This window comes from Massilia eburnea, from assembly GCF_050709955.1.
GTDB classification, from domain to species: Bacteria; Pseudomonadota; Gammaproteobacteria; order Burkholderiales; family Burkholderiaceae_D; genus Rugamonas; species Rugamonas eburnea_A.
In genome coordinates this window covers 1-55,012 of the sequence record NZ_JBNZFX010000015.1, presented here as the reverse complement: position 1 = coordinate 55,012, position 55,012 = coordinate 1, and the positions used below count along the sequence as shown (strand labels likewise).

At 62.6% G+C, this 55,012-nt stretch carries 56 protein-coding genes (1 of these 56 cut by a window edge); 20 read left to right on the top strand and 36 right to left on the bottom strand.

Annotated elements, in window-relative coordinates:
* The 5 genes from kdpB to ACQ4MM_RS09350 form a co-directional block, all read right to left on the bottom strand.
* On the bottom strand, positions 1-1,423 hold the 5' portion of the coding sequence (gene kdpB, locus ACQ4MM_RS09370; protein ID WP_431477115.1) for a potassium-transporting ATPase subunit KdpB. It extends 674 nt beyond the left edge of the window; 1,423 of the gene's 2,097 nt are visible here — the first part of the coding sequence; the start codon lies at positions 1,421-1,423; its stop codon lies off the left edge, out of view.
* A gap of 12 nt (positions 1,424-1,435) precedes the next feature.
* On the bottom strand, positions 1,436-3,217 hold the full coding sequence (gene kdpA, locus ACQ4MM_RS09365) for a potassium-transporting ATPase subunit KdpA (protein ID WP_431477114.1): 1,782 nt from the start codon (positions 3,215-3,217) through the stop codon (positions 1,436-1,438).
* Between the two features lies 1 nt (position 3,218).
* Positions 3,219-3,308 (bottom strand): potassium-transporting ATPase subunit F, encoded by a 90-nt coding sequence (locus ACQ4MM_RS09360; protein WP_431477113.1) that lies wholly within the window; start codon positions 3,306-3,308, stop codon positions 3,219-3,221.
* Between the two features lie 191 nt (positions 3,309-3,499).
* Positions 3,500-4,210, bottom strand: a complete 711-nt coding sequence (locus tag ACQ4MM_RS09355) for a TorF family putative porin (RefSeq protein ID WP_431477112.1) — start codon at positions 4,208-4,210, stop codon at positions 3,500-3,502.
* Between the two features lie 187 nt (positions 4,211-4,397).
* On the bottom strand, positions 4,398-5,213 hold the full coding sequence (locus ACQ4MM_RS09350) for a response regulator (protein ID WP_431477111.1): 816 nt from the start codon (positions 5,211-5,213) through the stop codon (positions 4,398-4,400).
* Positions 5,214-5,340: 127 nt separating this feature from the next.
* Here ACQ4MM_RS09350 and ACQ4MM_RS09345 point away from each other — a divergent pair, with 127 nt between their 5' ends.
* Positions 5,341-7,341, top strand: a complete 2,001-nt coding sequence (locus ACQ4MM_RS09345; RefSeq protein WP_431477110.1) for a DNA topoisomerase IV subunit B — start codon at positions 5,341-5,343, stop codon at positions 7,339-7,341.
* Positions 7,342-7,355: 14 nt separating this feature from the next.
* Entirely contained in the window at positions 7,356-9,698 is a 2,343-nt protein-coding gene (gene parC, locus ACQ4MM_RS09340) for a DNA topoisomerase IV subunit A (RefSeq protein ID WP_431477109.1), read from the top strand.
* Between the two features lie 94 nt (positions 9,699-9,792).
* Here the strand turns inward: parC and ACQ4MM_RS09335 are convergent, their stop codons facing one another.
* Positions 9,793-11,199 (bottom strand): M64 family metallopeptidase, encoded by a 1,407-nt coding sequence (locus tag ACQ4MM_RS09335; protein WP_431477108.1) that lies wholly within the window; start codon positions 11,197-11,199, stop codon positions 9,793-9,795.
* Positions 11,200-11,291: 92 nt separating this feature from the next.
* On the opposite strand from ACQ4MM_RS09335, the gene ACQ4MM_RS09330 reads away from it, so the two are divergent.
* Entirely contained in the window at positions 11,292-11,846 is a 555-nt protein-coding gene (locus ACQ4MM_RS09330; RefSeq protein WP_431477107.1) for a sigma-70 family RNA polymerase sigma factor, read from the top strand.
* Positions 11,843-12,529 (top strand): anti-sigma factor, encoded by a 687-nt coding sequence (locus ACQ4MM_RS09325; RefSeq protein ID WP_431477106.1) that lies wholly within the window; start codon positions 11,843-11,845, stop codon positions 12,527-12,529. The genes ACQ4MM_RS09330 and ACQ4MM_RS09325 overlap by 4 nt, the downstream gene beginning before the upstream one ends.
* Here ACQ4MM_RS09325 and ACQ4MM_RS09320 read toward each other — a convergent pair whose 3' ends face one another.
* From ACQ4MM_RS09320 to ACQ4MM_RS09295, 6 genes are all read right to left on the bottom strand, one after another.
* The gene (locus tag ACQ4MM_RS09320; protein WP_431477105.1) at positions 12,530-13,645 is read right to left on the bottom strand and encodes a HupE/UreJ family protein; all 1,116 of its coding nucleotides are present in this window, start codon (positions 13,643-13,645) and stop codon (positions 12,530-12,532) included.
* On the bottom strand, positions 13,642-14,850 hold the full coding sequence (locus tag ACQ4MM_RS09315; RefSeq protein WP_431477104.1) for a tetratricopeptide repeat protein: 1,209 nt from the start codon (positions 14,848-14,850) through the stop codon (positions 13,642-13,644). The genes ACQ4MM_RS09320 and ACQ4MM_RS09315 overlap by 4 nt, the downstream gene beginning before the upstream one ends.
* A gap of 8 nt (positions 14,851-14,858) precedes the next feature.
* Complete coding sequence (locus ACQ4MM_RS09310; RefSeq protein WP_431477103.1) at positions 14,859-15,098, bottom strand: hypothetical protein; 240 nt, start codon at positions 15,096-15,098, stop codon at positions 14,859-14,861.
* 12 nt (positions 15,099-15,110) lie between these two features.
* Positions 15,111-16,574, bottom strand: a complete 1,464-nt coding sequence (locus ACQ4MM_RS09305) for a DUF4331 domain-containing protein (protein WP_431477102.1) — start codon at positions 16,572-16,574, stop codon at positions 15,111-15,113.
* Between the two features lie 66 nt (positions 16,575-16,640).
* Positions 16,641-18,104 carry a cyanophycinase gene (locus ACQ4MM_RS09300; RefSeq protein WP_431477101.1) on the bottom strand — a complete coding sequence of 488 codons (1,464 nt, stop codon included), beginning with the start codon at positions 18,102-18,104 and terminating at the stop codon, positions 16,641-16,643.
* Between the two features lie 78 nt (positions 18,105-18,182).
* Positions 18,183-18,698, bottom strand: coding sequence for a hypothetical protein (locus ACQ4MM_RS09295; RefSeq protein WP_431477100.1), 516 nt, complete (start codon positions 18,696-18,698; stop codon positions 18,183-18,185).
* A gap of 63 nt (positions 18,699-18,761) precedes the next feature.
* On the opposite strand from ACQ4MM_RS09295, the gene argH reads away from it, so the two are divergent.
* The gene (argH, locus tag ACQ4MM_RS09290) at positions 18,762-20,159 is read left to right on the top strand and encodes an argininosuccinate lyase (RefSeq protein WP_431477099.1); all 1,398 of its coding nucleotides are present in this window, start codon (positions 18,762-18,764) and stop codon (positions 20,157-20,159) included.
* Here argH and ACQ4MM_RS09285 read toward each other — a convergent pair.
* The 3 genes from ACQ4MM_RS09285 to ACQ4MM_RS09275 all read right to left on the bottom strand — a co-directional run bounded on the left by ACQ4MM_RS09285 (position 20,141) and on the right by ACQ4MM_RS09275 (position 21,694).
* Positions 20,141-20,632, bottom strand: coding sequence for a hypothetical protein (locus ACQ4MM_RS09285; RefSeq protein ID WP_431477098.1), 492 nt, complete (start codon positions 20,630-20,632; stop codon positions 20,141-20,143). The two genes, argH and ACQ4MM_RS09285, sit on opposite strands and share 19 nt — an antisense overlap.
* Positions 20,629-21,297, bottom strand: a complete 669-nt coding sequence (locus ACQ4MM_RS09280; protein ID WP_431477136.1) for a class I SAM-dependent methyltransferase — start codon at positions 21,295-21,297, stop codon at positions 20,629-20,631. Before ACQ4MM_RS09280 ends, ACQ4MM_RS09285 begins: the two co-directional genes overlap by 4 nt.
* Before the next feature lie 82 nt (positions 21,298-21,379).
* Positions 21,380-21,694, bottom strand: a complete 315-nt coding sequence (locus ACQ4MM_RS09275) for a metalloregulator ArsR/SmtB family transcription factor (protein ID WP_431477097.1) — start codon at positions 21,692-21,694, stop codon at positions 21,380-21,382.
* Between the two features lie 225 nt (positions 21,695-21,919).
* Here ACQ4MM_RS09275 and ACQ4MM_RS09270 point away from each other — a divergent pair, with 225 nt between their 5' ends.
* Positions 21,920-22,462, top strand: coding sequence for a TRAP transporter small permease subunit (locus tag ACQ4MM_RS09270; RefSeq protein WP_431477096.1), 543 nt, complete (start codon positions 21,920-21,922; stop codon positions 22,460-22,462).
* Positions 22,459-24,159 (top strand): TRAP transporter large permease, encoded by a 1,701-nt coding sequence (locus ACQ4MM_RS09265; RefSeq protein WP_431477095.1) that lies wholly within the window; start codon positions 22,459-22,461, stop codon positions 24,157-24,159. The genes ACQ4MM_RS09270 and ACQ4MM_RS09265 overlap by 4 nt, the downstream gene beginning before the upstream one ends.
* A 42-nt stretch (positions 24,160-24,201) precedes the next feature.
* Here ACQ4MM_RS09265 and ACQ4MM_RS09260 read toward each other — a convergent pair whose 3' ends face one another.
* Genes ACQ4MM_RS09260 through ACQ4MM_RS09250 form a run of 3 tightly spaced genes read right to left on the bottom strand, consistent with a single transcriptional unit; the run spans position 24,202 to position 25,756 of the window.
* Positions 24,202-24,672, bottom strand: a complete 471-nt coding sequence (locus ACQ4MM_RS09260) for a DUF4124 domain-containing protein (protein WP_431477094.1) — start codon at positions 24,670-24,672, stop codon at positions 24,202-24,204.
* A 5-nt stretch (positions 24,673-24,677) separates the two neighbouring features.
* Positions 24,678-25,055 carry a glyoxalase superfamily protein gene (locus tag ACQ4MM_RS09255; protein ID WP_431477093.1) on the bottom strand — a complete coding sequence of 126 codons (378 nt, stop codon included), beginning with the start codon at positions 25,053-25,055 and terminating at the stop codon, positions 24,678-24,680.
* Between the two features lie 38 nt (positions 25,056-25,093).
* On the bottom strand, positions 25,094-25,756 hold the full coding sequence (locus ACQ4MM_RS09250; protein WP_431477092.1) for a hypothetical protein: 663 nt from the start codon (positions 25,754-25,756) through the stop codon (positions 25,094-25,096).
* Between the two features lie 348 nt (positions 25,757-26,104).
* Here ACQ4MM_RS09250 and ACQ4MM_RS09245 point away from each other — a divergent pair, with 348 nt between their 5' ends.
* From ACQ4MM_RS09245 to ACQ4MM_RS09235, 3 genes are all read left to right on the top strand, one after another.
* Positions 26,105-28,624 (top strand): M4 family metallopeptidase, encoded by a 2,520-nt coding sequence (locus tag ACQ4MM_RS09245; protein WP_431477091.1) that lies wholly within the window; start codon positions 26,105-26,107, stop codon positions 28,622-28,624.
* Positions 28,625-28,820: 196 nt separating this feature from the next.
* Positions 28,821-31,343 (top strand): M4 family metallopeptidase, encoded by a 2,523-nt coding sequence (locus ACQ4MM_RS09240; protein ID WP_431477090.1) that lies wholly within the window; start codon positions 28,821-28,823, stop codon positions 31,341-31,343.
* Positions 31,344-31,460: 117 nt separating this feature from the next.
* Positions 31,461-32,699 (top strand): M24 family metallopeptidase, encoded by a 1,239-nt coding sequence (locus ACQ4MM_RS09235; protein ID WP_431477089.1) that lies wholly within the window; start codon positions 31,461-31,463, stop codon positions 32,697-32,699.
* Here ACQ4MM_RS09235 and ACQ4MM_RS09230 read toward each other — a convergent pair whose 3' ends face one another.
* Positions 32,700-33,146, bottom strand: a complete 447-nt coding sequence (locus tag ACQ4MM_RS09230) for a DUF2846 domain-containing protein (protein WP_431477088.1) — start codon at positions 33,144-33,146, stop codon at positions 32,700-32,702.
* Between the two features lie 116 nt (positions 33,147-33,262).
* On the opposite strand from ACQ4MM_RS09230, the gene ACQ4MM_RS09225 reads away from it, so the two are divergent.
* From ACQ4MM_RS09225 to ACQ4MM_RS09215, 3 genes are read left to right on the top strand one after another with little or no spacing between them, the layout of a single operon-like run.
* Positions 33,263-33,685 carry a hypothetical protein gene (locus ACQ4MM_RS09225; protein WP_431477087.1) on the top strand — a complete coding sequence of 141 codons (423 nt, stop codon included), beginning with the start codon at positions 33,263-33,265 and terminating at the stop codon, positions 33,683-33,685.
* Positions 33,660-33,944 carry a hypothetical protein gene (locus ACQ4MM_RS09220; protein WP_431477086.1) on the top strand — a complete coding sequence of 95 codons (285 nt, stop codon included), beginning with the start codon at positions 33,660-33,662 and terminating at the stop codon, positions 33,942-33,944. Before ACQ4MM_RS09225 ends, ACQ4MM_RS09220 begins: the two co-directional genes overlap by 26 nt.
* A gap of 56 nt (positions 33,945-34,000) precedes the next feature.
* Positions 34,001-34,441 carry a hypothetical protein gene (locus ACQ4MM_RS09215; RefSeq protein ID WP_431477085.1) on the top strand — a complete coding sequence of 147 codons (441 nt, stop codon included), beginning with the start codon at positions 34,001-34,003 and terminating at the stop codon, positions 34,439-34,441.
* Here the strand turns inward: ACQ4MM_RS09215 and paaZ are convergent.
* From paaZ to paaA, 12 genes are all read right to left on the bottom strand, one after another.
* Complete coding sequence (paaZ, locus tag ACQ4MM_RS09210) at positions 34,405-36,450, bottom strand: phenylacetic acid degradation bifunctional protein PaaZ (protein WP_431477084.1); 2,046 nt, start codon at positions 36,448-36,450, stop codon at positions 34,405-34,407. The genes ACQ4MM_RS09215 and paaZ overlap by 37 nt on opposite strands.
* 13 nt (positions 36,451-36,463) lie before the next feature.
* Positions 36,464-37,081 (bottom strand): phenylacetic acid degradation protein PaaY, encoded by a 618-nt coding sequence (paaY, locus tag ACQ4MM_RS09205; RefSeq protein ID WP_431477083.1) that lies wholly within the window; start codon positions 37,079-37,081, stop codon positions 36,464-36,466.
* A gap of 2 nt (positions 37,082-37,083) precedes the next feature.
* Positions 37,084-38,289: a 3-oxoadipyl-CoA thiolase gene (gene pcaF / locus ACQ4MM_RS09200; RefSeq protein ID WP_431477082.1), complete on the bottom strand. Its 1,206-nt coding sequence runs from the start codon at positions 38,287-38,289 to the stop codon at positions 37,084-37,086.
* Between the two features lie 2 nt (positions 38,290-38,291).
* A complete protein-coding gene (paaK, locus tag ACQ4MM_RS09195; RefSeq protein WP_431477081.1) occupies positions 38,292-39,602 on the bottom strand; it encodes a phenylacetate--CoA ligase PaaK in 1,311 nt (436 codons plus the stop codon).
* A 17-nt stretch (positions 39,603-39,619) separates the two neighbouring features.
* Positions 39,620-40,066, bottom strand: a complete 447-nt coding sequence (gene paaI, locus ACQ4MM_RS09190; protein ID WP_431477080.1) for a hydroxyphenylacetyl-CoA thioesterase PaaI — start codon at positions 40,064-40,066, stop codon at positions 39,620-39,622.
* Positions 40,059-41,612, bottom strand: a complete 1,554-nt coding sequence (paaH, locus tag ACQ4MM_RS09185) for a 3-hydroxyacyl-CoA dehydrogenase PaaH (RefSeq protein WP_431477079.1) — start codon at positions 41,610-41,612, stop codon at positions 40,059-40,061. The genes paaI and paaH overlap by 8 nt, the downstream gene beginning before the upstream one ends.
* Positions 41,613-41,614: 2 nt before the next feature.
* Positions 41,615-42,406 (bottom strand): 2-(1,2-epoxy-1,2-dihydrophenyl)acetyl-CoA isomerase PaaG, encoded by a 792-nt coding sequence (gene paaG, locus ACQ4MM_RS09180; RefSeq protein WP_431477078.1) that lies wholly within the window; start codon positions 42,404-42,406, stop codon positions 41,615-41,617.
* A 121-nt stretch (positions 42,407-42,527) separates the two neighbouring features.
* Positions 42,528-43,604, bottom strand: a complete 1,077-nt coding sequence (gene paaE / locus ACQ4MM_RS09175; protein ID WP_431477077.1) for a 1,2-phenylacetyl-CoA epoxidase subunit PaaE — start codon at positions 43,602-43,604, stop codon at positions 42,528-42,530.
* 4 nt (positions 43,605-43,608) lie between these two features.
* Positions 43,609-44,154 carry a 1,2-phenylacetyl-CoA epoxidase subunit PaaD gene (gene paaD, locus ACQ4MM_RS09170; RefSeq protein WP_431477076.1) on the bottom strand — a complete coding sequence of 182 codons (546 nt, stop codon included), beginning with the start codon at positions 44,152-44,154 and terminating at the stop codon, positions 43,609-43,611.
* Positions 44,154-44,906, bottom strand: a complete 753-nt coding sequence (gene paaC / locus ACQ4MM_RS09165) for a 1,2-phenylacetyl-CoA epoxidase subunit PaaC (RefSeq protein WP_431477075.1) — start codon at positions 44,904-44,906, stop codon at positions 44,154-44,156. The genes paaD and paaC overlap by 1 nt, the downstream gene beginning before the upstream one ends.
* 10 nt (positions 44,907-44,916) lie before the next feature.
* Complete coding sequence (gene paaB / locus ACQ4MM_RS09160; RefSeq protein ID WP_431477074.1) at positions 44,917-45,201, bottom strand: 1,2-phenylacetyl-CoA epoxidase subunit PaaB; 285 nt, start codon at positions 45,199-45,201, stop codon at positions 44,917-44,919.
* An 11-nt stretch (positions 45,202-45,212) separates the two neighbouring features.
* A complete protein-coding gene (paaA, locus tag ACQ4MM_RS09155; RefSeq protein WP_431477073.1) occupies positions 45,213-46,202 on the bottom strand; it encodes a 1,2-phenylacetyl-CoA epoxidase subunit PaaA in 990 nt (329 codons plus the stop codon).
* Between the two features lie 122 nt (positions 46,203-46,324).
* On the opposite strand from paaA, the gene paaX reads away from it, so the two are divergent.
* Positions 46,325-47,245, top strand: coding sequence for a phenylacetic acid degradation operon negative regulatory protein PaaX (paaX, locus tag ACQ4MM_RS09150; protein WP_431477072.1), 921 nt, complete (start codon positions 46,325-46,327; stop codon positions 47,243-47,245).
* Between the two features lie 102 nt (positions 47,246-47,347).
* Positions 47,348-48,475 carry a M14 family metallopeptidase gene (locus ACQ4MM_RS09145; RefSeq protein WP_431477071.1) on the top strand — a complete coding sequence of 376 codons (1,128 nt, stop codon included), beginning with the start codon at positions 47,348-47,350 and terminating at the stop codon, positions 48,473-48,475.
* A 4-nt stretch (positions 48,476-48,479) separates the two neighbouring features.
* On the opposite strand, the gene ACQ4MM_RS09140 is transcribed toward ACQ4MM_RS09145, so the two are convergent.
* Positions 48,480-49,214 (bottom strand): helix-turn-helix domain-containing protein, encoded by a 735-nt coding sequence (locus tag ACQ4MM_RS09140; protein ID WP_431477070.1) that lies wholly within the window; start codon positions 49,212-49,214, stop codon positions 48,480-48,482.
* A 132-nt stretch (positions 49,215-49,346) separates the two neighbouring features.
* Here ACQ4MM_RS09140 and ACQ4MM_RS09135 point away from each other — a divergent pair, with 132 nt between their 5' ends.
* Positions 49,347-49,745, top strand: coding sequence for a hypothetical protein (locus ACQ4MM_RS09135; RefSeq protein WP_431477069.1), 399 nt, complete (start codon positions 49,347-49,349; stop codon positions 49,743-49,745).
* 3 nt (positions 49,746-49,748) lie between these two features.
* Positions 49,749-50,528, top strand: a complete 780-nt coding sequence (locus ACQ4MM_RS09130) for a DUF2145 domain-containing protein (protein WP_431477068.1) — start codon at positions 49,749-49,751, stop codon at positions 50,526-50,528.
* On the opposite strand, the gene ACQ4MM_RS09125 is transcribed toward ACQ4MM_RS09130, so the two are convergent.
* From ACQ4MM_RS09125 to ACQ4MM_RS09110, 4 genes are all read right to left on the bottom strand, one after another.
* Positions 50,529-50,705, bottom strand: coding sequence for a hypothetical protein (locus ACQ4MM_RS09125; protein ID WP_431477067.1), 177 nt, complete (start codon positions 50,703-50,705; stop codon positions 50,529-50,531).
* A 139-nt stretch (positions 50,706-50,844) separates the two neighbouring features.
* The gene (locus ACQ4MM_RS09120; RefSeq protein ID WP_431477066.1) at positions 50,845-51,402 is read right to left on the bottom strand and encodes a PH domain-containing protein; all 558 of its coding nucleotides are present in this window, start codon (positions 51,400-51,402) and stop codon (positions 50,845-50,847) included.
* 45 nt (positions 51,403-51,447) lie between these two features.
* Positions 51,448-52,029 carry a DUF4241 domain-containing protein gene (locus ACQ4MM_RS09115; RefSeq protein WP_431477065.1) on the bottom strand — a complete coding sequence of 194 codons (582 nt, stop codon included), beginning with the start codon at positions 52,027-52,029 and terminating at the stop codon, positions 51,448-51,450.
* 12 nt (positions 52,030-52,041) lie between these two features.
* Complete coding sequence (locus tag ACQ4MM_RS09110) at positions 52,042-52,872, bottom strand: type 1 glutamine amidotransferase domain-containing protein (protein WP_431477064.1); 831 nt, start codon at positions 52,870-52,872, stop codon at positions 52,042-52,044.
* 98 nt (positions 52,873-52,970) lie between these two features.
* Between ACQ4MM_RS09110 and ACQ4MM_RS09105 the strand changes: the two genes are divergently transcribed.
* The 3 genes from ACQ4MM_RS09105 to ACQ4MM_RS09095 form a co-directional block, all read left to right on the top strand.
* On the top strand, positions 52,971-53,870 hold the full coding sequence (locus tag ACQ4MM_RS09105; RefSeq protein WP_431477063.1) for a LysR family transcriptional regulator: 900 nt from the start codon (positions 52,971-52,973) through the stop codon (positions 53,868-53,870).
* 126 nt (positions 53,871-53,996) lie between these two features.
* Entirely contained in the window at positions 53,997-54,512 is a 516-nt protein-coding gene (locus tag ACQ4MM_RS09100) for a hypothetical protein (protein WP_431477062.1), read from the top strand.
* Between the two features lie 130 nt (positions 54,513-54,642).
* A partial coding sequence (locus tag ACQ4MM_RS09095; RefSeq protein ID WP_431477061.1) for a GNAT family N-acetyltransferase occupies positions 54,643-55,012 on the top strand: 370 nt, incomplete at its 3' end.

Sequence of the window (55,012 nt, the reverse complement as noted above, 5' to 3'; positions counted from 1 at the left end):
CCGCGAAGCGCTCCTTGATGCCGCCTTTGACGATGTCCTTCAACTCCACTACGCCCATCACGCGGCCATTGTCCGCCACCACCAGCGGCGTGCTGCCACGGCGCGCTACATCTTCCACGGTGCCCGCTACTTCGGCAGGCCACTGCTGGTTCGCCGCTTCCACGTACTTGCGGACGGCGTCGGCCGAGCCCTTGCGCACTTCGCGGCCCGCCAGGTCAACGCCGCTCATGCGGGTGTTGGCCGAGAACGGAATGAAGACGGCATGCATCGGCGACAGTTCGCGCTCGCGGATATTGAACTTCTGCTTGGCCAGCACCACGATGCTGCGGCCCTCCGGCGTTTCGTCCGCCAGCGAAGCCAGTTGCGCCACATCCGCCAACTCACGCTCGCCCACGCCCGGCGCGGCGAAGAAGGCCGCAGCCTGCCGGTTGCCGAGGGTAATGGTGCCGGTCTTGTCCAGCAACAGCACATCGACGTCGCCGGCAGCTTCCACCGCGCGGCCGGAAGTAGCGATGACGTTGGCCTGCATCATGCGGCTCATGCCCGCCACGCCGATGGCCGACAGCAGGCCGCCGATGGTGGTCGGGATCAGGCATACCAACAAGGCGATCAAAACAGTAATGGTGATCGGCGAACCTGACTGCGCGGCTTCCACCGAGAACAGCGAGAACGGCAACAAGGTCGCAGTCACGATCAGGAACACGATGGTCAAGGCCACCAGCAAGATGGTCAGCGCGATCTCGTTCGGGGTCTTCTTGCGCTTGGCGCCTTCCACCATGGCGATCATGCGGTCGAGGAAAGTCTCGCCCGGGTTGGCAGTGACCTGAACCACCAGCCAGTCGGACAGCACGCGGGTGCCGCCGGTAACCGAAGAAAAGTCGCCGCCCGATTCGCGGATGACCGGCGCGGATTCGCCGGTAATGGCGCTTTCGTCCACCGAGGCCACGCCTTCGATCACGGTGCCGTCGATCGGGATCACGTCGCCCGCTTCCACCAGCACATGGTTACCCTTGCGCAGGTCGGTGGCCGGGCATGGCAGCCATGGCGTGCCATGCTTTGGCGCTGCCAGGCGCTTCGACGTCACGCTCTGTTTCAGGCTGCGCAGCGAAGCCGCTTGTGCCTTGCTGCGGCCCTCGGCCAGCGCTTCGGCAAAGTTCGCGAACAGCACGGTGAACCACAGCCAGACCGTGGTGGCAAGGATGAAGCCTGAACTGGCCTCCCCTACGCCGTTCAGCGACTGGATGTAGAGCAGAGTGGTAATGATGCTGCCGATATATACGACGAACATCACAGGGCTGCGCAATTGGACCGCAGGGCTCAGCTTGCGGAACGCATCGGCAATGGCCGGCACCACCAGCTGCGAATCGAACAGCTTGAGGCGCTTACCTGGTTGGGCGACTGGAATCGCCTGGGATTGCGACATGGTGTGCACTCCTTACTTATACAGTTGCAGGTGTTCGATCACCGGGCCAAGCGCCAGCGAAGGAACGTAATTCAACACGCCTACCAGCAGCACGACGGCCACCAGCAGGAACACGAACATCGGGCCATGGGTCGGCATGGTGCCGGAGTTGGCTTGCAGGCGCTGCTTGGATGCCAGCGAACCGGCAATCGCCAGCACCGGCACGATCATGGCGAAGCGCCCAAACCACATGGCGATGGCCAGCATGGTGTTGTAGAACGGTGTATTGGCGGAGAGTCCGGCGAAGGCGCTGCCGTTGTTGTTGGCGGCCGAACTGAAGGCGTACAGGATCTCCGAGAAGCCATGGGCGCCCGGATTGGCAACACCGGCCCTGCCCGCGTCCAGCATGACGGCGATTGCGGTACCCGCCAGCACCAGGGTCGGCGTGACCAGGATGGCGATCGAGGTCATTTTCATCTCGTATGACTGGATTTTCTTGCCCAGGTACTCCGGCGTGCGGCCGATCATCAGGCCGGCGATGAACACCGCCATGATGGCGAAGACCAGCATGCCGTACAGGCCCGAGCCGACGCCGCCGAACACCACTTCGCCGAGCTGCATCAGCAGCATCGGCCCGGCGCCGCCAAGCGGCGTGAAGGAGTCGTGCATGCCGTTCACGGCGCCGCAGGACGCTGCCGTGGTCACGGTCGCGAACAGGCCGGTGGCAGCGATGCCGAAGCGCGTCTCCTTGCCTTCCATATTGCCGCCCGCTTGCAGCCCAGTGGCCGACTGGTCGACACCCATCGCTTGCAATGCCGGTTGCGCCGACTGCTCCGCCGCGGTGATGCCGATGGCGGCGACCACGAACATGACGGTCATCGCGCCCAGCACGGCCCAGCCCTGGCGGCGGTCGCCCACCATGCGGCCAAAGGCAAAGCACAGCGCGGCGGGGATCAGGAAGATCGCCAGCATCTCGCCGAAATTCGACAGTGGGGTCGGGTTCTCATAAGGATGCGCGGAGTTGGCGTTGAAAAAGCCACCGCCGTTGGTGCCCAACATCTTGATCGCTTCCTGCGAGGCGACCGGGCCCATGGCGATCAACTGCGTGTTCGCGGTCCGGGCTTGCGCTGGAACTTCTGGCGTAGCACCCGGTATCGCGTAGGTCACCTGCTCCAGCAGGGCTACCTCCTTGTAGGCGGAGAAGTTCTGGATCGCACCCTGGCCAACCAGGAACACTGCAAACAGGAAGGACAACGGCAACAGCACATACAGCACGATGCGGGTCAGGTCGACCCAGAAGTTGCCGATCGATTTGGCGGAGCGCGCAGCGAAGCCGCGGATCAGGACGAATGCCACGGCAATGCCGGTGGCGGCCGAAAAGAAGTTCTGGCCGGTCAAAGCCAGCATCTGGCTCAAATAGCTCATGGTCTGCTCGCCCGCATAACCCTGCCAGTTGGTGTTGGCCACAAAGCTGACGGCGGTGTTGAACGAGGAGTCGGGACTGGCGCCAGGCAGGTCCTGCGGGTTCAGCGGCAGCCACGCCTGCATGCGCTGCACGGCGTAGACAAACAGTGTGCCCACCAGGTTGAAGACCAGCAGCGCGATAGCATAGGCTTTCCAGCCCATGCCGCGCTGCGCTTCATCGGTCTGTACGCCGGCGGCGCGGTACAGCAGTTTTTCGACCGCCGCCAGCCAGCCCAGGCCTGGAATATTGCGGCCGTCGGCCACGCGCGCCAACAAACCGCCCAGCGGCCACGCCGCGGCGCCCAGCACCAGCAGGAAAACTGCCAGCAGCAGGAAGGATTGGGTGGTCATGTTACAGGTCCTCCGCTTTCAGCAGGGCCACCAACAGGTAGGCCAGCAAGCCGGCCGTGGCAACGGAGCCGATGAGATAAAAGATGTTCATTGCTGGCCTCCCAGCTTGTCGCAACCGGCCGCCATAGTGGCGACCAGTACGAAAAAGGCGACGATTGCGCCGATAAAGACGATGTCCATTAGGTTCCCCGAAAGGTCTTGTTTGTCTGTGAACCAGCTTATCGAGCCACGTCTAAAATCGGTGTAAAGACTGGGCAAGCCGGTGTAAACAAGGTGTAAAAATCAGAAGGTCCGGCTGACGGTGAGCTGCAGGGCGTTCTTGCCCAGGAATTTTCCGTTGGCCGGAGAGGCGTAGGCCGTCTTGCCGGCGTTGGTGCCGACGGCAGCCAGCTGCACGCTGGCGAAACCCATATCCTTGGTGACGCCCAGCTTCCAGTCGCTGTAATCGGAGGCACTGTTGTTCTTCACGCGCTGGTGTCCGGCGTGCAGGTTGACGGTGTAGCCGGCACCCGCATCGAGGTTGGCGCTCAGGTCCAGATAGCCGGAGTTCTTGCTGTCGGCGAAGCCAAACAGGCTTGTCAGCGAATGCGAATACTTCAGGCTGGCCGGGCCATAGCCAAGCTGGCCGTAGACTTCCGTGGTGTCGGGATTGTCGAGGCCCGGGATGCGGCCCTTGTAGGCATAGGTCAGCACGCCGGCATCGTAACTGATGTCTTGCGTCAGTTGGCCGCGCTTGCCGCCGTAGATGTCCAGTTCCACGCGGCCGGAGCCGCCCGCATCGCGCGTCCAGTTGATGGTCGAGGCCCAGGCGCCGACGTACAAGCCGGTGGCAGCGCTGGCGAAATCGGCGCCGCCTTGCAGGGCGGGCTGCGAGCGCGTTTGCGAGATGCCGCGATAGCGGTAATCGCTGGTCAGCGAGGCGTTGAAGCTCAGGTCATCGGCAAAGGCAGGAGCCGCCAGCATGGCAGCGGCCAGGAAAATCGCATTCTTCATAAATCCACTTTCGTCAAAAAAAGAAGGTGACGAAAGCGTATCGAGCGCCGCATAAAAACGGTCTAAATAGAAGGCCGCAGCCAATCAACGCCGCGTAAAAATGTCCGCTTTGGGGTCAGGAACGATAGTGGACATTTTGCTGCGCAAGAATGTCCACTTCTGTTCCTGACCCCAAAGTGGACATTTTTTACAGGCGCATGAATTTTCGCAGCACGGCCTGCACCTGGTGCTCGGCCAGCGGCTTGTCGAGCATTCCTGCTGCGCCGGCGGCGCGGCCGCGGGTGACGTCGTAGTCGTGGGCGGACTGCACCAGGAAAACCACCTCGGGATGCGTCTCTTCGCTGCGCACTTGGGCGCACAGCAGGTAGTGGTCGATGATCGGCGAGGCAAAGTCGATCAGCACCACAGCGACCGCCCGCTGGCGGCAGATCGCCAGCGCAGCCACGCCGTCCACCGCCCACAATACTGTGGTGCCGAACTGTTTCAGCGATTGTCCTAACTGCTCGCTGAAACGGGCATTCGCGTCGACACAAACCACAGCTCCTTCCCGCCGCGGCTTGCGCATCTTTTCATATACATCAGGGTCGGTCAGGTCCAGGTCGAGCCGCTCGTGGCGCCGGCGTTCGGGTACCAGCGAATCGACGGAAGGCGACAGGCCGGCCAGCACTGCGGCACGGCGTTCGACCAGGCGAGCCAATTCGGCATACATGGCGCTCCACTGCACTGGCAGCGGCAAGTTCGGGTAAGGCAGCAACACACCGGTCGCGCCCAACACCAGCGCCGGCCGGATGTCGCCTGCAGCCAACGATGCGATGACGGCCAGGGCTCTCAATTCGGTGCCGTTGGCCAGGTAAATATCGGGGTCCTGCAGGCTGTCTTCGGACAGGCAAAGATACGACGGCCCTTCGGCTGGCGCCCGGGACAGGCCATGCGCGAGCGCGTGCCCGGCCTCCGGCGGGAAGCCAACCAGCCTGACTGCCAACGGGCGCCGATCTGTGGTCATAAACCCATTTTACCGCCGTGATTCCCTTGCGCCACCGGCTGTTGCGGATAGAATGCGCAAGCATGCGATCCGTCACCGCGGAAAATACTGTATATAATCACAGCACTTTGCATTACCAATAACACGTATGGCCACTAAAAAACCAGTTTCCGACTACAGCGAATCATCCATCCGCGTCCTCAAAGGACTGGAGCCCGTCAAGCAGCGCCCGGGCATGTATACCCGCACCGAGAACCCGCTGCACATCATCCAGGAGGTGATCGACAATGCCTCCGATGAAGCATTGGGCGGCCATTGCAAAAACATCATCGTGACGCAGAATGCCGACGGTTCCATCTCTGTCGAAGACGACGGCCGTGGTATTCCGGTCGGCTTGCATCCTGAAGAAAACGTGCCGACGGTGGAAATCGTCTTTACCCGCCTGCACGCGGGCGGCAAGTTCGATAAAGGCTCGGGCGGCGCCTACGCCTTCTCCGGCGGCCTGCACGGTGTCGGCGTTTCGGTCACCAACGCGCTGTCCAAGCGTCTGGAGATCGCAGTGTGGCGTAAAGACGACGCCGGCAATGGTTTCCACAATCTCGCCTTCGAAAACGGCGACCTGGTGGAACCGCTGCGCTCCGAGCCTGCGCCGAAAGACGGCAAGAAGTCCGGTACCCGGGTTACCGCCTGGCCGGATGCGAAATATTTCGACTCGCCGCTGATCTCCCAGGTCGAGTTGCAACGCCTGCTGCGCTCCAAGGCCGTGCTGCTGCCTGGCGTGACCGTCACGCTGAAGAACGCCAAGAACGGCGACGAGCAGACCTGGATGTACAAGGACGGCCTGCGCGGCTACCTGAACGAACAACTGGCGCAAACCTCCTCCGGCGGCGAAACCCTGATCCCCCTGTTCGAGGGCGAACAATTCGCTACCCCTGACGCGGAAGGCTTTGCCGAAGGCGAAGGCGCATCGTGGGTGGTGGCATGGACCGAGGAAGGCGCCGTGGTGCGCGAGTCCTACGTCAACCTGATCCCGACCCCGAACGGCGGCACCCATGAATCCGGCCTGCGCGATGGCCTGTTCGGCGCGATGAAAAACTTCGTCGAGCTGCACTCGCTGCTGCCGAAGGGCGTTAAGCTGCTGCCGGAAGACGTGTTTGCACGCGCTTCCTTCGTGCTGTCGGCCAAGGTCCTGGATCCGCAGTTCCAGGGCCAGATCAAGGAGCGCCTGAATTCGCGCGATGCTGTGCGCCTGGTGTCCACCTTCTCCAAGCCTGCGCTGGAACTGTGGCTGAACCAGCACATTGACTTCGGCAAGAAACTGGCGGAACTGGTCATCAAACAAGCGCAATCGCGCCTGCGCTCCGCGCAGAAGGTCGAGAAAAAGAAATCCTCTGGCGTGGCCGTGTTGCCGGGCAAGCTGACCGATTGCGAATCGGACGAAGTGACCCGCACCGAAATCTTCCTGGTGGAGGGCGACTCCGCAGGCGGTTCCGCCAAGATGGGGCGCGACAAGGAATACCAGGCCATCCTGCCGCTGCGCGGCAAGGTGCTGAACTCCTGGGAAACCGACAAGGACCGCCTGTTCGCCAATAACGAAATTCACGATATCGCAGTGGCAATCGGCGTCGACCCGCACAATTACGGCGACTCGCCAGACCTGAGCGGCCTGCGCTACGGCAAAATCTGCATCCTCTCCGATGCGGACGTCGACGGCTCCCACATCCAGGTGCTGCTGCTTACCCTGTTCTTCCGCCACTTCCCTGCCCTGATCGACAAAGGCCACATCTGCGTGGCGCGTCCACCGCTGTACCGCGTGGATGCACCGGCACGCGGCAAGAAGCCGATCCAGAAGCTGTACGCGCTGGACGACGGCGAATTGGTGGCCATCGAAGACAAGCTGCGCAAGGATGGCCTGAAAGAAGGCTCCTGGACCATTTCCCGCTTCAAGGGCCTGGGCGAGATGAACGCCGAGCAGCTGTGGGAAACCACCATGAATCCGGACACCCGCCGCCTGCTGCCCGTGTCGCTGGGCGATTTCGACCACAGCTACTCGTCCTCGCGCTTCAATATGCTGATGGGCAAAGGCGAAGCCGCCGCCCGCCGCGCATGGATTGAAGAACATGGCAATGAAGTTGAAGCAGACATCTAATACAAGTATCGAACATGACTCAAGCAAACCTCTTTGACGAACCGACCCCGGAGCTGCCGCCAAGCGGTGGCAACGGCGGTGATGACGGCGGCGAATCGCTGACCCTCTCGACCTTCGCCGAGCGCGCCTACCTGGATTACGCCATTTCCGTGGTCAAGGGCCGCGCCCTGCCGGACGTGTGCGACGGCCAGAAGCCGGTGCAGCGCCGCATCCTGTATTCGATGAACGAATTGGGCCTGGGCCCGACCGCCAAGCCGCGCAAGTCCGCCACCGTGGTCGGCGACGTGCTGGGTAAGCTGCACCCGCACGGCGACCAGTCGGTGTACGACGCGCTGGTGCGCATGGCGCAGGACTTCTCCCTGCGCTACCCGCTGATCGATGGCCAGGGTAACTTCGGTTCGCGCGACGGCGACGGCGCCGCGGCAATGCGATACACCGAAGCCCGCTTGACTCCGATTTCGCGCCTGCTGCTGGACGAAATCGACGAGGGCACCGTGGATTTCATCCCGAACTACGACGGTTCGTATGAAGAACCGGCCCTGCTGCCGGCACGCCTGCCGATGGTGCTGCTGAACGGCGCCTCAGGTATCGCCGTGGGCCTGGCGACCGAGATCCCGTCGCACAACCTGACCGAGGTGGCCAAGGCCGCGGTGGCGATGATCCGTAATCCGAAGATCACCCACTCGGAACTGATGGAACTGATCCCGGGCCCGGATTTCCCGGGCGGCGGCCAGTTGATCACGCCGCGTGCGCAGCTGGACGATATGTACGCGTCCGGCCGCGGCTCGATGAAGGTGCGCGCGCGCTGGAAGATCGAAGAACTGGCGCGTGGCCAGTGGCAGGCCGTCGTGTACGAACTGCCGCCGGGCACCTCCAGCCAGAAGGTGCTGGAAGAAATTGAAGAACTGACCAATCCGAAGGTCAAGCTGGGCAAAAAAGCCCTGTCGCCGGAGCAGGTGGCGTTGAAAGGCCTGCTGCTGGGCCAACTGGATAAGGTGCGCGATGAATCGGGCCGTGAGGCTGCTGTGCGCCTGGTATTCGAGCCAAAGTCGAAGAACCAGAACCAGACTGAGTTCATGCACATGATGCTGGCGCATACCTCGCTGGAGACTTCGGCATCGATGAACCTGGTAATGATCGGCGGCGATGGCCGTCCACGCCAGAAGGGCATCAGCGATATCCTGGGCGAGTGGATCGAGTTCCGCTTCGCCACTGTGACCCGCCGTACCCAGTTCAAACTGAAAAAGGTCGATGAGCGCATCCATATCCTGGAAGGCCGCCAGATCGTCCTGCTGAACATCGATGAAGTGATCGCCATCATCCGTAATTCGGACGAGCCGAAGGCGGCGCTGATCGAGCGCTTCAAGCTGTCGGACCTTCAGGCGGAAGATATCCTGGAAATCCGTCTGCGCCAATTGGCGCGCCTGGAAGCGATCAAGATCGAACAGCAATTGGCCGAGCTGCGCAAGGAGCGCGAGGGCTTGCTGGACATCCTGGACAATCCGTCCACCCTGCGCCGCCTGGTCATCAAGGAGATCGACGGCGACGCCAAGGCTTACGGCGACGCACGCCGCACCCTGATCGAGGAAGCGCAGAAGGCTGTCGTGGAACAGAAGGTAGCCGACGAACCGGTGACCGTGATCATTTCCGAAAAGGGCTGGGTGCGCGCGCGTACCGGCATCGGTCACGATCCGGCGCAGTTCACCTTCAAGGCGGGCGACTCGCTGTATGGCGCGTTCGAGTGCCGCACGGTGGATACCCTGCTGGGCTTCGGCGATAACGGCAAGGTGTACTCCGTGCCGGTAGCCGCGCTGCCTAACGCACGCGGCGACGGTGTGCCGATTACCACGCTGGTGGACCTGTCGGGCGGTGCACGCCTGCTGCACTACTTCGCGGGCAATGGCGACAAGCAGCTGCTGCTGGCGTCCGACGCGGGTTATGGCTTTATCGCCAAGGCCGGTGATATGGTGTCGCGACTGAAGGGCGGCAAGTCCTTCATCACGCTGGACGAAGGCGACAAGCCGCTGCCTCCGACCCTGGTTGTCGATGGCGCGAGCGCAGTGGCGGTCATTTCCGAGAAGTCGAACCTGCTGGTGTTCGGCATGGACGAGATGAAGGTGCTGTCCAACGGCGGTCGTGGCGTGATCCTGATGGATCTGGCTGACAAGGAGAAGCTGGTTGCCGCCTGCGCGATCACCGACAAGGGTGTCACCGTGCTGGGAATCGGCAATGCGCAGAAGGCCAAGGAAGACCGCATGGGGCCGACGGCTCTGGGTCCTCACTTCGGCAAGCGGGCGCGTAAGGGTAAGCCGATGCCGGTGCGGATCAAGCCGACGGGGTTGGCGCCAAATACCTAAACCGGTAAACCAGGGTCTGACCCAAAGGTCAGACACGATTGTTGGCTGCCGCGTGGCGGGTCAGACCCTTGGGTCTGACCCAGATTTACCGGTCTTAGCGCGGCGCGTACAAATCAATCGTCTCCTGCACCGCCTCGCTGCAAACCGCACAAAACTCCTCGCTGCGGTCAAACATCAAGCACTGCTGCTGCGAACGATAGTAGCCAGTCGCCTCATAATTCGCCCCCTCGAACGCCCCCACCGCCTTGCGATTCGGCGCCTTCGAGAACAGCGCATTGGTCCAGGCCAGATCTTCCTTGAACAACTTGCTCATCTCCGATTCCGGACGATTATCCTTGCGCAGTTGCGCGCGGATCTTATGGTACTCGCGTGAATGCGTCTCATACTCCGCCTTCGGCCACGCAGTCGGCAAGGCGGTTCCCGGCGTCACAAACTTCTTCCACTTCACATTGGCCGGGTCCAGCAAGGCCGTCACGTTCGGCTCCCAAGGCTCCATGCGCGCAGCGCCGGTCGCATAAGCCACCGGCGAGGTGTAATACTCATCCGCCAGGCCCGCGAAGTGATGGCCGAATTCGTGCACGAACAGGTAGTTCGCCCAATCGTTGTCCGCCGCCGCAGTGCTGAACTGGCCGTAGATTCCGCCACCGCCATACGTATCGTTATTCACCAGGATCTCGATGAATTCATACGGCGCATGCTGCGCAATCTCGCGCAGCGCACGATTGTCGATGGTCAGCACGTAGCGTTCGCTGCCGAAGATGTCATAGCGCGTGCCCAGCTTGGACGCATGGTGGGTATTGGTCGAAGGGCGCGACACGCCGCTTTCCTGGGTCGGCACCGCCATCGCCCACACGTTGAAGTCCTTGGCGCGCTCCTTGAACGGCGAAACAGTGAACAGGTAGTCGGACAGCTTACGCGCACGGGCCTCGAACTTGGCCATATCGGCCTTGGTATAGCCGTCGCCCAGGATCAGCAAGTCAACCTTCTTTTCGCTTGGGCCACTGACACGGATCGGGATCGGTTTGGCTGGCGCCACATCCTGCTTGCGCACCACGTCCATCGCATCGGTGTCGACGTCCACGCTCCACGCCACGGAGAATTCATTGCGCTCGTCGCGCTTCAGGATGCGCACCTTGACCGGCCGGTCGGGCTTGGGGAAACGCACCGATTCATGGAAGCCGCGCGTCAGCTTGGCCGCTTCCTCGGTCGACTTCCATTCAACGAAAATGGTGGAGAAGGTGCGGGTGTACAGCACCTTGCCGGTCTTGGCATCCGCCACTTCGACCTTGTTCACGCCGCGGTTCGTGGTATCGATTGTCTTGGACATATCGCCCGGCCATGGCAGCGGCTCAATCACAACTTGTTCGATCGCATAACTTTCGTTTAGCGCGTTACCAGTGTGCATATAGTCGAGGCGTACGGTTGCCGGTTGCGCCGCCAGTGCAAGGCCGGCCACGGTGCTGAGCGCCGCTCCCGCCAGCAGTCGATTCAGGTACGACATGAAGTCTCCAGTGTGGTTTTGGTGGCGGTTATTGTAGCTTTGCTTTGCGGATTACAGTAGACCAGCCAAAAGGCCAGGCATAAGATGGCCCCATGCCTATTGAACCCGAACAGCTAAGAACATGGCTGGCTGCGGCCGGCCGCCAGGACGCCGCGGCATTTCGCGCGCTGTACGATGCAGCCGCGCCGAAACTGTTTGGCTTTGCCATGCGTATATTACGTAAGCGGGAGCTGGCCGAAGAGGCGCTGCAGGAAGGCTTTGTGTCGATCTGGCACGCAGCGCCGCACTACGAGGCCGGCCTGGCAGCGCCGCTGACGTGGATGGCTGCCATAGTCCGCAACAAGGCGCTCGATATCCTGCGTCGCACGGATGACACGGTGGAACTGGATCATGAAGCATTTCGCGATGAATACACAAGCTCCCCTGCCGAGGCGAGTGAAATGAGCAGCGACGCACGCGCGCTCGCTGCCTGCATGGCGCGGCTGGAAGGCCTGCATCGGATGGCGATATGCCTGGCCTTCTTCCATGACCTGTCGCACACCGAAGTGGCGCAACGCATGTCGCTGCCCGTCGGCACCGTCAAAACCTGGATCCGGCGCGGCATGGACAAACTCAGGCAATGCCTGTCGCAGGTGGAATCGTCATGAACATCCGTGAAAATGACGACTTGCGCGACAAGCTGGCCGCGGAATACGTGCTGGGCACCTTGCGTGGCGGTGCGCGCCGTCGTTTCGAAGGCTTGATGTACAGCGATGCCGCCCTGCGCATGCTGGTCAAGGAATGGGAACGCCGCCTGCTACCGATGCATGAATTCGTGCGTGCGCAGGAGCCCTCCCCTCAAGTATGGCGAAATATCGAAATGCGCCTGCACCTGAAACCGGAGCGCAGCAGCTGGCATTTCTGGCGTGGTTTCGGCATCGGGACCGCATCCGCCGCAGTGGCTGCCGCGCTGGTGGTGGCGATCGGCTTGCAGCAATTGCGGGGGCCATCCTACGACCTGGTTGCCACTTTGACCGACCAGCAGGCGCAGCCCGCCCTGTTGGTGAAGGCCGATACCCGCAAGCGGCTGCTGCAAGTTCATATCGTCGGCGCTGCGCCGGTGCCGGTCGACCGCTCCTTGCAGCTATGGGCCATTCCGAAAAAAGGCGCGCCGCGCTCGTTGGGCGTGCTGGGTGCCGAGGGACGTTCAACTTTTTCCCTCGCCTCGGGCGCTGTAGGCGACGACGTTGTGGTGCTGGCAATCTCGCTGGAGCCGCGCGGCGGATCACCGGATCCTAACGGACCAACCGGGCCTGTGCTGTACAAAGGCCCGTGGGTACGAGCCATGTAATCACACAGTGGCTCGCTCGACCAACCACAGCATCGCCAGCAAGGCGATGCCGGCCGAGCCGCCCTTCACAATGAGCTGCCGGTACATCCAGGTGCCGCGCAGCGCGTAGGCCAGCGGGACGACGGCCGCGACAATTGCCAGCTGACCCAGTTCGACGCCTGCATTGAACGCTGCCAGAGCGAGTACCGTGGCACCTTTGGGCAAGCCAAGGTCACCCAGCACCCCGGCAAAACCGAAACCATGCAACAAGCCGAAGGCGAATGAGGCCAACCAGCGCTTGCCTCGCACCAGTGGCCAGACATTGTTCAGCGCAGCGATTGCGACCGAAGCGGCGATGGCGGATTCAATCAAGCGGCTTTGCAGCGCGACCACTTGCAGCGCTGCGAGCGAGAGTGTGATCGAGTGGGCGAGCGTGAAGGCGGTGACGACGCGCAGTACGTCTGCGCTCGCGGGCCGCCAGCCTTTCACCAACACCGCCGGCAGTAACAGGGAGAGCAGGAACAGGATATGGTCATAGCCGGTCCAGATATGCCAGACCCCGTGCCGCAGGTAACCGGAAGCCTGTTGCCAAGTGCTGCCATCTCCGCTGGCGGCTGCGAGACGCGTGTGATCGCCGCCCAGTATGGCCGATTGCGTGCGGCCGTCGAGAGTGATGTTGGCCATGCCGCGGTGCTGGGCATCGAGGTCGGCGAACAGTTTGTAGTCGATGGAAAGAGTGACGCCGGGTTCGCAGGCCCCGCGTAGCAGCAGGACGGTATAAGCACCGTCAGTGTGGCGGTCAATCTGCTGGCCTGACACGCGCAGGCGGCAGCCTGGCGCCAGGCCGAGGCGCGGCATGGCGTAGGCCGCGATCTCGGTGTGACGGGAACGGACCTCGTCCCAGGTCAGTTCGCCGTCGCCATCCGCATCAAGGCCAATGGCAAAGTCGATGTCGCGCAAGGCGATGTCCCAGCGCCCGTCGACAACTTGCTGGCGCGATGCTGGTTCCGCCGTCGTAACACGCAGCGTCAAGTAGCTGTCGCTCGGCTTGTGCGCCTGGGCCGCACCGGCGGCAAACAGCAGGGGCACGACGATCAGCGCAGCCAGCCAGCGCGCAGCCGAAGGCCAGGTGATCATAGCCGGTCTCCTTCCAGTTGCTGCGCCAGCGAGGCGATCTTAAGGTCCTCAAGGCCTTGCCTGCGGCGCCAAGCCAGTGCCGGACGGGCTGCCGCGGGATCGCGCGCCGCGACTGCTGCTTCCAACAGGATGCGCAGGTCTGCGGGCTCTTTCTGAACCTGCCAGTTGACCAGGGCAAGTTCCAGCGCGGCACGGGCGCTATGGCGCAGATGCAGTTCGAAACGGGCCTGTTCGCGCTGGTGGATTGCTTCGCCACGGCGGGCTGCCGCCGTGAAGCGCGCTTGCAGTTCCGCAAGGGCGTTGGCCTCGGTCGGCACGGACACGTGCGACGCAATCGTGTGCCGCAGCAGCAAGCCATCGATGCGAAGGTGCTCGCGCAGCAGCGCCTGCACTTCAGCATGACGGCCCTGGTCCAGCAGCAGGTCCGCATAAGCGCCAAGCAGGTAGCTATCGTCCGGCGCCAAGTCGAGCGCCTGGCGGAATCGCGCTTCGGCGCGCGCTTCATCACCGCCCCGCGCCGCCAGCTCGCCTGACAGCGTCAACGCCCAAAGCCGCAGGCCGTCATTGGACGCGCCTTGCGCGCTCGGCGAACGCTCGATAGCCAGCGCCAGCAAGCGTTCGCTGGCCGCAAGCTGGCCGCCGGAGGCGCGGGCATTGGCGAGGCAGGTCATGCTGGCAAGTTGACTGGCCAGTGACGAGAGCCGGCCGCAACTGCGAATGGCCGCATCGTATTCGCCCCGCACTACCTGCACCGTCGCCAGGGTCACCCACGCCTGGGCGTTGCCGGGGTCTGCGCGTGTCACGGCGTCCAGGTCGCGCATCGATTCCTCAAAGCGATGGCTGGATTGCAGCAGCGTGGCGCGCAACAGCAACACCGGCACCGGCGGTGCGGCGGCCTGCCACCAGGGAGCCAGGGCAGCTTGCGCATAACCAAAGTAGCGTGGATCGCCCGTTGCGCGGCCAAGCTCGATGTAGCGCTGCGCAGCTTCGGCGGCAACCGCCGGGTCGCGCGGCGCCTCCGCCAGCCGTGCGCGCTGGCGGCGCACAACCGCGTCGGAAGCAGTTCCCCGCTGCGGCAACCGTTCCAGCACCTCGGCACCGGATCGCGGCACGAACGGCGCGGCCAAACCCGGTAGCGCCATGGATGCCATAGCGGAGAAGGCCAATGCAGCGGCGACGCGAATGGTGCAGGCGGCGGGCTTCATGGCTTCCCTCACTCCACGACCACCGGCTCGCCGCCCTCAGGCGCGGCCGCCGCCGTGCCATCGACGTCGGCCGGTTCCGTGGTTTCAGGCGCGCTGCGAACCAGCACAATCAGCGCCGAGGTAAAGGTATCGCCTGGCGGAGGAAGAGGCAACTGATCGGGCATCGACATCGCCGAAGCGGCATCACCACCACCACCGCCGCAGCCGGCCAGCAACACGGCAGCAAAAGCAAGACATAGACGTTTCATGATCATGCCCTCCTATTGCTGCGGCGAGCCGGCGATCGGCGTCTTCAGGTAGGGGAAGCCGGCGCTGAAGTAGCTGTCATCCAGGAAAGCGCCATCAGTAAAGCGGATCGCACCGGCAGGAGCATCGCCAGGCGCGCAGCCGATATTCAGCGTGCACAGCTTGCCAATCACCACGCGCAAAGCGATATCCACCACGTCGTCGCCCGGCCGGCGCCCATTGGGAAAACCCGCGTTGTCGCCATCGATCACGCCCAGCCGCTTCTGCGCGCCTTTCGCAACCGGTGCAATCGAAGTGTTCAGCCGCAGCATTTCGGAAGCCTTCACATTCGCTGGCTGGTTCAAGCCCGGCACGCCGGTGAGGAAAACCGTCACCAGGTCATTGCGCGGGAAGTTGGTTGGCGCCTTGGCGCCCGCGCTGCCGAACAGCACCTCCACCAAGGCCGGCAAGGTCGGATTGGTGACATAGTCCACGAACTGCCCATCCTGCCGCGGCTTGCTGTGGTTGAAGCGGTCCTTGTCTTTCAAGCCGATCACCACCTCGTTCACCAGCGGCATGCCGAGCCGCGACACCTGCGTCCACGCCCCGCCCTCCTTCGAACCACCGTTCGGATTGATCAGGCGCCCCTGCCGCAGGCTGGCCGTGGTCCAGCCGCCGATCACCGGCTCCGTGCCGGCAGTCAGGCACGACGCCGCCACTTCCAGCTCGATGGAAGTCACGTTCTTGTCGTCCAGGTCATCGCGTGCATTCCGCTCCGCATTGGCGAGGAACTCCACCGCCGGCGCCTTGATGTTGATCAGGTCAAAGGTCTCGCCCAGGTTGACCACGAACGAATCCTTGCGCTGGCCGACAAACATGCGTGCCGGTACCGCACAACCGGGAATATTCACCGCGTACACATGCTTGCCCGCATAGCCTGCGTAATCAGGAATCGACTTGTTGCCGATATTGTCGACCGGCTTGTCGAACACCGTGGCGCCATTGCCGGCCATGCGCACGGACTGCCGCGTGCCGCGCCGGTCGCCGCGCACCACGTCTACCGTGTAGCTCTCGCGCACATTCAGTCCGGCCGCATTCACCTCGTTGATCGGACCGCCGTTGATCACCAGGGGAATCGGCACCTGCTTGCCGCCCACCGTGAACGCGGCATTCTTGAACGTATTGGTGAAGCGGAACTGGAAGGTCAGGTCCTCGCGCGCATCGCCGTTGTTATCGATGTGGATCTCGTACAGCGCATCCGGATCCATGCTGAAGAAGTTCGGGCCGCCGTATGCATCCTGCAGCGGCACGTAGTTGGCGATCAGGGTCACGAATTGTTCACGCCCCGGCTCGTAGCTGCGGAACATGTAGAAGTCCGTCCCGTCGACCTTCGGTTCACGCGTGATGAACGGTGCTTCGCGGTGGCTCGACGCCTGCGCCGCCGGCGCCAGGGCTGACAGTATTGCCAACTGGACAGCAGCTTGCTTGATGAGTGCCATGGTTTCCTCCCGTGTGGTTGGTTGCCATGGCATATACGCGGCGCATGCGCCGCCGGATTCAAATCCTCATTTATATTTGTATAGCGGCCGAGTGATCTCGATAGGCCGGATATCGAGGCGGATATTCAGCACCGAATATGCCTCAGCAACGCTGGAGACGTAACCCACCGTATCGGCGGTCTTGGTGAAGCGGAACTCGAAGCCAAGCTCGGTCCCGCTGGCGCGCGGATTGCCGCTGGCAATACCGATCGCCTCATCCTGGTTGCTGTCGATCAGGCGCTCCATCAGGTCGATCACGGCGTTGTTGCCCAGCACGTCGTTGCTGAACACGGCACCCCGCCCCAGCGTGCGGGTCGGGTCGATGCGGCCGCCAGCCTTGTCGTTGGACGGCATGAACATGTGGGTGCCGATATTGAACTTGTCACCGCGGTCGAGATAGCTGATCACGGCATTGCGCACGCCAAAGTGCGGCGCCTCCTTGTCCCATTCGGCACGCGACAGGTCGATCAGCAAGGCGCCCTTGTAGCCGATGACTTCCACCTCGCGCTGCGCATTGACCACCATGGCGCTGTCTTCGTCGATGCCAAGGCCGATCTGGTAGCCCTTGGCCAGCATGGCCGGGATCATGCGCGCAAAGCGGCCGCGCACCAGCAAGTGCTGGTCCACGAACACGTCGTCGCCGATGAAGCCCAGCCCCGGGCCCAGTTCGCGGCCATCGGCAATACCGGTCTGCAGCATCGACAGGATCGCCTTCGGATTGGCGAACATGGTGCTGCTCATGATGGCCGCGCCGGCAGAGGAACCGGCGACCACGCCGCCGCGGCGGTACACCTCCCACACCGCCTCCAGCACCGCAGTCTGGGTGCCGTCTTCGCGCAGCAGCGCCTTGGTGATGCGGCCCTGGTCGCCCCCGGCGAAGTAGATGCCGTCCGATTCGCGGATTTTCTTGGCCAGCAAGGCATCCTCCGCATTCTTCTTGTAGTCGCTGCCGGCCAGGCGCACCGCAACCGGCACCAGGAAGGCGTCGGCGCCCCATTTGCGCAGGTAGCCGATGATGGACTGGGCCGAACGTTCCGGATTGCCGGCAGCGGACGGAAACACCGCGATGCGCGAGCCCTTGCCGCCCGCCAGTTTCACCACGCGCTGCCAGACGTCAGCATTGTCGCCGCGCAAGCCACCGCCGATGATCACCAGCGAGCCCTGGTGCGCCGCTACCGGCGACGGCGCGATGGCCGCCGATCCGCCGCTGAGCGTGGCACTGGCGCCGGCCACGATGCGCACCGGGGCGGCAGTATCGGGCAGGGGTACAGGGGTCGAAGGCGGTGCAGTGGGAAGCTTTGACGGGGTGTCCGGCGGCGGCGTCGTGCTGGTGCGGGCAGGAACGGGATTCCGGGGCGGCGCCTCGCGGGCGTGGATCGGAAGGCCGCATGCGGCCAGCAAGGCCAGGCCCAAACGGGCCAGGCCGGCGGGAGAGTACAGCTTCACGATGGCCTCCTGTTCTGCTTGCTCGCTGGCATCGCTGCTAGACATCTGGGTAATACCTTTCCATCAGTGTAGCCGGACGCAACGGCGGAGTAAAACCTTATCGCGCGTCCGTGCGCACTTTGTTTAATGCGGCTTCAGGTAGCGCTCCGGAAGGGGCGTCTTTTCACCTTCCGGCTGCCACAGGAGTTGCGAAATCCACCAACGCTTGCCGTCGTTCACCAGCTGGACCGAATTGATGCCGCGCACAAAAGGCTTGTCCGCCGGCGCATGGCGCGCTTCATAGGTACTGAAAACCTGAGCAATCTGTCCATATTCCTCGCCCTTGCGCGCGAGTTCCGATTCGTAGAAGCCCTCCTTCGCAAACACCGGCGTCACGCGGGTGATGTAGTCTTCCAGCGACAGCACGCGGGTATTGAGCGCGCCATCCTTGCCCGTGCTGTGCACCACCATGCGGCCGTCGTTGCGGAACAGGGAACGCAGGCGGTCCCAGTCGCGCGCCTTGCCGGCGGGACCGGAAATGGTGTCGTACATGGCGGCCATGATGCTGTCCACGGAGGCCACATCGGATGCACGCGCACCCTGCGCCAAAGCGCTACCGCTGGCCAGCACCAACAGTAGCAAACTTGCTAACTTCTTCATTGCTTCTCCTACTAATTTATAATCGTTTGAATTTCTCGTGCAAATCTCACCGCAAACGCCACTATGACAGATCAATTCTCCAAGAAGGCGGAAGCCTGGTCCGCTCGCTTCTCCGAACCGGTTTCCGACCTTGTGAAACGTTACACCGCCTCGGTGTTTTTTGACAAGCGCATGGCCAAGGCCGATATCCAGGGTTCCCTGGCCCACGCCGACATGCTGGCTGCGCAAGGCATTATCCCGGCCGCCGACCTGGCCTCGATCCAGAAAGGCCTGGCTCAGGTCAGCGCCGAAATCGACGGCGGCCAGTTCGAATGGCAGCTGGACCTGGAAGACGTGCACCTGAATATCGAAAAACGCCTGACCGAGCTGGTTGGCGACGCCGGCAAGCGACTGCACACCGGCCGCTCCCGCAACGACCAGGTGGCGACCGATATCCGCCTGTACGTGCGCTCCGCCATCGACGACATCACCGGCCTGCTGCAGCAACTGCGCGCTGCGCTGGTCGACCTGGCCGAGAAGAATGCCGACGTGATCCTGCCCGGCTTCACCCACATGCAGGTGGCGCAGCCGATCACCTTCGGCCACCACATGCTGGCTTACGTTGAAATGTTCGGCCGCGACGTCGAGCGCATGCAGGATTGCCGCAAGCGCGTGAACCGCCTGCCGCTGGGCGCCGCCGCATTGGCCGGTACCACCTTCCCGATCGACCGCTTGCGCGTGGCCAGGACACTGGGCTTCGACGATGTCTGCCACAACTCGCTGGACGCCGTGTCGGACCGCGACTTCGCGATCGAGTTCACCGCCGCCGCTTCGCTGCTGATGATGCACGTGTCGCGCATGTCGGAAGAGCTGATCATCTGGATGAGCCCACGCGTTGGCTTTATCGACATCGCCGACCGCTTCTGCACCGGTTCCTCGATCATGCCGCAGAAGAAAAACCCGGACGTGCCGGAACTGGCGCGCGGCAAGACTGGCCGTGTCTATGGCCACCTGATGGGCCTCCTGACCTTGATGAAAGGCCAGCCGCTGGCCTACAACAAGGACAACCAGGAAGATAAAGAGCCGCTGTTCGACACCGTCGATACCGTGGTCGACACCCTGCGTATCTTTGCCGACATGGCTGGCGGCATCACCGTCAAGCCGGAAGCGATGCGCTCGGCCGCGCTGCAAGGCTACGCCACCGCGACCGACCTGGCCGACTACCTGGTGAAGAAAGGCCTGCCGTTCCGCGATGCGCACGAAGCTGTGGCGCATGCGGTGCGCGCCTGCGACGACCTGAAGATCGACCTGGCGCAGATGTCGCTGGAGCAGTTGCGCGCGTTCTCGCCGCTGGTGGGCGAGGATGTGTTTGCGGTGCTGACCCTGGAAGGCTCGGTGGCGGCACGCGACCACGTGGGCGGCACCGCACCGAACCAGGTGCGCACCGCCATCGCGCGCGTGCGTCAGCAGTTGGCTGGTTGAGCCTTGCGGGCATGGCGGATGCTGTCCGCCATGTCCGCCATCACAAAGCGGTGCATCGACCGGATCACCTGGTCCAGCAGGAAGCGCCGCAGCACATTGTCCGCGCCTTTCGGCTCATAGCTGGTGGCCATGCTCACCAGCGTGCGCCCGTCCGGCAGGCGCGACAGGTAGATGCTGCCGCCCTGCAGCGCGAGATGCCGCTGGAATTGCTCGCTAGCCTGCGTCACGCTGAATTCAAGCGCTGCATTGGGGGTCGACCTGGTGATACGCTTGAGAATATACTGCTCGTCCCCGTATTCGCAGCGGCATAGCGTGCCCACGGTCTTGTGGTCGCCGACCGTCCTCACCGGCAGCGGCAAGGTCCAGCGCAGGAACCAGTTCGGCCGGCCTTTCACCTCCTCATAAAAACACACCTTGTCCCATACTTCCGCGATGTCGGCGTTGATGATGCGTTCCGTTTGAGCGATATTCATCTTGTAGCACCCCTATGGTTTTCAGCAGTGAAGAAAGCGTTGCATCCAACCAGCCATACTTCGACCTGGTTGAATCGTTGTGACAATTCGGCATGCAGGGCTTCCAGTGAGTCGCCGCGGTTGTCGATCACCTGCAGCCAGTTCATGAAGCCCATCAAAACCCCGGCGTACCACGGCATGGGCGCGCCTTTGCCGATCAGCGTGTAGCCGAACAGCGTCGTCCCCGGCCCGCACAAAGGCGCGACAGCGTCGAAAATCCTGCCCTTTTCCCGCATCGTTCCAGGCGCGCAGTGAATCAGGCCGCCGATGCAGATCGAGTCCACCTTATGCCCGATGTCGATCGGCTCGAATGCGTTGCGCACATGGCAGTCCGGCGCAAAACGCTGCAGGCGCTGCGCAGTGTGGCGCAGGCAGTTCCTGTTCAAATCGATCAGCGCGATCTGCTGCCTGCTTTCGTCAAGCCCGGCATGGTCAAGGAAATAACCGGTGCCCACACCGATATCGGCGTGGCGCTGTCCGGCGTGCCGCCTGTAGATCTCGATGTAGTGCTGACCTTTGCATTTCCAGAAGATGCGGGTAAAGATCCCGATCACCAGGAAATCGTAAAGGCGCAGGAAAAATGGCGTGTAAGCCTTGATCCCGTTACGGTACGTTCCAACGTCCATGCACTTCCCCCTCAGGAAAAAAAGCGCGCAGAGACCCCTGGCCTGCAAATGGCCAACATTGCGCTCTACGTGTAATGGCGAATTACGCTTCGCTGGCCTTTTTCTTGGCCTTGCTTTCGCGTTTTAGCGGCCCGGCTACCGGGCACAGCGCAAAGGCGAATTGCGTCAGCGTGTTCACGAGGTTGTCGGACATCAGTTTGTAATACACAAACTGGCCGCGGCGCTCGCTGCTGACCAAACCCGCGCCTTCAAGGACGGACAAATGACGGGAAACCGCAGGCGCACTCATTTCAAAGCGAGACGCAACCTCCCCTGCCGTCATCTCGTGTTCCGAGAGGTAGGCGAGTATCTGTCGCCGCGGCGACGAGGCCAATGCTTCAAAAACTTTGTCCGACATGCTGGTTTTCTGTTGAGGGACGCCGCAGCTGCGGCGCAGGCCTCTAGTCTATACCCGAAGGGCGCTCCAGCCAATGCTGAAGGACCACTTTTTTACAAATTAAGCATTTAACGAATATCTTAAATACTTAATTGTCTTCCGTCCAGTTTTTTCGGGCACGGATTCAATTTGCGGAGATTCTCGGCTAATATCCTTGCAACAACTAATCCAAATCCGGGAGACACAATGCAGGGCTTTCTTCGCCTGTCGCATTGGCTGGACCGCATCGGCTACCGCTGCGGGCAGCTGGCCAATGTGATGATCCTCGCCTCATGCTTCATCAGCGCCAGCAACGCCATGATCCGTTATGGCTTCGACTGGAGCTCCAACGCCCTGCTTGAAATGCAGTGGTACATGTTTGGCGCCGCCGTCATGCTCGGCGCCAGCTACACCTTCCAGCGCAATGAACACGTGCGCGTCGACCTGATCTACGGCCACGTCTCCGAACGCAAGCAGCTGTGGATCGACATCTTCGGCATCATCTTCTTCCTGTTCCCGGCCTGCATCCTGTTTGCCTGGCTGTCGTGGGAATCGCTGTTCCTGCCTTCCTGGGCCATCATGGAGCAGTCGAGCAACGCCGGCGGCCTGCCGCGCTGGCCGATCAAATTCGTGGTGCCGATCGGCTTTGCGCTGCTCACGCTGCAAGGCGTGTCCGAACTGATCAAACGCATCGCCCACCTCGCCGGCCAGGCTCATTTGGACAGCAAATACGAAAGGCCAGTGCAATGATCCCATTGGAGATGATGCCGCCGCTGATGTTCGGCGGCCTGGTCGTATTCATGCTGGTCGGCTTCCCGGTCGCGTTCTCGCTGCTGGCGGTAGGCCTGTTCTTCGGCTTGATCGCGATTGCGGAAGGCTTCTTCGGCGTATCCTTCCTGCAGGCCGTGCCGCAAAGGATTTTCGGCAGCGTGCTGGCCAACGACCTGCTGTTGGCGATCCCCTTCTTTACCTTCATGGGCGCGGTACTGGAGAAGTGCCGCCTGGCCGAGGACATGCTCGACTCCATGGGCCGCCTGTTCGGCGGCGTGCGCGGAGGCCTGGGCTACTCGGTGATCATTGTCGGCTTCATCCTGGGCGCGATTACCGGCACCGTGGCGGCGCAGGTGATCGCCATGACCATGATCTCGCTGCCGGTGATGATGCGCTACGGTTACCACATGCGCTACTCCACCGGCGTGCTGGCCGCCTCCGGCACGATCACGCAACTGGTGCCGCCATCGCTGGTGCTGGTGGTGCTGGCCGACCAGTTGAAAACCCCGACCGCAGCCGCCGACGTGGGCAGCATGTACCTGGGCGCCTGGGGGCCTTCGCTGGTGCAGATCGGCCTGTTCGCCTTGTACACCTTCGCCCTGTCGCGCATCAAGCCGGAATGGCTGCCGGCAGCGCCGCAAAACGAACTGGGCCCGCGCGGCTGGGCGCTGTGGAAGCAGTGCCTGCAAGGCATCGTGCCGGCCGCAGTGCTGATCTTCATGGTGCTGGGCACCATGATGCTGGGCGTGGCGACGCCTACCGAATCGGGCGCCATGGGCGCGCTGGGCGCGGTGATCCTGGCCGCTCTGCGCCATCCCGAATTCAACCGGCGCGACAAGATCGTGTTCCGCATCGGCATGGCAGCGCTGGCTGCGGCGGCGCTGATCGGCGCCTTTGTCGATGGCGCCAAACCGGTCGTGCAAGCCGCGCTGGGCGTGCTGTATCTGTGCGTGGCCTGGATCGTATTTCGCGCCAGCCAGATCAAGCCGCTGCGCGAGCTGATCGTGCTGAGCTACCAGTCCACCATGCGCCTGACCGCGATGGTGGTGTTCATCCTGATCGGCTCCACCTGCTTCTCGGTGGTGTTCCAGGGGGTGGATGGCGGGCTGTGGGTCGAGCACCTGTTCAACGGCATCCCGGGCGGCTGGATCGGCTTCCTGCTGGTGGTGAACCTGTTTGTGTTCTTCCTGGCCTTCTTCCTCGACTTCTTCGAGATCGCCTTCATCGTGGTGCCGATGCTGGCACCAGTGGCGCAAAAGGTGCTGGCGCCGCAACTGGAGCCTCTCATGGGCAGCCCGGAAGCGGCGGCATCGGCGTCGCTGGTGTGGTTTGGCGTGATGCTGTGCGTGAACATGCAGACCTCCTTCATGCATCCGCCATTCGGCTTTGCGCTGTTCTACCTGCGCGGCGTGGCACCGAAGGAAGTGAAGTCGTCGGACATCTACTGGGGTGCGCTGCCCTGGGTCGGCCTGCAGATGCTGATGGTGCTGCTGGTGGCCGCGCTGCCGCAGACCGTTACCGCCTTCCTCGACCGGGGCACGGGCGGCAAAGTGGAATCGGGCGACCTGCGCATCGAGCAGCCTGCGGTTCCAGACTCGCTGCCGGCGCAAAAGCAGGACGAGGAACAGCAGCCGGAGCTGAATTTCTCGCAGCCGGAAGAAGAAAAGAAGAAGTGAGGAAAGGCGCCGGCGCAGGCTGCGCCGGCACCAAGAAACAAATCAGTCCAGCGGGCCGCAAGCGGCCTTGGTGTATTCGGTTTCCAGCTTGTCGATATCGGTCTGGGTCTTGGACATCGCATCGAGCTGGGAATTGCGGCGGTTTTCATTGCGCTGGCCGTACAACTCTTCGCGGCGGCTACGCAGCGAGTCGCAGCTCTGCTTGGGTGCGGGCTTGCTGGCGGCAACATCGCGCGCTGTCTCGGCTTCTTCCTTCGCTTTCTTTTCGCGCATTTCGCGGTTGCGCGCCGCCAGTTCGTCGGCGCGCTCACGGTCTTCCAGCGCGCGCGTCTGGGCCGCTTTGACCTGGGCGGCAGTTGGCGGCGGCGGGACGTCGATGGCGGCACCGCCTTTGGCGCAGGGCATCGACTGGTAAGTCACCTTGCCGTCTACCGTACATTTGAATAGTCCCTGCGCGCTGGCCTGCGATGCGGCGGCCAAGCCAAGGACTGCGAACAACAGCGCTTTCTTCATTGCGCTTACTCCCAATGGGTTTGGGTCAAAAATTTGAGCCGGTTATTATCTGGATCGAGAACGGACATGACACGCAGGTCCGCTCCCAGGTCGTTGTTCGGCGCTTGCTCGACGTTTACGCCGTACGCCAGGAAGTCGTCATACAGGGCGTCGACGTCCGCAACGTAAAAGTGTACCAGCCCGCCGGGTTGGCAGTCGCCCGAATGTTCAGATAAGAAAATTTCCATGCCGTCGAGCATCATCGAGGCAAAGGTCGGCATGCCCGGCTCGAAGTGGTGCGTCCACTCCTCGCGAAAGCCCAGCGATTCATAAAAAGGCTTGCTGGCGGCGTAGCTCGCCACCCGCAATGCCGGCACCACCCGCTGCGCGTCCTTCAAGCCCATGCCCACTCCCTGTAGATTGACCCTACAGGGAGTGTACCTCAGTGCTTGTGCGCGATCATGTTGGAGAGGACGCTGAAGGCGGCGCCTGTGTGTTCCTTCTCCAGCAGCAGGGTGAGCTCGGTGTGGGTCGAGATCAGGTTGATCAGGTTGACCTTGTCCCAGGCCAGCTTCTTCAGGATGGCGTGGTAGATGCCCGGCGTGCGCCAGGAATCGGCGGTCAACTGCAAGGTCACGGCATTCAGGTTCTCCAGCCGCGCCAGTAGGCGTTCGCTGGCGAAGATCTGCTCGACCAGGCCGATGAACGGCCGGCTGCAGATCACCACCACCTCTTCGCTGCCGCGGGTGACGGTCAGGTACAGGGCATGGCCGGTACCGGAACGCTCCAGCAGTTGGCGGTGGCATTCATCGATGCGGTCCGAACGGCGGAAAGTGAACTCGACAAGATCGGTGCGTGCGGTCAACTGGCCGGACTGCTGGGCCAGCACCAGTTCCTGTGCGTCCTTGTCCGGCAAGCGTCCGGCGACACGGCGCAAGGCCATGACCACGGCCGCCTGGCCGACAGGCTTCCACAGGTCGTTCTGGAGCTGCGGCTGCAGCTGGCGCGCCAGTTCCGACAGGTTGATCAAGCCACGGCGCAGACCTTCGCTCAGGAAGGGCGACTCCGTGACGATCCTTTCGACTTTGGTAGATATAGACAACATGAGTGATGCGCCCTCACTAAGTAGTACGTCAAACAAACGACGGGCTAGTGTAAAACGCAAAATTCAACTAGTGCAACATGAGTGTGACAATTTGATACATATATGTGTTGCGCCAAACACGAAACTAGAAAAAACCCTCTATTTCGTTGTAACTTCCCTACAAATCGCCTCAATCGTGCGCCATTTGGTCGCGATGCAAGCTAGTTAAGTAACCACGCAAATGTAATCAAATGTCCAAAACTGAACAAAAAGTGTAGAACCGACTTATTTCGCAACTTTTTTGACTTGCATAAAGAACAGGCATACCTTCCGCTCTCCCAACACCCCCAACGCTCATAAGGAGAGCTGATGAAACTTCGCAAAAGCCTGCTGGCTGCAGCAGTAGCCGCCTCTTTCGCCCCCGCATTTGCAGGCGTCCTGCCGGAAAACATGATGGCCGCACCGGCCCAGCCGATGAGCCTGGAAGCCAAGGCCAACCTGGCTTCCAGCCTCGATGCGCGCCGCTCCGCTGCAGGCCTGGACAGCGAGCATGGCTACAAAATGCGTGAGCAGCACCCTGGCGCCAACGGCCAGCGCGTCCTGCGCGCCGACCACACCTTCCAGGGCCTGCGCGTGTTCGGTTCCGAATCCGTCGTCGTCACCGACGATAACGGCGACATCGTCAGCGAAGCGGCCGACAACCGCCGCAATGGCCTGGATGCGCATCGCTCGGCCCGCGCTACCGGCAAGGCCGCGCCAGAAACCACCGCAGCGTTCAGCACCGAGGAAGCGATCCGCATCGCCGTCTCGCGCACCGGCGGCAAGACCCACCGCATCAAGCCGGAAGCCGAACTGCTGATCTGGCCAGTGGTCAAGACCCAGCGCACCGCAGCGGCCGCCAACAAGGCCGAAAGCGCGCTGAATGCGACCGACGTGGAAGACGTGGTCGATCATTACGAGCTGGCCTACCTGGTCAAGACCCGCATGAACAAGGACGGCCGTCCAGTGTTCCGCGACACCGTGATCAACGCCACCACCGGCGCCGTGATCAAGCAGTGGGATGCGCTGCAGACCGTGGTTGGCGTTGGCCATAGCCAGTACAACGGCGACGTGCCGATCAACACCACCCTGTCCGGCTCCACTTACAAGATGCTGGACGCGACCCGCGGCGTAGGCGGCACCTTCGGCGGCATGGCCATCACCAACGCCAACCACTCGCCTGAATCCAATCCACAGGCCGGCTCGATCTACACCAACAGCACCAACACCTGGGGCGACGGCCAGCAGTACATCAGCGGCGGCAGCACCACCAACGCCAACGGCCAGACCGCGGCAGTGAACGCGCTGTGGGGCCTGATGAACACCTACGACACGCTGAAGAACGTGATGGGCTGGTCTTCGCTGGACGGCAACAACACCGCCACCTATATCGCGGTCCACGTCGACAACAACTACGACAACGCCTTCTTCGACCCTAACTGCAAGTGCATGTACATCGGCGACGGTTCCAGCTTCAACAGCCTGGGTTCGATCGACGTGATCGGCCACGAAATGGGCCACGGCGTGACCGACGCCACCTCCAACCTGACCTACTCCGGCGAGTCCGGCGGCCTGAACGAGTCGAACTCGGACATCATCGGCGAGATGGTGGAAGCGTATGCCCGCGCTGGCGGCACCGGCACCACCATCCCGCTGACCGGCAACGACTGGATGATGGGCAAGGAAATCGCCAAGAACGGCCAGCCGCTGCGCTGGATGTGGAAGCCATCCAAGGACGGCGCATCGAAGGACGCCTGGAGCAGCACCCTGGGCAACCTGAACGTGCACTACTCCTCCGGCCCGAACAACCGCATGTTCTACTTCCTGGCCAAGGGTTCCAACTCCTCCTCCTCGAGCGAGATGTACAGCTCTTACCTGAACAAGCAGCCGCTGGCCATGACCGGTATCGGCAGCGACAAGGCGTTCCGCATCTGGTTCAAGGCCAACACCACCAAGTTCACCGCCTCCACCAACTACGCCAACGCCCGCCTGAAGATGATCGAGTCGGCCGAGCAGCTGTACGGCGTGGGCAGTGCTGAAGCGACCGCCGTCAAGCGCGCTTACGCTGCGATCAACGTCGGCACCGACGTCGACGAAGCCGGCGCAGGCAGCGGCGTGTCGATCAGCACCCAGCCGAACAACGTCAGCGTAGCAGCCGGCGGCACCGCCAGCTTCAGCGTGGGCGCCAGCGGCGGCACTTCGCCTTACAGCTACAAGTGGTACCGCAACGGCAGCCAGATCTCGGGCGCCACCTCGGCTACCTACTCGTTCACCGCGCAGGCCGCCGACAACGGCGCCGTGTTCAACGCCGTGGTCACCGATTCGTCGTCGCCGGTGAAGACCGCGACCTCGAACAACGCCACCCTGACCGTGGGCACCACCCAGCAGTCCGAGCTGGTCGTCAACGGCGGCTTCGAGTCCGGCACCACGCCATGGGCTGGCAGCACCGGCGTGATCGGCAACTACAGCGGCCAGAGCGCATACGAAGGCACCCGCTTCGCATGGCTGGGCGGTAACGGCGCCACCGCTACCGAAGCGCTGTACCAGAGCGTGACCATCCCATCGACCGCGACGTCGGCGAACTTCTCGTTCGCGATGCATATCGACACCGCGGAATCGGGCAGCACCGCGTACGACAAGCTGGTGGTGACCGTGAAGAACTCTTCCGGCACCACCCTGGGCACCCTGGCTACCTACAGCAACGCGAACGCTGCCAGCGGCTACCAGCTGCGCAGCTTCAACCTGCTGCCTTACAAAGGCCAGACCGTGCGCCTGCACTTCAACATGACCGAAGATTCGTCGCTGCAGACGTCCTTCGTGGTTGATAAGGTCAGCCTGCAAGTCCAGTAATCGGCAGCAAGCGGTAAATCAGGGGGCGGCTCTCAGGGCCGCCCCCTGTGTTTTTGTGTGACTATAGACATGTAATGTATTGTCTAAAAATATACAAAATCTGTAAAACTGACTCATTTCACAAGTTTTTTGACTTGCACAAAAAACAGGCATAACTTCGTCTCTCCCACCCACCCAAGTTCCCCAAGGAGAGTCGATGAAACTTCGCAAAAGCCTGTTGGCCGCAGCCGTTGCCGCCTCGTTCGCCCCTGCATTTGCAGGCGTCCTGCCAGATACCCTGATGGCCGCTCCGGCTCAGCCGATGAGCGTTGAAGCCAAGGCGAACTTGGTATCGCGCCTGGACTCCCTGCGCTCCGCAGCCGGGCTCGATAGCGAGCATGGGTACAAGCTGCGCGAACAGCACCCCGGTGTCAACGGCCAGCGCATCGTGCGCGCCGACCACACCTTCCAGGGCCTGCGCGTGTTCGGTTCCGATTCCGTCGTCGTCACCGACGAAAACGGCAATGTCGTCAGCGAGTCGGCCTCCGACCGCCGCAACGGCCTGGACGCTTCGCGCGCCGCCAAGGCCTCCGGCAAGGGCGCTCCTGAAACCAGCGCAGCCTTCGGCGCCGATGAAGCGATCCGCATTGCCGTCTCGCGCACGCCAGGCAGCCAGCACCGCATCAAGCCGGAAGCCGAACTGCTGATCTGGCCAGTGGTCAAGACCCAGCGCAGCGCGGCTGCCGCCAACAAGGCAGAAAGCGCGCTGAACGCGACCGACGTGGAAGAAGTGGTCGACCATTACGAGCTGGCCTACCTGGTCAAGACCCGCATGAACAAGGACGGCCGTCCGGTGTTCCGCGACACCGTGATCAGCGCCAAGACCGGCGCTGTGATCAAGCAGTGGAACGCGCTGCAGACCGTGGTCGGCGTCGGCCATAGCCAGTACAACGGCGACGTGCCGATCAACACCACGCTGTCCGGCTCCACCTACAAAATGCTGGACACCTCGCGCGGTGTAGGCGGCACCTTCGGCGGCATGGCCATCACCAACGCGAATCACTCATCGGCCAACAACCCAAGCCCGGGCTCCATCTACACCAACAGCACCAACACCTGGGGCGACGGCCAGCAGTACATCCCCGGCGGCAGCACCACCAACGCCAACGGCCAGACTGCGGCAGTGAACGCGCTGTGGGGCCTGATGAACACCTACGACACGTTGAAGAACGTGATGGGCTGGTCTTCGCTGGACGGCAACAACACCGCCACCTATATCGCGGTCCACGTCGACAACAACTACGACAACGCCTTCTTCGACCCAAGCTGCAAGTGCATGTACATCGGCGACGGCGGCTCCTACTTCAACAACCTGGGCTCGATCGACGTGATCGGCCATGAAATGGGCCACGGCGTGACCGACGCCACTTCCAACCTGACCTACTCCGGCGAATCGGGCGGCCTGAACGAGTCGAACTCCGACATTACCGGTGAAGCGGTGGAAGCCTATGCCCGTGCAGGCGGCACCGGCACCAGCATCCCATTGACCGGCAACGACTGGATGATGGGCAAGGAGATCGCCAAGAACGGCCAGCCGCTGCGCTGGATGTGGAAGCCTTCCAAGGACGGCTCGTCAAAGGACGCCTGGAGCAGCACCCTGGGCAATATCGACGTGCACTACTCCTCGGGCCCGAACAACCGCATGTTCTACTTCCTGTCCAAGGGCTCCAACTCTTCGTCCTCCAGCGAGATGTACAGCTCTTTCCTGAACAAGCAGCCGCTGGCCATGACCGGTATCGGCACCGACAAGGCCTTCCGCATCTGGTTCAAGGCCAACACCACCAAGTTCACCGCCTCCACCAACTACGCCAATGCCCGCCTGAAGATGATCGAGTCGGCTGACCAGTTGTACGGCGCCGGCAGCCCTGAATCGATCGCCGTCAAGCGCGCTTACGCTGCGATCAACGTCGGCACCGACGTGGATGAAGCCAATCCAAACACCGTGACGATCTCCACCCAGCCGAACAACGTCACTGTTGCTGCCGGCGGCACCGCCACCTTCACCGTTGGCGCAACCGGCGGCACCGCGCCGTACAGCTACGCCTGGTACCGTAACGGCGCCCAGATTTCGGGCGCTGCTTCTGCCACCTACTCGTTCACCGCGCAAACTGCCGACAACGGCGCAGTGTTCAAGGCCATCGTCAGCGACTCCTCGTCGCCGGCGAAGACCGCCACCTCGAACGACGCCACCCTGACCGTGGGTGTGATTCCTCCGCAGAGCGAGCTGATTGTCAACGGCGGCTTCGAGTCGGGCACTACGCCATGGGCCGGCACCACCGGCGTGATCGGCAACTACAGCGGCCAGACTGCGTACGAAGGCTCCCGCTTCGCATGGCTGGGCGGTAACGGCAGCACCGCTACCGAATCGCTGTACCAGACCGTGACCATTCCTTCGACCGCAACCTCGGCAACCCTGTCGTTCGCACTGCATATCGACACCGCGGAAACCGGAAGCACCGTGTATGACAAGATGGCCGTGACCGTGAAGAACAGCTCCGGCACTACCCTGGGCACCCTGGCCACCTACAACAACACGATGCCGGCCAGCGGCTACCAGATCCGCACGTTCAACCTGCTGCCATACAAAGGCCAGACCGTGCGCATCCACTTCAACATGACGGAAGACTATTCGCTGCAGACTTCCTTCGTTGTTGACAAGGTAAGCCTGCAAGTTCAGTAAGCTTCATCATCCTGGCCGGTGTGCGGCTATCGTCATCCCCGGATACGATAGCTGCATAGCCGGCTTTTTTGCGTCTTCGCGGTGCTATGATATTCGCCTTGTGTTTAAGGAGGCAGCATGGGCATTGGTATTGGTATTGGCGGCAAGACTATCGAAGAGGCATTGGCATCCCTGTCCGACATGACGGCCGGCGCCACGCCGATCGGCAAGGATGAACACCTGGCACGCATCGAAAAGGCGCAAGCCTTCATGCGCCAGCACGGCATCGCGGCCATCTACATCAATGCGGGTTCCAGCCTGCTCTACTTCACCGGCACCAAGTGGTACCCGAGCGAACGCATGGTTGGCGCCATCCTGCCGGCCAGCGGCGCGGTGGAATACATCGCCCCAGCATTCGAAGAAAATACCCTGCAGGATTTCATGCTGGTGCAAGGCGCTGTCAATTGCTGGCACGAGCACGAGAGCCCATCCGCGCTCTTCATCGGGGTCCTGAAAAAGATGGGCATTATGCCCAATGCCGCACAGCCGCCACGCATCGGCATAGATGAAAGCGCCGCTTTCTTCATCTACGACGGCATCCGTCCGCTGGCCGAAGGCTATGCGCTGGAAAATGCACGCCCGGTCACTGCCCACTGCCGCAGCCGCAAGTCGAAAGCCGAAATCGCCCTGATGCAGCGCGCCAAGGACATGACCATGGCCGTGCATGTCGCCACCGCCAGCATCTTGCGCGAAGGCATCACCACCACCGAAGTGGCGGAATTCATCGACAAGGCGCACCGCAAAGTGGGCGCGCCGGCCGGCTCCTATTTCGTGATCGTTCTGTTCGGCGTGGCCAGCTCCTTCCCGCACGGAGTTTCGTACGTACAGGCGCTGAAGCAAGGCGATACGGTGCTGATCGACACCGGCTGCAAGCTGCACAACTACATTTCCGACATCACCCGCACCTATGTGTACGGCGAAGCCAGTGAGCGCCAGCGCGCGGTATGGGATGCGGAGAAGGCGGCGCAACTGGCCGCGTTTGAAGCAGCCCAGCTGGGCGTGCCGTGCGAGGAAGTGGACCAGGCAGCGCGCCGTTCATTGCAAGCGGCCGGCTTCGGCCCTGAATACAAGCTGCCCGGCCTGCCGCACCGTACCGGCCACGGTATCGGGCTGGACATCCATGAGTGGCCTTACCTGGTCGGCGGCGACAAGACCCCGCTGGATGTCGGCATGACGTTCTCGAACGAGCCGATGATCGTGGTGCCGGGCGAATTCGGCGTGCGCCACGAAGACCACTTCTACATGGCGGAAGACGGCCCGCGCTGGTTCACCAAGCCGTCCCACTCCATCGACGATCCGTTCGGATTGCAGGCCTGATCAGTTGGACTTGCGTGCGCCGCTGAAGTTCAGGGAAGGCAGTTCCCGGCGGGCTTCTTCGGCGCTCACCAGTTCCGGCACCACGCGGCCGACCTTATCTTCAAATTGCGCCTTGGTACGCACGTACCTGGTCTCCCCGGCTTCGAGAACGAAATTGAGCTTCCTGGTGACCCTGGTGGCGGCCGAGGCTTCGTGCTTGCCTGCGGCGGCATCGACAAAGAAATAGCCGCCAGGCAGCGATTCGCCTACCACGTCACCATCCAGCTTGACCGTGGCAGTCATGCCGCCGCCGGTGAGCGCGTCAACGCGGTAAAAATATATGCGGCCGTGGCCGGCAGCCAGCTTCGGTATGGCAGCCTCCTGCTGAGCGAACCTGGTGCCGGAGACCGAACTGCAGCCCATCAGCAGGGCCATGGCGGCAAGCGCCGCCAGCGATACAAATTTCATACTAACCTTAAGAAGTTGAGAGCGACACAGCCCGCAGTGTAGCGAATCCGCGCCGGCCTGTGGCACTTCACCGTCGCTTCATTCTGAACGCATACGGGCCCGCTACAGTGCTGGCCATGAACATCTCTACCTCCATGCAGCGCGTCATGTACGCCCACCTTCTTGCGGTTAGCTGCGCCGCGGTCACCTTCGTCTTCGGCAACGAGCTGTGGGACTTCGTCGCAAACGGCGATAAGACCTTCCGCTTCCCGCTTGCGACGCTGGTACTGGCATGGATCATGGCCTTCGCCGCCTCGGTCCTGCCATATGCAGGCGCCATGACGCTGGCCGTGCGCCGCGGCATCCGCAGCCCCTACTTCTTCATCGGCGGTGCGGTCCTTACCGCCATGGCATTCCTGCCGCTGCTGGCATGCGCCTACTCCCCGCGCCACCTGGTGCGCCTGACACCCATGCTGTTCCTCGCCGGACTGGCAGCGGGCAGCGCCTGCTGGCTTATGCTAAAGTCGGCGCATCATGAAGATACTGTTCCTGCTATTTAGTGCGCTGCTGGTGGCAGCGTTGGTGACGGATCGCCTGCGCCATTGGCGCGGCGGAAGGCGCAATGAACGCGGCGCCTGTGCGCTATGCGCCGCCGAAATCAACTGGAATACCTATGAAGAGCTGCCGCTGGCAAGCGGCGGCGGCGCCAAGATGCGGGTTTGCCAGCGCTGCCATGCACGGCACTACAAGTTGAAGTGGTCGGCCGTCGCGCTGATCGTCCTGGCGTTTGCAGGTGTGATCTACATCATGACGATGTAGCTGCATTTCACAGCAGCTTCATACTGGCTGCACAATCGCCCGCTACAGTGCGGGACATGGAAAACACAATCACTCTTCGCCACGCAAGTGTGGCATACCTCGCCGCCATCACGGCCTCCGCTGCCTGCGGGACCCTCACGTTCGGCATCGAGCTCGGCAAACTGGTCTCGCTGGACGCACCCATACTGTTCGGCTACTCCTGGCTCTGTGCGTTGGTCGGCGGACTACTGCCGTATACGGTGGCAATCCGCATTGCGAACAGGACCGGCATACGCAACAAAGCGTACTTCGTGGCCAGCGGCGCAGTCGCCGCTTTGGCGGCGCTGGCCGTTGCTGTCGCCGCAGATGCCTACGCCTGCGGCGATGAGCCGGCGCCATTGGAGATGTTTGCCGAACTTGCGCTGCACCTCGCAGCAAGCGGAGCCGCCGGTGGCGCCGCTTGCTGGTACATGCTGCAGCGTCAGGCGCGCTTGGACACCAGGGTCAGGATGTCGTAGCTGGCAACCAGCTCGTCGTTCTGGTTGGTCACCTGCACGTCCCACGCCACAACGCCCTGGCCGCGGCCCTTGTCGTCGGTGCGGTTACGGTCGACCTTGCGCTTGCAGGTCAGGCGGGCGCGGATGGTGTCGCCGATCGCCACCGGGGTGATGAAGCGCAGGTTGTCCAGGCCATAGTTGGCCAGCACCGGGCCCGGCGCCGGCGACACAAACAGGCCCGCAGCCGCCGACAGCACAAAGTAGCCGTGAGCGATGCGCTTGCCGAACTGGGTATCCCTGGCCGCGATCTCGTCGAAGTGCATGTAGAAGTAATCGCCCGAGATTCCGCCGAAGTTGACGATATCCGCCTCGCTCACGGTGCGCCGGTGGGTCAGCAGCGAATCGCTGATCTCCAGGTCTTCAAAGCACTTGCGGAACGGATGGAGATCGCCTTCCTTGACCGCACCACCGCGCACGTACTCGCCGGTGATGGCGGTCAGCATGGTCGGCGAGCCTTGCACAGCGGCGCGCTGCAGGAAGTGACGCACGGCGCGGATGCCGCCCAGCTCCTCACCGCCGCCGGCGCGGCCAGGGCCGCCGTGCTTCAGCTGCGGCAGCGGCGAGCCGTGGCCGGTGGAGTCGACCGCGGATTCACGGTCCAGTACGTGCACGCGGCCGTGCGAAGCGGCGGCAATCGGCACCGCGTAAGCGGCGATGGCAGGATCCTTGGTAATCAGTGAAGACACCAGGGAGCCTTTGCCGCGCGCAGCCAGCTCCAGCGCTTCGTCGATGGAATCGTAAGTCATCATGGTGCTGACCGGGCCGAAAGCTTCGACATCGTGGACCGCGTCGTTGTTCAGCGCATTACGGCACAGCAGCAGGGTCGGCGCGAAGAAGGCGCCGTTCTCGACACCCTGGCCCACCAGTTTCAGCGCGCCCGCGCCGCCGAACAGGATCTCATTGCCCTGCGCCAGCTGGGCCACGCGCTCGGCCACGTCGCGCTGCTGGTCCTTCGAAGCCAGTGCGCCCATGCGCACGCCTTCCACCGACGGATCGCCCACCACGACCTTGGCCAGGCGCTCGCGCAGCTTCTCCGCTACCGCGTCGGCATGCTGGCGCGGCACGATGATACGGCGCACGGCGGTACATTTCTGGCCCGCCTTGGTGGTCATCTCGCGCTGCACCTCTTTCACGAACAGGTCGAACTCGGGATCGTCCGGTGTAACGTCCGGGGCCAGGATGGCGCAGTTCAGAGAATCCGCTTCGGCAGTGAACGGCACCGAATTGGCGATCAGGTTGCGGTTGGAGCGCAGCTTGGCGGCCGTGTCGGCGGAACCGGTGAAGGTCACCACGTCCGGGCCGCCCAGGCGGTCCAGCAGGTCGCCGGTGCTGCCGATCACCAGTTGCAGCGAGCCTTCCGGCAGCAGGCCGGAATCGTTGATCATGCGGACCAGGGCTTCGGTCAGATAGGAGGTCGCGCTGGCAGGCTTTCCGATGCACGGCATGGCAGCCAGGAAGGACGGTGCGAATTTTTCCAGCAAGCCCCAGATCGGGAAGTTGAATGCGTTGATGTGCACCGCGATGCCGCCGCGCGGAACCAGGATGTGGGTTCCGGAGAAGCCGCCGCGCTTGCCCAGCGCCATGGCCGGGCCTTCATGCAGAACGTTCGACGACGGCAGCTCGCGGCTGCCCATGCTGGCGTAGGCGAACAGGGTGCCGATGCCGCCTTCCACGTCGACCCAGCTATCCGGGCGGGTGGCGCCGGTCAGGTGCGAGATCGCGTACAGTTCTTCCTTGCGCTCCATCAGGTACGTCGCCAGGGCTTTCAGGCGCTGGGCGCGGGTCTGGAAGTCCAGCTTCATCAGGGCCGGAATGCCGGTCTTGCGGCCATAATGCACGGCCTCGGCAAAGTCCAGCTGTTCGGCGTGGGTGTGGTAGATGACGCGGTTATCCAGGGCGCTGTGCAGCGCGCTCGCTGCTTCCTTGCCTTGCCAGCGGCCGCCGATGAAGCTTTGCAGGGTGTGTACCATTTGTAGTCTCCGATTACTGTTTATTGTCGAATGCTTGCTTGTGCAGGTGCATTGGCAGCGAAGTGTCCCATTGCATGCGCTGGCGGCCCGGCGCCGCCTCGGTGTCGGGCTGGCACTCCACCATCGTTTGCATCGAGCGCACGGCCAGTTCCTGGTACTGGCCCGTGCCCAGGGTCTTCCACGCGATCTCGCTGTCGCTGACCTGGCGCAGGATCTTGGCCGGTGCGCCAACCACCATGCTGCGCGGCGGGATTTCCATGCCTGCTTTGACGAAGGCCGCGGCGCCGACGATGCTTTCAGCGCCGACTAGCGCGTTGTCCATCACGACCGCGTTCATGCCCACCAGGGCATTGCGGCCGATGCGGCAGCCGTGCAGCACAGCGCCATGGCCGATGTGGCCATCCTGCTCGACCACCGTGTCGCCGCCGGGGAAACCGTGCATCACGCAGGTGTCCTGCAGGTTGGCACCCTCTTCCAGGATCAGGCGCCCGAAGTCGCCGCGCAGCGATGCCAGCGGCGCAATGTAGCAGCGCGGGCCGACGATCACGTCGCCGACCAGCACTGCGGTCGGATGCACGTAGGCGGTTGGATGGACGACCGGCCGGACACCATTGATTTCGTAGCAGGGCATGATCAGACTCGCTCAATCACCAGCGCGATGCCCTGGCCCACGCCGATGCACATGGTGCACAGGGCATAACGGCCGCCGGTACGTTCGAGCTGGTTCAGTGCCGTGGTCACCAGGCGCGCGCCCGATGCGCCCAGCGGGTGGCCGATGGCGATGGCGCCGCCGTTCGGGTTGACGCGGGCATCGTCATCTTTCAAGCCAAGGTCGCGCGTCACGGCCAGGCCCTGCGCGGCAAAAGCTTCATTCAGTTCGATCACGTCCATCTGCTCGATGGTCATGCCAAGTTGCGCCAGCAGCTTCTTGCTGGCCGGCGATGGGCCAAAGCCCATCACGCGCGGCGCCAGGCCGGCAGTGGCCATGCCCAGCACCTTGGCGCGCGGCTTCAGGCCGTACGCATCGACTGCGGCGGAGGACGCCAGCAGCAGCGCGCAAGCGCCATCGTTGACGCCGGAAGCATTGCCGGCAGTGACCGTGCCGTCCGGCTTGACCACGCCTTTCAGCTTGGCCAGCGCCTCGATGGTGGTGTCGGGACGCGGGTGTTCGTCGGTGTCGATGACTTTTGGATCGCCTTTCTTCTGCGGAATGATGACCGGCACGATCTCGCCTTTGAAGAAACCTGCCGCGTGGGCCGCTGCCCAGCGCTGCTGGCTGCGGATCGCGAAAGCATCCTGGTCGGCGCGCCCGACGGACCATTGCTGCGCGACGTTCTCCGCAGTCTCCGGCATGGAGTCGATGCCATACTGCGCCTTCATCAGCGGATTCACAAAACGCCAGCCGATGGTGGTGTCCTCGATCTTTGCGCTGCGGGAGAAGGCGCTGTCGGCTTTGCCCATCACGAAAGGCGCACGGGTCATGCTCTCGACGCCACCGGCAATCACCAGCTGCGCTTCGCCCGACTTGATGGCGCGGGCGGCGATGCCCACCGCATCCAGCGAAGATCCGCACAGGCGGTTGATGGTATTGCCCGGAACTTCGACCGGCAGGCCGGCCAGCAGGCCGGCCATACGGCCCACGTTGCGGTTATCTTCGCCGGCGCCGTTGGCGCAGCCATAGTACACATCGTCCACCTGCCGCCAGTCGACGGAAGGATTGCGCGCCATCAGGGCTGCGATCGGGATCGCAGCCAGGTCGTCGGCGCGCACGCCTGCCAGTGCGCCGCCATAGCGGCCGAATGGTGTGCGAACGGCGTCGCAGATGAATGCTTCGGTCATTATTATTCCTTAGGACGTTTATCGATTACTCGTTTGGCCTTGCCGGTCGCGGTGCGCTCGATGCCGCCCACGCCAAGCAGCGTGACGGTCGTGCTTACGCCGACATTGGTCTTGATGCGTTGTTCAAGCTCGCGCGCCGCGTCGCCGGCATCGGCGCGGGCCAGGCCGGAGCGCAGCTCCACCAGCACTTCCAGCTTGTCGAGATGCCCGTCGCGGGTCACCACCAGCTGGTACTGCGGTTCGAGCTTTGGCAGCTTGCAGATCTGTTCTTCGATCTGGGTCGGGAACACATTCACGCCGCGGATGATCAGCATGTCGTCCGAACGCCCCGTGATCTTGCCGATGCGGCGCATGGAGCGCGAAGTCGGCGGCAGCAAGCGCGTGAGGTCGCGCGTGCGGTAGCGGATCACCGGCATGGCCTCCTTGCTCAGGGATGTGAATACCAGCTCGCCCTCCTCGCCGTCCGGCAGCACTTCGCCGGTCTCAGGATCAATGATCTCCGGGAAGAAATGGTCTTCCCAGATCACTGGTCCGTCTTTCGACTCGATGCACTCGCTGGCCACGCCCGGCCCGATCACTTCCGACAGACCATAGATGTCGACCGCGTCGATGCCGGCGCGGTTTTCGATCTCGCCGCGCATGGCGTTGGTCCACGGCTCGGCGCCGAAGATACCTACCTGCAGCGAGGATTCGGCGCAATCGAGTCCCTGGCGCTGGAACTCCTCGACGATATTCAGCATGTAGGACGGCGTGACCATGATGATCGATGGCTTGAAGTCCTGGATCAACTGCACCTGCTTTTCGGTCTGGCCGCCGGACATCGGGATCACCGTGCAGCCAAGGCGTTCAGCGCCGTAATGCGCACCCAGGCCGCCGGTGAACAGGCCATAGCCGTAGGAGATGTGCACCATATCGCCGGCGCGGCCGCCTGCTGCGCGGATGGAACGGGCCACCACGTCGGCCCACATATCGACATCGCGCTGGGTGTAGCCAACCACGGTCGGCCTGCCAGTAGTGCCGCTGGACGCATGCACGCGCACGACTTTTTCTCGCGGCACGGCAAACAGGCCGAACGGATAGTTGTCGCGCAAGACCTTCTTGTCCGTGAACGGGAACTTGGCCAGGTCGGACAGCGACTTCAGGTCATCCGGATGCACGCCCTTCTCGTCAAAGGCCTTGCGGTAATGCGGCACGTTTTCATAAGCATGCATCAGCGACCATTTCAGGCGTTCCAGCTGGAGCGCCTGCAATTCGTCACGGCTGGCGCGCTCGATCGGCTCCAGGTCGGAAGGGGCGGGATTGCGTTGGACCACGGTGCTACCTCCATCAACTAGCTATGGGTTGGGACCACCTCTCCGGCCACGCGGTGCGACTTGCCGCGGAAGGTGGCGATCATCTTGCCCTCCTGGTTGCAGACGCTGACATCGTAGATGCCGGTCTTGCCGACCAGCGTGCGTTCTACCGCCTCCGCCGTCAGCAAGTCGTCCAACCGCCCGGGGGCGAGGTAGTCGATCGTGCAGCCCGCGCCAACCGTCGTGTGGTTATGGCTGTTGCACGCGAATGCGAAAGCACTGTCCGCCAACGCAAAGATAAAGCCGCCGTGGCAAGTCTGGTGCCCGTTCAGCATATCGCTCCGCACCGGCATGGTCATGCGCGCATAACCGGGGCGAATTTCTACCAACTTCATGCCCAAGGCCTGGCTGGCGGCGTCGCGCGCAAACATGACCGCGCCGGCCGCTTCGGCCAGGGCCTGTGGGTGCATCTTGGGGTTATGCATGGATGCTGCCTCCGCTTTGCTCGCGGCGGCGCAGCAGCGGCGACACGCGGTAGCGGTCTTCGCCGTAGCTGCTGGCCAGGTTCTCCAGCACCGTCACAATCTGTTTGACGCCCACCATGTCCGCCCAAGCCAGCGGCCCGCGCGGGTAGTTGACGCCTTTTTGCATCGCCACGTCGGCCGCCTGCGCGCTGCACACGCCCTGGTTGACGGCGTCAGCGGCTTCGTTGGCCAGCATGGCGACGGTGCGCATCACGGCCAGGCCCGGCACGTCGTCCAGGCGAGTCACCGTGAAGCCTGCCGCCTGGAACATGCCGATTGCGGATGCCATTGCGCGCGGGTTGCATTGGTCGCTGCAAGCGAGGGCAATGCGAGGCGAGGCGTTGAAATCAAACACCAGGTCGTACACCACCATATCGTCATGCTTGTCGTCGCGTGCGCGCTGGGTGGCGCTGCGCCCGTCGGTCAGGTAGATGGCGGCCCCATTGCAGTGGAAGGCCGGCGCTTCCGACGAGCGGTGGCCTTCGGCGGAGTTGCGCTTCGTGACCGCGATGCCGCGCGACTTCAGGCGCTCGACCATCATCGTTGCGATAGCGGTGTGGTCGCCCGGCTCGAAGCTGTAGCCGATGTATTCAGGCAGCGCTTGCGGCGCTTCGGCGCGCGGCTGCGGCGCTGTCGCACCCGCGCTGTAGTCGTAGCAGCCGCGGCCGGATTTGCGGCCCAGGAAGCCGGCGTTCACCATCTCCTGCTGCATCACCGACGGTGTGAAGCGCGGATCGCTGTAGTAGGCGCGGAATACGGATTCGGTGACGGAGTAGTTCACGTCGTGGCCGATCAGGTCCATCAGTTCAAAGGGGCCCATGCGGAAGCCGCCGCCTTCGCGCATCACGGCGTCGATGGTGGCGGCATCGGCAGCCTGCTCGTTCAGCAGACGCCAGGCTTCGGCATAATAAGGGCGCGCCACGCGGTTGACGATAAAGCCCGGCGTCGACTTGGCGTGCACCGGGTTCTTGCCCCAGGCGATAGACGTGTCGTACGCGGTTTCGGCAACCACGGCATCGGTCGCCAGGCCGCTGATCACTTCCACCAGCGCCATCAGCGGCACCGGATTGAAGAAGTGCATGCCGACCAGGCGTTGCGGCTTGCGCAGCCTGGCGGCGATGGCGGTGACCGAGATCGAGGAGGTATTGGTGGCCAGGATGGCGTCGTCGGCGACGATGCCTTCAAGGTCAGCGAACAGGCTGCGCTTGACGTCCAGGTTTTCCACGATGGCCTCGACCACCAGCTGGGCATCGGCAACATCGGACAGGCCGGCCACGCCGTGCAGGCGGCTGCGCGCGGCATCCGCATCTGCTCCCGACATCTTGCCCTTCTCAACCAGCTTGCCGTACACCTTGCCGATATCGGCAATCGCTTTTTCGACCGCTTCCGCGCGGGTGTCGAACAGCTTGACCGTGTAGCCGGAAGCCGCCGCGACCTGCGCGATGCCGGAACCCATTGCCCCGCTGCCGATCACGGCAACCACACTGCCTTTCGCCAGAGCCGTCATGCTTATTCCCCCTTGAAGTTTGGAACGCGCTTGTTGATGAAGGCGTCCACGCCCTCGCGGTAGTCGTGGCTATAGCCCAGCTCGCGCATCATTTCGCCTTCCAGTTTCAGTTGGTCGGACAAGGTGTTGGAGTAGCTGGCTTGCAGCGCGTGCTTGGTGAAAGCCAGCCCCTTGGTCGGCGCGGTGGCGAAATGCCTGGCCATGGCCATGGTTTCGTTCATCAGTTCTTCGTCCGGGACCGCCTTCCAGATCAGGCCCCATTGTTCGGCGCGTTCCGCGGACAGCTTTTCGCCCAGCATGGCGAGGCCGGTGGCGCGCGCGTGGCCGATCAGGCGTGGCAAGTGCCAGGTGCCGCCGGTATCCGGGATCAGCCCCAGTTTGCAGAACGCTTCGATGAAGCTGGCGGACTTGGCGGCCAGCACGATATCGCAGGCCAGGGCCAGGTTGGCGCCAGCGCCGGCGGCAACGCCGTTCACGGCGCAGATGACCGGCATCGGCAGTTCGCGCAGCGCCAGCACCAGCGGGGCGTAGAATTTTTCCACGGATTCGCCAAGGTCGACGGCGGCGCCGCCTGGGGCGACGGCGCGGTCGCCCAGGTCCTGGCCGGCGCAGAAGCCGCGGCCCGCGCCGGTCAGCACCAGCATGCGCACGGATTTGTCGGAGCGCAGGTGCGTGAGTGCTTCGCGCACCTCAAGGTGCATGGCCTGGGTGAAGCTGTTCAATTTGTCGGGACGGTTCAGGGTCAGTTTTGCGACGCCTGCTTCGATTTCAAACTGGATGTTTTCGTAGCTCACTCTTGTCTCCTGTTAAAACCGGTAAGGCGATGTCTGACCCGCGGGGTCAGACACCGATACGCGGCGGTCGCGGGCCAAGTGTCAGACCCTGCGGGTCTGACACTGGTTTACCGGTTTGGGGTTATTCAGCCTGGTCGAAATCGATAACCACTTTATCAGTGACAGGAAACGCCTGGCAGCTCAATACAAAGCCACGTGCAATCTCGTAGTCTTCCAACGCGTAGTTCACGTCCATGTCGACTTTGCCTTCAACCATCTTGCAGCGGCAGGTAGAGCATACGCCGCCTTTGCAGGAGTAGCGCATGTCCAGGCCGGCGCGCAGGCCGGCATCCAGGATCGACTCCTTGTCCTTCTCCATGCTGAAGCTGGCGGCGTTGCCATCCATGATCACGGTGACTTCGGTCAGGTGCGGCGCCGCATCGGCTTGCACGCGTGGCTTGTGCTGGTGTTTTGGAATGCTCGCAGCAAACAGTTCGATCTTGATGTTCGACTTTGGCATGCCCGCTTCCTGCAAGGCGGCCGAGACGCCGAGCATCATGTCTTCCGGACCGCAGATGAAGGCAGTGTCGTAGTCCTTGATGTCAATCCAGTGCTGCAGGAACTGTTCGGTCTTCTCTTTGGTGATACGGCCGTTGAACAGCTCAATATCCTGCTGCTCGCGCGACATCACGTAGACGATGTTCAGGCGCTCAAGGTATGCGTCCTTCAGTTCCATCAGCTCCGTCTTGAAGATCACCGAGGAAGACGCGCGGTTGCCGTAGAGCAGGGTGAAGCGGCTGGTCGGCTCCGTCAGCAGCGTGGTCTTGATGATGGACAGGATAGGCGTGATGCCGCTGCCGGCAGCGAAGGCCAGGTAGTTCTTGCATTGTCCCGCGTCGAGCGGCACATTGAAGTGCCCCATTGGCGGCATCACCTCGACGGTGGCGCCCGGCTTCAGCGACTCGTTGGCCCAGGTCGAGAACATCCCGCCCGGCGTGCGCTTGATCGCCACCCGCAGCGCGCCGTCCTGCACCGCCGAGCAGATCGAGTATGAACGACGCACGTCTTCGTTATTGATACTAGTGCGCAGGGTCAGGTGCTGGCCCTGCTGGTACTTGAAGCTTTCCTGCAGTTCGGCAGGCACGGCGAAAGTGACGGCGATGCAGTCGCGGGTTTCCTGCTGCACCTTGGCGACGGACAGTGGATAGAATTTGCTCATGGTGTCAGTGGCACTTGAAATAGTCAAAGGGCTCGCGGCAATCGAGGCACTTGTACAGCGCCTTGCAGGGCGTGGAGCCGAACTGGCTGGTGATTTCGGTGTGGCTGGAGCCGCAATGCGGGCAGACGACCTTTGGTGCGGGAACCGCGCCGCGCACAATCCCGGCCTTCAGCGCATCGGCCGGGGCAGCCTGCGTACGCGGCGTGCGCAGGCCGCTGATGTCGACCACGCGCTGCGCCGGCGGTGCGATGCCATAGCCTTTCAGCTTGGCCTTGCCGGAATCGCTCATCCAGTCCGTGGTCCAGGCGGGCGACAGGCGGGTGATGATGTCGACCTGCCTGATGCCCGCGTCGTGCAGTGCGCCCTGCACCGCATCGGCGATGACCTGCATCGCCGGGCAGCCCGAATAAGTAGGCGTGATCGTGACCGCGCACGACGATGTGCCGGTGACCTGGACATCGCGCACGATGCCAAGGTCCACCACCGAGATCACAGGAATTTCCGGATCGGAGACCTGCTCCAGCAGCGACCAGACACGCGCCGCGTCCATCACCACTCCGAGCCTGGGTAAGCGCGCTGCAGGAACTGCATCTCGGCCAGCAGGTAGCCCAGGTGCTCGCTATGGCGGCCTTGCTTGCCGCCCTTCTGCATCCACGCATCGGCCGGCGGCATGATCAGCGTCGCCTCGCCGAGGATATCGGAGACGTGCGACAGCCACTGCTCGCGCAGCATGGCAGACGGCGGCGCAATGCCTTCCGCCACCATGGCGTCATCCACCGCGTCGTAGTTGAAAACTTCGCCGGTGTACATCCACAGTTCATCGACCGCAGTCTGCGTGAACTGATGCGACACATCGGTGCCATCGCCCAGTCGCACAATCAGGTCGCCGCTACGGCGCAAGTGATAGGTGACTTCCTTCAGCGACTTCTCGGCGATTTCCGCAATGCGCGGATCGCTGCCCTTGGTCAGCGCGCCGATCAGGAAGTAGTGCCAGGTATCGAAAAAAAACTGCCGCACCAGTGTATGTGCGTAGTTCCCGTTCGGCTGCTCGACCAGCAGCACGTTCTTGTAATCCTGCGCATCGCGCAGGTAAGCCAGCTTGTCCTCATCGCGGCCCGCGCCTTCCAGTTCAGCGGCGTAGGTGTACCACATGCGGGTCTGGCCCAGGAGGTCCAGCGACACATTGGACAGCGCCATATCCTCTTCCAGCGCCGGGCCCTTGCCGCACATTTCGCACAGGCGCTGGCTCAGCACCATGGCGTTGTCGCCCAGGCGCAGCAGGTAATTGACCTTGTTATCCATGTCGCGCGCCTTACAGGTTCTTCACTTCTTCCGGCATCGGGAAGAAGGTCGGGTGGCGGTACACCTTGCTGTTGGCCGGCTCAAACAGCGGGCCCTTGTCGGCCGGTGCGCTGGCGACGATATCGGCAGCGCGCACCACCCAGATGCTCACGCCTTCATTGCGGCGGGTATAAACGTCGCGCGCGTTGTTGATTGCCATCTCCGCATCCGGAGCATGCAGGCTGCCCACATGCTTGTGCGCCAGGCCGTGCTGGCTGCGAATGAAGACTTCCCACAGTGGCCATTCTTTGCTCATCTTGTCTCCTCTCAGGCCGCAGCCTGCTCCTTATTGTGTTTGTCGGCATAGGCCACCAGCGCGTCGCGGAACCATTCGCCATCCTCGTAGGCCTTGACGCGGGTGCGCAGGCGCTCGCGGTTGCAAGGGCCATTGCCCTTCAAGACCTGGTGGAATTCTTCCCAGTCGATCTCGCCGAAGTCATAGGAGCCGCGCTCCTCGTTCCATTTCAGGTCAGGGTCGGGAACAGTCAGGCCCAGGAATTCGGCTTGCGGCACGGTCTGGTCGACCATGCGCTGGCGCAGTTCATCGTTGGAGAACAGCTTGATGCGCCAGGCGCTCGATTGCGCGCTGTTGACGGAGGCGGCATCGGAAGGGCCGAACATCATCAGCGAAGGCCACCACCAGCGGTTCAGCGCATCCTGCGCCATCGCCTTCTGCTGCGGCGTGCCCTTGGCCAGCGACATCATGATGTCGTAGCCCTGGCGCGCGTGGAACGACTCCTCCTTGCAGACGCGGATCATGGCGCGCGAGTACGGACCGTAGGAGCAGCGGCACAGCGGGATCTGGTTGATGATGGCCGAACCATCGACCAGCCAGCCGATGGCGCCCATGTCGGCCCAGCTCAGGGTCGGGTAATTGAAGATGGACGAGTATTTGGCCTTGCCGCTATGCAGCGCTGCCAGCAGCTCGTCGCGCGACACGCCCAGGGTTTCAGCCGCGCTGTACAGGTAGAGGCCGTGGCCCGCTTCGTCCTGGATCTTGGCCAGCAGGATGGATTTGCGCTTCAGGGTCGGCGCACGGGTCACCCAGTTACCTTCAGGCAACTGCCCGACGATTTCGGAGTGGGCGTGCTGGGAGATCTGGCGAATCAGCGTCTTGCGGTAAGCCTCCGGCATCCAGTCCTTCGGCTCGATCTTGATGCCGGCGTCGATGCGCGCCTGGAACTCGCGCTCCTGCGCGTCCATATCTTCTGCGGTCTGGACCTTCTTCAGGCCGGTTTCCACCATTTGTGCGTACATAAGCAGGGCCTCCTTGTTCGGGATAGACTCATAATACGATACAAAAACAGCTTTGCAAACGAATTTTATGTGTCATTTAAAAATTCTGTATCTAGATCAATGACACGGTATAAACTCGGTCTATGCAAAAAAATCAGAAAATCAATGGCTGGATCGAAGAATTCCTGGCCAGCGACCCGCCGCGCTCCAAATCGCTGGTGATGACGATCTTCGGCGACGCCATCGTCCCGCACGGCGGCATGGTGTGGACCGGCAGCCTGATCGAATTGCTGGCGCCGTTCGGCGTCAATGACCGCCTGCTGCGCACATCGGTATTCCGACTGGCACAGGAAGGCTGGCTCGGCGCCCAGCGCGACGGCCGCCGCAGCAGCTACGCCATCACGCCCGACGCCATGCGCCGCTTCAGCCGCGCCTTCCGCCGCATCTATGCCCCGCTGAACCTGCACTGGAACGGCCAATGGACCCTGGTGTTGGCCGCCGATGGCCTCGACGCCCCGGCCCGCGGCCAGTTGCGAAAGGAACTGCTGTGGGAAGGTTACAGCGTGATTGCGCCCGGCATCGCGGGACATCCCGCCGGCGATATGGAAGCGCTGGAAGCGCTGCTGTCGCGCCTCGGCCTGCTGCAGAAAGTATATGTAGTGCAGGCCAGCGAAGTCCCCGCCCTGCGTGCACGGCCGCTGGGCGAGATGGTGGCCGAAGGCTGGGACCTCAGCGAAGTAGCCGCCGGCTACGAAAAGTTCGCCGCAAGCTTCAGCGCCCTGCCCGGCCTGCTGTCCGATACGGCCGACATCGACCCCGAGCAAGCCTTCGTGCTGCGCACCCTGCTGATCCACGCCTATCGCCGCGTGCAGCTGCACGACCCGCAGCTGCCGATCGAACTACTGCCCGAACCCTGGCCCGGCGCCCGCGCCTACGAACTGGCCAGCCAGCTTTACCGCCAGCTCAGCGCCCCCGCCGAGCAGCACATCCTGAGCGTCCTGCGACGCGAAGACCCCAGCGCCCCGCAACCCGAAACCAGCTTCCACCACCGCTTCGGCAGCTAAGCCAAATGTCCACTTTGGGGTCAGGAACAACAGTGGACATTTGGCGGCTGGTGTATCATGTCGGGCTTCGCGCGCAGCGCTTCATTTCCGACAGGACACACAATGTCTATCAAGATCAGCAGCCAGTTCGATGCTGGCGCCATCGATGTGGTCAGCGTTACCTCCGCTGGCGATATCGACGTCAATATCCGCAAGGATTCCCACGCGGACATCATCCAGTGGTTCTATTTCCGTGTGCAGGGTGCGCAAGCCGTGCCGCTGTCCATCCGTTTCCTGAACGCTGGCAAGGCGGCCTATGCTGAGGGCTGGAAGGGCTACAACGCGGTCGCTTCTTACGACCGGGATCACTGGTTCCGCGTCCCGACCTCGTTCGATGGCGAAGTGATGACCATCGAGCACGCGCCGGAACATGATTCGGTCTACTACGCCTACTTCGAGCCGTATTCGTGGGAACGCCACCTGTCCCTGCTGGACTCCGCGCAAATGCATCCGCTGGCCGAACTGGTCGACCTGGGCAGCTCGGTGGAAGGGCGTGACATGAACATGCTGGTCATCGGTGACCAGCAAGCAGAGAAGAAGGTGTGGGTCATCGCGCGCCAGCACCCGGGCGAAACCATGGCTGAATGGTTCGTGGAAGGCATGGTCGAAGCCTTGCTCGACGCTTCCCATCCATACGCCCGCCAGTGCCTGCAGGACGCCTGCTTCTACGTCGTGCCGAACATGAACCCGGACGGCTCAGTGCGCGGCAACCTGCGCACCAACGCCGCCGGCGCGAACCTGAACCGCGAGTGGAACGAGCCGACCATGGAGCGTTCGCCGGAAGTCTTCCTGGTGAAACAGAAGATGAAGGAAATCGGCTGCGACCTGTTCCTGGACGTGCACGGCGACGAAGGCCTGCCTTATGTCTTCGTGGCCGGCAGCGATGCCCTGCCGAGCTTCACCAAGGAGCACAAGGCTGCGCAGGACAAGTTCATCGCCGACTTCAAGCTGGCATCGCCAGACTTCCAGTCCGAGCATGGCTATGCCGACTCGCCTTACACGCCGGAAGTGCTGACCATGGGCTCGCCGCATATCTCCCACCTGTTCGGCTGCCTGTCGCTGACCCTGGAACTGCCCTTCAAGGACAACGCCAACGATCCGGACGAACTGGTTGGCTGGAACGGCGCCCGCTCCGCCAAGCTGGGTGCGGACGTGCTGCAGCCAGTGCTGCGCACCCTGCGTAACTTCTAAGCCTTCATCCGCGCAGCAGCGCCCGGAATGCCTTCGGTATCCACGGGCGCGCTGCCAGCATGATGGTCACCGCGCGCCGCTGCTCCCACGGCAGCCGCGCATCATCCTGGTGCTGCAGCGAGAATTCGTCTGCCACCTGCTTCAAACGATCCAGCAAGAGACGCGTCGATTGCTGCGACAGCATCACGCTCACCAGCCGCTGCACCTCATGATGGCCGTCGAACCGGCTGTCGAAATAATCGCTGTACGCCTCGTCGCGGAAGAAGCCCTGGATCGGGCCATTCGGCAGCCAGCTGAAGGTGCGCGACACCAGCAGCTTGACCTTGTTGTTCGGCTTGAGCATCAGGAAGCCGATCTTGTCCAGCCTTAGCAGGCAGGCCGTCGCTTCGGCTGCGCTGATCTTGTAGTTGGCCACCACTTCTTCGATCGGTACCTGGTTCAGCGCCAGCACCGCCACCACCAGCAGCTTGGTGTCGCTGATGATTTCCTTTTCCTGCGCGTAGGTCAGTTGCGAGACCAGCTGCGGCGTGTCGGCGCTGGCCTGCGCCAGTTCGGCGAAGTCCATCTCCAGCACGGCCAATACCTGCTCCAGCCGGTCGAGCGTGAAATTGCGGGCCGCGAACATGCGCTTGATGCTCGGCTCGGAGAGGCCGATCTTCTGTCCGAGGACTGCGTAAGTGATGCCGCGCGCCTTGAGCTGGCGTTTCAGTGCGTCGACCAGGCGGATGACGTTGGACATGCTTGATATTCCAATAATAAGTATCGGAATATGATACCACCAGCATGGCTCGGCGCTACAGTGCGCGCCGCGATTGCCCTGCCACAGCGAAGCGCAGCAAGATGGCCGCTCCCTTAACCTGTGGAGTAGAAAATGAAACGCATCCTGATCGCCGCACTGCTTGCTGCCGCTTGCGCCAGCAGCCAGGCGGCGGATGGTTCGCAAGCTTTGAGCAAGAACGCAGGCGGCCTGTCGGCCGTCGTGGCAGCCGGTTCGGCGTTGACGGTGTTCGCGGCCGGCTCGCTGGTGGTCGAATCCGTCGAGGTCATCGGCGACGGCGTCGTAGTGGTGCTGAAGGCCGTGGGCGACGGCAGCAAGGCCACGGTTGAGTTCAGCGGCAAGGCGCTGGAAGGCGTCTCCGTGGTCGCCGGCACCGCGGTCAGCGCCGTCGCCATGTCGACCGGCCACGCGCTGGTGGTATCGGGCAAGGTGATCGCTTTCATCCCGAACGAATTGGGCAAGGCCCTGCTGCACCATAGCCGCGTGAACTAAGCCATGAAGCGCTTGCTCCTTTCAATTTCTCTGGCCTGCACGATGGCCGGCGCCGCCCACGCGGGCCAGCATTGCGAAAACAAGCCACTCGCGGTGGACGAAGTGGAACGCTCGCTGGACCTGGCCCAGCGCAGCATGCAAAAGCTCGACGCCAGCGGCGCCCAGGTTGCCATCATCGCCCGTGCCGGGCAGGACCTGTCGAAGTATGGCTTGCGCTACTCCCACGTCGGCCTGGCATGGCGCGATCATCCAGCCGGGCGCTGGGTGGTGGTGCAGTTGCTGAACGATTGCGGCACCGCCCATTCCGCCCTGTACAACGACGGCCTCGGTAACTTCTTCCTTAGCGGCCTCTATCAATACAAAGCGCAACTGATCCTGCCTTCGCCGGAAGTGCAGCAACGCCTGGCGCAGGTGCTGGCTTCGCGCACGCCGCAGCGGCTGCACGAGCCGAAGTACAGCATGCTGTCCTATGCCTGGTCGACGCGCTACCAGAACTCCAACCAATGGGTGCTTGAGACGCTGGCCGCTGCCAGTGCGGCGCCAGGCAGGGTTGAAACCCGCGCCGAGGCGCAGAACTGGCTGAACCAGGCAGGCTTTCGCCCTTCCGGCATCGACATAGGCCTGGGTTCGCGCGTCGGCGCCCGCCTGTTCCGCGCCAACGTCGCATTCGACGACCATCCGACCGGCCCGCGCATCCGCGGCCACTTCGACACTATTACGGTGGATGAGATCGAGCACTTCGTGCGCCGCCACGACAGCGGCGCGCGCGTGATCGAACTGTAGTTACTTGTGGTTGAGTTGCCGGACCCGCGTTACGTGCTTGCGGCGTAGCCGTTCAAGTTGGCGCGCTTGCGGGTAGCCCGGCTGGCCGGGCGCGCGCAAGTGCGGCGGCAGAATGGATGGTGCCTCCGGCTCGAAGAACAGCGCAGGCAGGCGCTCGATTTGGCGTTTGCTGGTCATGCTTCATGTTAGGCACGGGGCCCGGAACTTGCCAGTTTTACGCTGGCGCCAAGGCCGTGCTGCGATCTGCGTCGAACATGCTTCTTTTGGGCAGCGAACATGGGGCTATTTATTTCCCCGTCAGCTTGCGCCTTGCTCCTTAGCCCAGGCGTTGGCCGAAGGGCCTTGTGTGGTGAGCCGCGGAGTGGGCGTTGCGGATAATCTCGTAGACCTTGCGCGCGCCGGCGATGGTGTCGAAACGCGGCAGCTCGTCTACGCCGGGCCAGGAAGCCATCCCGCTGAACATATTTCCTGCTGCCGAAATACCGAAGGCAATAGTGCCTTCGCCCTTGCTGTTTTCGGTCAGCGAGAACTCGCCCATGGCGCGCAGGTGCAGGCTTTTCATGCGGCGCTTGAAGACGCCCGAGCGGATGATGATGCGTTGATTGGTCACCGCATAGTCGGTATAAGCACGCTGCCACGCTTCGACCATGAAACGGCCGGCAACCATGTACAGCCCAACCAGCACAAAGGGGATGCCCCACAGGCGAAACATCAGCGGCGCGCCGGAACTGAAAACGGAGTATTCCCAGACCAGGGCAAAGCCGCCCCATAGCAGGCTGAATGGAATCATCAGCCAGTCGGACGCGCGCAGCACCAGGCCCTGTCGCGGGGCACCGCTCCATAAGACGCGTTCATTGGTTGACAAATTATCCATACCGTCATCTTACCCGGCAGGAGTGCCTTCAATTCTGGCAGATTGTCACTTCCAGAAGAACAGTAAGCGTTTCCACCAACTGCGGCCCGTTGGCGGTGCATCGTGTATGTTGGGAACCACAGCGAAGTCGGTTAGCAGGCTGACCGCGCAGCCATCCGCACTGTAGCCGAAGTAGGAAGCGTAAGGGCCGCCGCCTCCATCCGTGGAGAACGTGACGATGTGTTCCGGCCCTGCTTGCGGGTCCATGAAGCAGGCACTGCCCGATTCCACGTGGTAGCCAAAGATGTCGCCCGGCTTGAGCCCGCGGGCATCCTGCGTAGCCACCAGTGCCGGATACCAGCGCGCCACCGGCGCCGCGCCAAGCTGCACGCGGGCATAGGCGATGCGCTGATCGCCGTTACCCATGCGGGCAATGGCCAGCGTGACCGGATATTCGCCGTTCGGCAGGCATTGGGTAAATGGCTGCAACTCGGCTTCGCCCTGCGGGTCGCCGGCGGCGATTCTGCCGGAGGTGACGGTCAGCCGGCCGGCTTCGACCAGCGAAAACTGAATGGAGGTCTCTTCAAACGCAAAGCGCTCCGCAGCAAAGGCGGAGCGCAGTCCTTCGGGATCGGGCGCATAACTCATGCGCCCATCATATTACTTTTGAAGGCGTGCCAGCAATTCCTTACCCACCAGCGCAGCCGAAGCAGGGTTCTGGCCGGTGATCAGCTCACGGTCGGTCACCATATTGCCCTGCCAGTTGGCAGCCTTGGAGAACTGCAGGCCGGCCTTTTGCAGCGCGGTTTGCGGATAGAATTTCATTTCGCCGCCGCCCAGTTGGCCTTTGGATGCCTCCTCTTCATCGTTGGTGAAGACGGTCACCTTGTAGCCGGAGTAGATCCATTTCGGCTGGGTTGGCGTGGCGCCTTGCGCCAGCTTCATGGTGAAGCCTTTCGCGTCCGGCATGGCCGACAGCAGCGCGATCGGGCCATGGCACACCAGCGCGGTCGGCTTGCCGTCCTGGTGGAAAGCGGCCAGCACTTTGCCCAGCGCAGAGCTGCTCAGCAAATCCTGCATCGGCGCATGGCCGCCCGGCACGTAGACCGCGTCGTATTTGCCATAGCCCTGCTGCTCCACTCGCGCCAGGCTCACCACCGGGGAATTGGCGCTGTCGGTCAGGCGCAACTGCTCCAATAGCTTATGGTGCGCGTCCAGCGCGGCCTGGTCGCCGCCGAAGAACATGGCGTTGACCGAACCCTTGTCCAGCGTCGGCGCCTTGCCGTTCGGGGTGGCAAAGGTGATGGTGTGGCCGGCATCCTGCAGCATCTTCACTGGCTGCATCAGCTCATTCAGGTAAAAGCCGGTCTGGAAGGTCTTGCCGGCTTTCAGGTCCAGCGTGGCTTCGTCGGACAGCACGACCAGCACGTTGCCGGCATGGGCGTTCATTGCGGCGGCTGCGAGGGCGATGGCGGTGAGTTTCTTGATCATGATTTGCTCCTTGGGGAAGTTGATGACGCTACTTTATTCAAACCTCCAACGGCGATAAACTACCGCCAGACCAAACCATTTTTCCCTTAAAGGCAATAATGAGCCGAAAATACGACCACTTGAGCGATGTCGAAACCTTCGTCACCGTCGTCGAACGCGGCTCGCTGACGGCAGCTGCCGTCGCCATGTCGACCACACCCTCGGTCATCAGCCGCGCGCTGGCCAGGCTGGAAGCGCGCCTAGGTACCCAGCTTTTGCGCCGGACCACGCGTAGCCTTGGCCTGACCGACGCCGGCCGCCTGTACCTGGAACAGACACGCGCCGCACTATCCATGATCGACGACGCCGAACGCGCCGTGCAGGCCGAAGGCGGCGACGTCACTGGCCGCATCCGCATCAGCGCCCCGACCACCTTCGGCCATTACCGCCTGCCCGCCCTGCTGCAGCAATTCGCCGAACGCTATCCGGCGGTACGCGTGGAGCTGAACATCACCAACCGCAACGTCGACCTGGCCGGCGAAAATTTCGACTTCGCCATCCGCCAGGGCGCGCTGAAAGACAGCGGCATGATCGCCCGCAAGCTGGAAGACGCCCAACTGGTGCTGGTCTGCTCGCCCGCATACGTGCAGCGGCGAGGCTTGCCGCGCGACCTCGATGCGCTGGCGGCGCACGAGTGCCTGACCTTCCTGCTACCCAGCACCGGGCGCTCCTTCCCCTGGCAATTCATGCGCAAAGGCGAAGAGCTGGACTGGCCGCCTGAATCGGCATTGCAGGTGACGGATGATGCGCTGGGAACTGTGTCGCTGGCGGAGGCAGGCCTTGGCATATGCCAGACCTTCCGCTTCATCGCACAGGACCGCCTTGAGCGCGGCGTGCTGGTGGAAGTGCTGCCTGAATTGAAGGGCCGCAGCCGGCCGTTCTCCTTGATCTACACGCCGCAGCGCCGGATGACAGCTGCGGCGCGTGCCTTTATTACTAGCCTCCTCGGCGAGACGTAGAAGCATAAGGTGGTAGCTGGTATCGCCAGGGCCGATGGTATGCTGAGGGGCCGCCGGCTTTCGACAAAGAGGGGACATTGGTAATTTTCAAAGCGCCAGTTTGGCGAAGGCTGCAACGCCGAGGAAGTGTCTGAAGCCGAAATCAAAAAACGCATGATAACTACGACTGAAAGCTTTACCCTGACCGAGCTCGCCATCGAGTCACCGCGTGGCGAATACAACCGCCGCTTGTCAATGACAGGAATCGGCGATGTAGGTGTAATAAGCGGTGAGCAAATCGTAGCCCAATACCGGTTCCGGAACTTGTTCCTGCTCGTGACATGCTATGACTACTTCGACGGTGTAAGCCATTGGTATTACGTCGTTGACCAAAGCGGCACCATTGTCGATGCAGCGTCCACGCCGGACTACTTCGGGTTTCTTGAACGATTGGAAGTTATTGAGTCGAACCGGATTAGTTTTGGTTTCTTTGGCACGAACGATCGGTGGTACATGGAACTGGATGAACGCGGGTTTTGGTCCTTTCGACTTGGACACCTGGCACGCAGAATGAACAGGTTTCTGCTTCGAAGGCGGTTTATTTCGCTCAAATGTACTCGCGGACCTGCATGGATATTTTCGAGTAAAGGACCTGGGCAATAACTCACTTGGGAGTCGATTTCAAGACAACATGCGCAGCAGGTGGCCCGACCCCGCTTCCAAATGGTAGCTTTGGGATCCCGCCAGCACCAGACGGTTAACCACAATTAGAAATTTAGAGGCCAGGCTCTTTATGAATCCCGCGTTCGCCATTTCCGTACCACGCCTTCACACAGAACGACTCACGCTTCGCGAATATCGGCGCGACGACTTCGACTTGTTTGCAGACCATTTAGCGAATCCCGAAAGCTCCGCTCACTTGGGCTCAGCTGACCGTCAAACGGCGTGGCGAATCTTCAGCTCACATGCTGGATTATGGGTTCTCCATGGGGCTGGTTGGTGGGCTGTGGAGGATAAGCAGACTGGCCAGCTCGTCGGTAATGTCGGCGCCTTCTTTCGTGAGCAATCAACTGTGATGGAGCTGGGATGGAATACTTATCGCGCCTTCTGGGGGAAGGGGATCGCAAACGAGGCGGCGGCGGCTGTCGTGAATTATGCGTTCG

Excerpts from the sequence above, each read along its gene's own strand:
- kdpA (WP_431477114.1), bottom strand. The coding sequence starts at position 3,217 with ATGACCACCCAATCCTTCCTGCTGCTGGCAGTTTTCCTGCTGGTGCTG.
- ACQ4MM_RS09360 (WP_431477113.1), bottom strand. The coding sequence starts at position 3,308 with ATGAACATCTTTTATCTCATCGGCTCCGTTGCCACGGCCGGCTTGCTG.
- ACQ4MM_RS09355 (WP_431477112.1), bottom strand. The coding sequence starts at position 4,210 with ATGAAGAATGCGATTTTCCTGGCCGCTGCCATGCTGGCGGCTCCTGCC.
- ACQ4MM_RS09350 (WP_431477111.1), bottom strand. The coding sequence starts at position 5,213 with ATGACCACAGATCGGCGCCCGTTGGCAGTCAGGCTGGTTGGCTTCCCG.
- ACQ4MM_RS09345 (WP_431477110.1), top strand. The coding sequence starts at position 5,341 with ATGGCCACTAAAAAACCAGTTTCCGACTACAGCGAATCATCCATCCGC.
- parC (WP_431477109.1), top strand. The coding sequence starts at position 7,356 with ATGACTCAAGCAAACCTCTTTGACGAACCGACCCCGGAGCTGCCGCCA.
- ACQ4MM_RS09335 (WP_431477108.1), bottom strand. The coding sequence starts at position 11,199 with ATGTCGTACCTGAATCGACTGCTGGCGGGAGCGGCGCTCAGCACCGTG.
- ACQ4MM_RS09330 (WP_431477107.1), top strand. The coding sequence starts at position 11,292 with ATGCCTATTGAACCCGAACAGCTAAGAACATGGCTGGCTGCGGCCGGC.
- ACQ4MM_RS09325 (WP_431477106.1), top strand. The coding sequence starts at position 11,843 with ATGAACATCCGTGAAAATGACGACTTGCGCGACAAGCTGGCCGCGGAA.
- ACQ4MM_RS09320 (WP_431477105.1), bottom strand. The coding sequence starts at position 13,645 with ATGATCACCTGGCCTTCGGCTGCGCGCTGGCTGGCTGCGCTGATCGTC.
- ACQ4MM_RS09315 (WP_431477104.1), bottom strand. The coding sequence starts at position 14,850 with ATGAAGCCCGCCGCCTGCACCATTCGCGTCGCCGCTGCATTGGCCTTC.
- ACQ4MM_RS09310 (WP_431477103.1), bottom strand. The coding sequence starts at position 15,098 with ATGAAACGTCTATGTCTTGCTTTTGCTGCCGTGTTGCTGGCCGGCTGC.
- ACQ4MM_RS09305 (WP_431477102.1), bottom strand. The coding sequence starts at position 16,574 with ATGGCACTCATCAAGCAAGCTGCTGTCCAGTTGGCAATACTGTCAGCC.
- ACQ4MM_RS09300 (WP_431477101.1), bottom strand. The coding sequence starts at position 18,104 with ATGTCTAGCAGCGATGCCAGCGAGCAAGCAGAACAGGAGGCCATCGTG.
- ACQ4MM_RS09295 (WP_431477100.1), bottom strand. The coding sequence starts at position 18,698 with ATGAAGAAGTTAGCAAGTTTGCTACTGTTGGTGCTGGCCAGCGGTAGC.
- argH (WP_431477099.1), top strand. The coding sequence starts at position 18,762 with ATGACAGATCAATTCTCCAAGAAGGCGGAAGCCTGGTCCGCTCGCTTC.
- ACQ4MM_RS09285 (WP_431477098.1), bottom strand. The coding sequence starts at position 20,632 with ATGAATATCGCTCAAACGGAACGCATCATCAACGCCGACATCGCGGAA.
- ACQ4MM_RS09280 (WP_431477136.1), bottom strand. The coding sequence starts at position 21,297 with ATGGACGTTGGAACGTACCGTAACGGGATCAAGGCTTACACGCCATTT.
- ACQ4MM_RS09275 (WP_431477097.1), bottom strand. The coding sequence starts at position 21,694 with ATGTCGGACAAAGTTTTTGAAGCATTGGCCTCGTCGCCGCGGCGACAG.
- ACQ4MM_RS09270 (WP_431477096.1), top strand. The coding sequence starts at position 21,920 with ATGCAGGGCTTTCTTCGCCTGTCGCATTGGCTGGACCGCATCGGCTAC.
- ACQ4MM_RS09265 (WP_431477095.1), top strand. The coding sequence starts at position 22,459 with ATGATCCCATTGGAGATGATGCCGCCGCTGATGTTCGGCGGCCTGGTC.
- ACQ4MM_RS09260 (WP_431477094.1), bottom strand. The coding sequence starts at position 24,672 with ATGAAGAAAGCGCTGTTGTTCGCAGTCCTTGGCTTGGCCGCCGCATCG.
- ACQ4MM_RS09255 (WP_431477093.1), bottom strand. The coding sequence starts at position 25,055 with ATGGGCTTGAAGGACGCGCAGCGGGTGGTGCCGGCATTGCGGGTGGCG.
- ACQ4MM_RS09250 (WP_431477092.1), bottom strand. The coding sequence starts at position 25,756 with ATGTTGTCTATATCTACCAAAGTCGAAAGGATCGTCACGGAGTCGCCC.
- ACQ4MM_RS09245 (WP_431477091.1), top strand. The coding sequence starts at position 26,105 with ATGAAACTTCGCAAAAGCCTGCTGGCTGCAGCAGTAGCCGCCTCTTTC.
- ACQ4MM_RS09240 (WP_431477090.1), top strand. The coding sequence starts at position 28,821 with ATGAAACTTCGCAAAAGCCTGTTGGCCGCAGCCGTTGCCGCCTCGTTC.
- ACQ4MM_RS09235 (WP_431477089.1), top strand. The coding sequence starts at position 31,461 with ATGGGCATTGGTATTGGTATTGGCGGCAAGACTATCGAAGAGGCATTG.
- ACQ4MM_RS09230 (WP_431477088.1), bottom strand. The coding sequence starts at position 33,146 with ATGAAATTTGTATCGCTGGCGGCGCTTGCCGCCATGGCCCTGCTGATG.
- ACQ4MM_RS09225 (WP_431477087.1), top strand. The coding sequence starts at position 33,263 with ATGAACATCTCTACCTCCATGCAGCGCGTCATGTACGCCCACCTTCTT.
- ACQ4MM_RS09220 (WP_431477086.1), top strand. The coding sequence starts at position 33,660 with ATGAAGATACTGTTCCTGCTATTTAGTGCGCTGCTGGTGGCAGCGTTG.
- ACQ4MM_RS09215 (WP_431477085.1), top strand. The coding sequence starts at position 34,001 with ATGGAAAACACAATCACTCTTCGCCACGCAAGTGTGGCATACCTCGCC.
- paaZ (WP_431477084.1), bottom strand. The coding sequence starts at position 36,450 with ATGGTACACACCCTGCAAAGCTTCATCGGCGGCCGCTGGCAAGGCAAG.
- paaY (WP_431477083.1), bottom strand. The coding sequence starts at position 37,081 with ATGCCCTGCTACGAAATCAATGGTGTCCGGCCGGTCGTCCATCCAACC.
- pcaF (WP_431477082.1), bottom strand. The coding sequence starts at position 38,289 with ATGACCGAAGCATTCATCTGCGACGCCGTTCGCACACCATTCGGCCGC.
- paaI (WP_431477080.1), bottom strand. The coding sequence starts at position 40,066 with ATGCATAACCCCAAGATGCACCCACAGGCCCTGGCCGAAGCGGCCGGC.
- paaH (WP_431477079.1), bottom strand. The coding sequence starts at position 41,612 with ATGACGGCTCTGGCGAAAGGCAGTGTGGTTGCCGTGATCGGCAGCGGG.
- paaE (WP_431477077.1), bottom strand. The coding sequence starts at position 43,604 with ATGAGCAAATTCTATCCACTGTCCGTCGCCAAGGTGCAGCAGGAAACC.
- paaD (WP_431477076.1), bottom strand. The coding sequence starts at position 44,154 with ATGGACGCGGCGCGTGTCTGGTCGCTGCTGGAGCAGGTCTCCGATCCG.
- paaC (WP_431477075.1), bottom strand. The coding sequence starts at position 44,906 with ATGGATAACAAGGTCAATTACCTGCTGCGCCTGGGCGACAACGCCATG.
- paaB (WP_431477074.1), bottom strand. The coding sequence starts at position 45,201 with ATGAGCAAAGAATGGCCACTGTGGGAAGTCTTCATTCGCAGCCAGCAC.
- paaA (WP_431477073.1), bottom strand. The coding sequence starts at position 46,202 with ATGTACGCACAAATGGTGGAAACCGGCCTGAAGAAGGTCCAGACCGCA.
- paaX (WP_431477072.1), top strand. The coding sequence starts at position 46,325 with ATGCAAAAAAATCAGAAAATCAATGGCTGGATCGAAGAATTCCTGGCC.
- ACQ4MM_RS09145 (WP_431477071.1), top strand. The coding sequence starts at position 47,348 with ATGTCTATCAAGATCAGCAGCCAGTTCGATGCTGGCGCCATCGATGTG.
- ACQ4MM_RS09140 (WP_431477070.1), bottom strand. The coding sequence starts at position 49,214 with ATGTCCAACGTCATCCGCCTGGTCGACGCACTGAAACGCCAGCTCAAG.
- ACQ4MM_RS09135 (WP_431477069.1), top strand. The coding sequence starts at position 49,347 with ATGAAACGCATCCTGATCGCCGCACTGCTTGCTGCCGCTTGCGCCAGC.
- ACQ4MM_RS09130 (WP_431477068.1), top strand. The coding sequence starts at position 49,749 with ATGAAGCGCTTGCTCCTTTCAATTTCTCTGGCCTGCACGATGGCCGGC.
- ACQ4MM_RS09125 (WP_431477067.1), bottom strand. The coding sequence starts at position 50,705 with ATGACCAGCAAACGCCAAATCGAGCGCCTGCCTGCGCTGTTCTTCGAG.
- ACQ4MM_RS09120 (WP_431477066.1), bottom strand. The coding sequence starts at position 51,402 with ATGGATAATTTGTCAACCAATGAACGCGTCTTATGGAGCGGTGCCCCG.
- ACQ4MM_RS09115 (WP_431477065.1), bottom strand. The coding sequence starts at position 52,029 with ATGAGTTATGCGCCCGATCCCGAAGGACTGCGCTCCGCCTTTGCTGCG.
- ACQ4MM_RS09110 (WP_431477064.1), bottom strand. The coding sequence starts at position 52,872 with ATGATCAAGAAACTCACCGCCATCGCCCTCGCAGCCGCCGCAATGAAC.
- ACQ4MM_RS09105 (WP_431477063.1), top strand. The coding sequence starts at position 52,971 with ATGAGCCGAAAATACGACCACTTGAGCGATGTCGAAACCTTCGTCACC.